The 57671-nt window shown below is 61.4% G+C and carries 48 protein-coding genes, 1 tRNA gene and 1 pseudogene; 24 read left to right on the top strand and 26 right to left on the bottom strand.

The features are described 5' to 3' along the window. Positions 1-67 precede the first annotated feature (67 nt). The 5 genes from ACQ4W7_RS02740 to ACQ4W7_RS02720 all read right to left on the bottom strand — a co-directional run bounded on the left by ACQ4W7_RS02740 (position 68) and on the right by ACQ4W7_RS02720 (position 2639). Positions 68-988 carry a hypothetical protein gene (locus ACQ4W7_RS02740; protein ID WP_436528217.1) on the bottom strand — a complete coding sequence of 307 codons (921 nt, stop codon included), beginning with the start codon at positions 986-988 and terminating at the stop codon, positions 68-70. 107 nt (positions 989-1095) lie between these two features. Further along, positions 1096-1287, bottom strand: a complete 192-nt coding sequence (locus ACQ4W7_RS02735; protein ID WP_436528215.1) for a hypothetical protein — start codon at positions 1285-1287, stop codon at positions 1096-1098. Then, positions 1284-1676, bottom strand: a complete 393-nt coding sequence (locus ACQ4W7_RS02730; RefSeq protein WP_436528213.1) for a hypothetical protein — start codon at positions 1674-1676, stop codon at positions 1284-1286. Before ACQ4W7_RS02730 ends, ACQ4W7_RS02735 begins: the two co-directional genes overlap by 4 nt. After that, positions 1673-2260, bottom strand: coding sequence for a hypothetical protein (locus ACQ4W7_RS02725; protein WP_436528211.1), 588 nt, complete (start codon positions 2258-2260; stop codon positions 1673-1675). The genes ACQ4W7_RS02730 and ACQ4W7_RS02725 overlap by 4 nt, the downstream gene beginning before the upstream one ends. Before the next feature lie 217 nt (positions 2261-2477). After that, complete coding sequence (locus ACQ4W7_RS02720) at positions 2478-2639, bottom strand: hypothetical protein (protein ID WP_436528209.1); 162 nt, start codon at positions 2637-2639, stop codon at positions 2478-2480. A 57-nt stretch (positions 2640-2696) separates the two neighbouring features. On the opposite strand from ACQ4W7_RS02720, the gene ACQ4W7_RS02715 reads away from it, so the two are divergent. Then, a complete protein-coding gene (locus tag ACQ4W7_RS02715; protein WP_436528207.1) occupies positions 2697-3035 on the top strand; it encodes an Arc family DNA-binding protein in 339 nt (112 codons plus the stop codon). A 1482-nt stretch (positions 3036-4517) separates the two neighbouring features. Here ACQ4W7_RS02715 and ACQ4W7_RS02710 read toward each other — a convergent pair. From ACQ4W7_RS02710 to ACQ4W7_RS02685, 6 genes are all read right to left on the bottom strand, one after another. Next, positions 4518-4979 (bottom strand): hypothetical protein, encoded by a 462-nt coding sequence (locus ACQ4W7_RS02710; RefSeq protein ID WP_436528205.1) that lies wholly within the window; start codon positions 4977-4979, stop codon positions 4518-4520. 422 nt (positions 4980-5401) lie between these two features. Then, a tRNA-Pro gene (locus ACQ4W7_RS02705) sits at positions 5402-5478 on the bottom strand. Between the two features lie 102 nt (positions 5479-5580). Continuing rightward, on the bottom strand, positions 5581-6195 hold the full coding sequence (locus ACQ4W7_RS02700; RefSeq protein ID WP_436528203.1) for a TetR/AcrR family transcriptional regulator: 615 nt from the start codon (positions 6193-6195) through the stop codon (positions 5581-5583). 63 nt (positions 6196-6258) lie between these two features. Then, positions 6259-7707 carry an AdeC/AdeK/OprM family multidrug efflux complex outer membrane factor gene (gene adeC / locus ACQ4W7_RS02695; protein ID WP_436528201.1) on the bottom strand — a complete coding sequence of 483 codons (1449 nt, stop codon included), beginning with the start codon at positions 7705-7707 and terminating at the stop codon, positions 6259-6261. Position 7708: 1 nt separating this feature from the next. Beyond that, complete coding sequence (locus ACQ4W7_RS02690) at positions 7709-10873, bottom strand: efflux RND transporter permease subunit (protein ID WP_426070760.1); 3165 nt, start codon at positions 10871-10873, stop codon at positions 7709-7711. A gap of 15 nt (positions 10874-10888) precedes the next feature. Next, entirely contained in the window at positions 10889-12082 is a 1194-nt protein-coding gene (locus ACQ4W7_RS02685) for an efflux RND transporter periplasmic adaptor subunit (RefSeq protein ID WP_436528198.1), read from the bottom strand. A 455-nt stretch (positions 12083-12537) separates the two neighbouring features. On the opposite strand from ACQ4W7_RS02685, the gene ACQ4W7_RS02680 reads away from it, so the two are divergent. Together ACQ4W7_RS02680 and ACQ4W7_RS02675 are read left to right on the top strand one after the other, a co-directional pair. Then, positions 12538-14004, top strand: coding sequence for an ATPase domain-containing protein (locus ACQ4W7_RS02680; RefSeq protein ID WP_436528196.1), 1467 nt, complete (start codon positions 12538-12540; stop codon positions 14002-14004). 8 nt (positions 14005-14012) lie between these two features. After that, positions 14013-15554 (top strand): hybrid sensor histidine kinase/response regulator, encoded by a 1542-nt coding sequence (locus ACQ4W7_RS02675; protein ID WP_436528194.1) that lies wholly within the window; start codon positions 14013-14015, stop codon positions 15552-15554. 3 nt (positions 15555-15557) lie between these two features. On the opposite strand, the gene ACQ4W7_RS02670 is transcribed toward ACQ4W7_RS02675, so the two are convergent. Continuing rightward, complete coding sequence (locus ACQ4W7_RS02670; protein ID WP_436528192.1) at positions 15558-17444, bottom strand: MFS transporter; 1887 nt, start codon at positions 17442-17444, stop codon at positions 15558-15560. Positions 17445-17689: 245 nt separating this feature from the next. On the opposite strand from ACQ4W7_RS02670, the gene ACQ4W7_RS02665 reads away from it, so the two are divergent. Next, complete coding sequence (locus tag ACQ4W7_RS02665; RefSeq protein ID WP_436528190.1) at positions 17690-20881, top strand: DUF2339 domain-containing protein; 3192 nt, start codon at positions 17690-17692, stop codon at positions 20879-20881. Continuing rightward, positions 20878-22338, top strand: a complete 1461-nt coding sequence (locus ACQ4W7_RS02660; RefSeq protein ID WP_436528188.1) for a DUF3999 family protein — start codon at positions 20878-20880, stop codon at positions 22336-22338. The genes ACQ4W7_RS02665 and ACQ4W7_RS02660 overlap by 4 nt, the downstream gene beginning before the upstream one ends. Positions 22339-22360: 22 nt before the next feature. Here ACQ4W7_RS02660 and ACQ4W7_RS02655 read toward each other — a convergent pair whose 3' ends face one another. Further along, positions 22361-23104, bottom strand: coding sequence for a helix-turn-helix domain-containing protein (locus tag ACQ4W7_RS02655; RefSeq protein ID WP_426070774.1), 744 nt, complete (start codon positions 23102-23104; stop codon positions 22361-22363). Positions 23105-23265: 161 nt separating this feature from the next. On the opposite strand from ACQ4W7_RS02655, the gene ACQ4W7_RS02650 reads away from it, so the two are divergent. From ACQ4W7_RS02650 to ACQ4W7_RS02640, 3 genes are read left to right on the top strand one after another with little or no spacing between them, the layout of a single operon-like run. After that, a complete protein-coding gene (locus ACQ4W7_RS02650; protein WP_305048951.1) occupies positions 23266-23688 on the top strand; it encodes a hypothetical protein in 423 nt (140 codons plus the stop codon). 28 nt (positions 23689-23716) lie between these two features. Beyond that, on the top strand, positions 23717-24127 hold the full coding sequence (locus ACQ4W7_RS02645) for a hypothetical protein (protein ID WP_436528185.1): 411 nt from the start codon (positions 23717-23719) through the stop codon (positions 24125-24127). A gap of 4 nt (positions 24128-24131) precedes the next feature. Beyond that, the gene (locus tag ACQ4W7_RS02640; protein WP_436528183.1) at positions 24132-24917 is read left to right on the top strand and encodes a DUF2145 domain-containing protein; all 786 of its coding nucleotides are present in this window, start codon (positions 24132-24134) and stop codon (positions 24915-24917) included. 76 nt (positions 24918-24993) lie between these two features. On the opposite strand, the gene ACQ4W7_RS02635 is transcribed toward ACQ4W7_RS02640, so the two are convergent. From ACQ4W7_RS02635 to ACQ4W7_RS02615, 5 genes are all read right to left on the bottom strand, one after another. Next, positions 24994-26067, bottom strand: a complete 1074-nt coding sequence (locus ACQ4W7_RS02635; protein WP_426070778.1) for an ABC transporter ATP-binding protein — start codon at positions 26065-26067, stop codon at positions 24994-24996. A 33-nt stretch (positions 26068-26100) separates the two neighbouring features. Next, complete coding sequence (locus tag ACQ4W7_RS02630; protein WP_426070779.1) at positions 26101-27891, bottom strand: ABC transporter permease; 1791 nt, start codon at positions 27889-27891, stop codon at positions 26101-26103. A gap of 78 nt (positions 27892-27969) precedes the next feature. Then, positions 27970-29067 carry an ABC transporter substrate-binding protein gene (locus ACQ4W7_RS02625; RefSeq protein ID WP_426070780.1) on the bottom strand — a complete coding sequence of 366 codons (1098 nt, stop codon included), beginning with the start codon at positions 29065-29067 and terminating at the stop codon, positions 27970-27972. A 45-nt stretch (positions 29068-29112) separates the two neighbouring features. Next, positions 29113-30099, bottom strand: a complete 987-nt coding sequence (locus ACQ4W7_RS02620; protein ID WP_426070781.1) for a Bug family tripartite tricarboxylate transporter substrate binding protein — start codon at positions 30097-30099, stop codon at positions 29113-29115. Between the two features lie 3 nt (positions 30100-30102). Beyond that, positions 30103-31164: a porin gene (locus ACQ4W7_RS02615; RefSeq protein WP_436528180.1), complete on the bottom strand. Its 1062-nt coding sequence runs from the start codon at positions 31162-31164 to the stop codon at positions 30103-30105. A 202-nt stretch (positions 31165-31366) separates the two neighbouring features. On the opposite strand from ACQ4W7_RS02615, the gene ACQ4W7_RS02610 reads away from it, so the two are divergent. From ACQ4W7_RS02610 to ACQ4W7_RS02595, 4 genes are all read left to right on the top strand, one after another. Beyond that, positions 31367-32089 (top strand): response regulator, encoded by a 723-nt coding sequence (locus tag ACQ4W7_RS02610; protein ID WP_426070783.1) that lies wholly within the window; start codon positions 31367-31369, stop codon positions 32087-32089. After that, positions 32086-33579, top strand: coding sequence for a sensor histidine kinase (locus ACQ4W7_RS02605; RefSeq protein WP_426070784.1), 1494 nt, complete (start codon positions 32086-32088; stop codon positions 33577-33579). The genes ACQ4W7_RS02610 and ACQ4W7_RS02605 overlap by 4 nt, the downstream gene beginning before the upstream one ends. 168 nt (positions 33580-33747) lie before the next feature. After that, positions 33748-34308: an outer membrane beta-barrel protein gene (locus ACQ4W7_RS02600; RefSeq protein WP_426070785.1), complete on the top strand. Its 561-nt coding sequence runs from the start codon at positions 33748-33750 to the stop codon at positions 34306-34308. Positions 34309-34448: 140 nt separating this feature from the next. Further along, positions 34449-34814, top strand: a complete 366-nt coding sequence (locus ACQ4W7_RS02595; protein ID WP_426070786.1) for a ribonuclease E inhibitor RraB — start codon at positions 34449-34451, stop codon at positions 34812-34814. 62 nt (positions 34815-34876) lie between these two features. Here the strand turns inward: ACQ4W7_RS02595 and ACQ4W7_RS02590 are convergent, their stop codons facing one another. Both ACQ4W7_RS02590 and ACQ4W7_RS02585 read right to left on the bottom strand, forming a co-directional pair. Continuing rightward, on the bottom strand, positions 34877-36199 hold the full coding sequence (locus tag ACQ4W7_RS02590; protein ID WP_426070787.1) for a homoserine dehydrogenase: 1323 nt from the start codon (positions 36197-36199) through the stop codon (positions 34877-34879). A gap of 86 nt (positions 36200-36285) precedes the next feature. Then, positions 36286-37515: a pyridoxal phosphate-dependent aminotransferase gene (locus tag ACQ4W7_RS02585; protein WP_426070788.1), complete on the bottom strand. Its 1230-nt coding sequence runs from the start codon at positions 37513-37515 to the stop codon at positions 36286-36288. A gap of 426 nt (positions 37516-37941) precedes the next feature. On the opposite strand from ACQ4W7_RS02585, the gene ACQ4W7_RS02580 reads away from it, so the two are divergent. From ACQ4W7_RS02580 to ACQ4W7_RS02535, 10 genes are all read left to right on the top strand, one after another. Further along, entirely contained in the window at positions 37942-38334 is a 393-nt protein-coding gene (locus ACQ4W7_RS02580; RefSeq protein ID WP_436511055.1) for an Mth938-like domain-containing protein, read from the top strand. Continuing rightward, positions 38331-40004 carry a glycosyltransferase family 39 protein gene (locus ACQ4W7_RS02575; protein ID WP_436528176.1) on the top strand — a complete coding sequence of 558 codons (1674 nt, stop codon included), beginning with the start codon at positions 38331-38333 and terminating at the stop codon, positions 40002-40004. The genes ACQ4W7_RS02580 and ACQ4W7_RS02575 overlap by 4 nt, the downstream gene beginning before the upstream one ends. Before the next feature lie 204 nt (positions 40005-40208). Beyond that, the gene (locus ACQ4W7_RS02570) at positions 40209-41345 is read left to right on the top strand and encodes a DegT/DnrJ/EryC1/StrS family aminotransferase (protein WP_436528174.1); all 1137 of its coding nucleotides are present in this window, start codon (positions 40209-40211) and stop codon (positions 41343-41345) included. An 11-nt stretch (positions 41346-41356) separates the two neighbouring features. Then, on the top strand, positions 41357-42352 hold the full coding sequence (locus tag ACQ4W7_RS02565) for a glycosyltransferase (RefSeq protein WP_426070792.1): 996 nt from the start codon (positions 41357-41359) through the stop codon (positions 42350-42352). Beyond that, complete coding sequence (locus ACQ4W7_RS02560) at positions 42352-43269, top strand: formyltransferase (RefSeq protein ID WP_436528172.1); 918 nt, start codon at positions 42352-42354, stop codon at positions 43267-43269. Before ACQ4W7_RS02565 ends, ACQ4W7_RS02560 begins: the two co-directional genes overlap by 1 nt. A 21-nt stretch (positions 43270-43290) precedes the next feature. After that, on the top strand, positions 43291-44343 hold the full coding sequence (locus tag ACQ4W7_RS02555; protein ID WP_282406514.1) for a bifunctional UDP-4-keto-pentose/UDP-xylose synthase: 1053 nt from the start codon (positions 43291-43293) through the stop codon (positions 44341-44343). Then, positions 44343-45302 carry a polysaccharide deacetylase family protein gene (locus tag ACQ4W7_RS02550; protein WP_436528170.1) on the top strand — a complete coding sequence of 320 codons (960 nt, stop codon included), beginning with the start codon at positions 44343-44345 and terminating at the stop codon, positions 45300-45302. The genes ACQ4W7_RS02555 and ACQ4W7_RS02550 overlap by 1 nt, the downstream gene beginning before the upstream one ends. Positions 45303-45377: 75 nt before the next feature. Then, complete coding sequence (locus ACQ4W7_RS02545; RefSeq protein WP_436528168.1) at positions 45378-45848, top strand: peroxiredoxin; 471 nt, start codon at positions 45378-45380, stop codon at positions 45846-45848. Positions 45849-46148: 300 nt separating this feature from the next. Then, positions 46149-47966 (top strand): PhoH family protein, encoded by a 1818-nt coding sequence (locus ACQ4W7_RS02540; RefSeq protein WP_436528166.1) that lies wholly within the window; start codon positions 46149-46151, stop codon positions 47964-47966. Between the two features lie 137 nt (positions 47967-48103). Then, positions 48104-48778, top strand: a complete 675-nt coding sequence (locus tag ACQ4W7_RS02535; RefSeq protein WP_436528164.1) for a site-2 protease family protein — start codon at positions 48104-48106, stop codon at positions 48776-48778. Between the two features lie 240 nt (positions 48779-49018). Here the strand turns inward: ACQ4W7_RS02535 and ACQ4W7_RS02530 are convergent, their stop codons facing one another. Continuing rightward, on the bottom strand, positions 49019-49369 hold the full coding sequence (locus ACQ4W7_RS02530) for a hypothetical protein (protein ID WP_436528162.1): 351 nt from the start codon (positions 49367-49369) through the stop codon (positions 49019-49021). A 222-nt stretch (positions 49370-49591) separates the two neighbouring features. Here ACQ4W7_RS02530 and ACQ4W7_RS02525 point away from each other — a divergent pair, with 222 nt between their 5' ends. Then, entirely contained in the window at positions 49592-50533 is a 942-nt protein-coding gene (locus ACQ4W7_RS02525; protein ID WP_436528160.1) for a bestrophin family protein, read from the top strand. 82 nt (positions 50534-50615) lie between these two features. After that, positions 50616-50816, top strand: coding sequence for a heavy-metal-associated domain-containing protein (locus ACQ4W7_RS02520; protein ID WP_426070799.1), 201 nt, complete (start codon positions 50616-50618; stop codon positions 50814-50816). A 44-nt stretch (positions 50817-50860) separates the two neighbouring features. Here the strand turns inward: ACQ4W7_RS02520 and ACQ4W7_RS02515 are convergent. From ACQ4W7_RS02515 to ACQ4W7_RS02495, 5 genes and pseudogenes are all read right to left on the bottom strand, one after another. Further along, a pseudogene (locus tag ACQ4W7_RS02515) lies at positions 50861-51375 on the bottom strand (glutathione S-transferase family protein). Between the two features lie 28 nt (positions 51376-51403). Next, positions 51404-51823, bottom strand: a complete 420-nt coding sequence (gene cueR / locus ACQ4W7_RS02510; protein ID WP_436528157.1) for a Cu(I)-responsive transcriptional regulator — start codon at positions 51821-51823, stop codon at positions 51404-51406. Next, positions 51798-54272, bottom strand: a complete 2475-nt coding sequence (locus ACQ4W7_RS02505) for a heavy metal translocating P-type ATPase (RefSeq protein ID WP_436528155.1) — start codon at positions 54270-54272, stop codon at positions 51798-51800. The genes cueR and ACQ4W7_RS02505 overlap by 26 nt, the downstream gene beginning before the upstream one ends. Before the next feature lie 105 nt (positions 54273-54377). Beyond that, positions 54378-55130 (bottom strand): FecR family protein, encoded by a 753-nt coding sequence (locus ACQ4W7_RS02500; RefSeq protein ID WP_426070802.1) that lies wholly within the window; start codon positions 55128-55130, stop codon positions 54378-54380. After that, on the bottom strand, positions 55099-57671 hold a 2573-nt coding region (locus ACQ4W7_RS02495; protein WP_436528153.1), incomplete at its 5' end, for a YDG domain-containing protein. The genes ACQ4W7_RS02500 and ACQ4W7_RS02495, both read right to left, overlap by 32 nt.

Raw genomic sequence — 57671 nt, 5'->3', positions numbered from 1 at the left:
TTGCCTGTCCAATTAGGAATTAACAGGGCTCCCGGGAAGGTGGGAAATTAGACGGGAAGGTGGGAAATTAAGCGGGAACTTTCCGGGAAGATCTGGCCTCGGAAATTGCGTTTGAAATCGACTTTTTCCCTGCTGCTTGCCTTCCATTATTATCGTCCAGCCAATACAATTTTTCAATTGATTCGTCAGCAATGATTCGCTTCCCCCCATTTGCCTTCAGCCATCGAATCACTTGAGTAACTTCAGCCTTTCCGCCGTGGAGCTGATCAATATCGCCAATCCGGTCGTTGATTAGGATTCGCCAATAGACCCGAGACTCTCCGCTTGAAGGTGGCGCCGAGATTGAGACATCTGTCTGAACAAACGCTTCGCGCAATAAGGCCAACTGCACTGCGGAAAGTGACAGCATTTCTTTGGTCACATATCCTTTTCTTAATGCCCAATCGGCCCATGTTATCTTTATCTTTTTGCTGACAGCCCAGCTTAGAAAATAAACAGGCGCATATCTATCCTGAGTATGCTCGCCGCTATTCCAAAGCTTTTTTATATTTTCGTACTTATCTTTAATCGTCAACGGCGCCTGCGTACTCGCAACCTTACCCATAATTTCTTTGATTAGTGGCGCCCCGTAATCGACGTTATCAAGTCGGACGATAGTCTTTATAGGAATTCCAGATTTGAACTTTCCCGATGAAATATCCTCCAAAGCATCTGATCTTGATCGCTTCGGATCTAAATCGCACAATATAAAGAGGCCCTCATCCTTGGTCCATGTATCGTGCAACATCCATGACTCCAACAGCATGGGCTCAAATACTTTTAAACGCTTTTCCAGTAAACGCGCACGTCTTAAAAGTCGCGCATCCGCCGCATCATCATCCAGTCCATCCACACGACGCTGAAGTTTTATTATTTTGTCGGTCCATTTTTTTCTATTTTGTTCGCGTTTTAATTTACGAGCATCAAAAATTTTGTCGATATTAATCATGGCATCCCACAATACCCCTGAGAAAAAAGCCAGCCCGTCCCGTCAGGGAAACGGGTATTCAGGGATCAGCCTAGGGCTGGCGAAACATTTTACTTCATGGCAACCAACTACCTGGCGCCAAGGTCAGCAATGTCGGCGAGTGCATTCGCGATATCGCTGGCCAGCGTGGCGCAGGTTTCCAGTGCTTCCGGCTGTGATGCCGGTTCCATGATTTCGATTGCGGCCAGCAGGGCGCCGACGACGCCAGCGAGGCAGGCCAGGCGCTTGATGGTGGTGGAGTGGGATGGGGCGGCGGTCACTTCGCGGCCCTTTTTTGCGGCTGGGCCCGGGCAGCGCGCTCCGCATCCACGTCGAGGTTGCTTTGCAAGTCCGACTGCGTTTCCTGCATGACCTGGGCCTCAACAGCCATGTGAGTGATCAGCGCCGCGATGCTCGACAGCGTCTCTTCTTTTGGCGGGAAGTTCTCATTCGTGACTGCCGCGAAGAGGATATTTCCGATAGCCTCCATGCCGGCCAGCAGCGCATAGTTGGCGTTGCTGGCATGTGCGATTGCCGCCTGTGCCTTCTGGCGTTCCTCAGTAGTCATGACGTGATCGACAGTCATGCTGACAGGCAGCGTGCGCATCAGGTGCGCTAGTTCATACGGGGCGCGGCCGAGATCGGTGATGTATGGGTTGGTGGTGCTCATGCCATTCCTCCTGTCAGGTCGACTGTCGGGCATTCCAGCGTTACGCCATAGTGATAGCCGGCCATAAGGATGAGTTGAGCACGACTAGACTCGATGAAGCGATCCAGATGGAACAGGGCAAGCTCGGCCGAGATGTGGCCCACCTGACCACCGAAGCCGATCATCACATCAGGGCGATCATCACCGAAGCCGAGCGAGCCGCCGCGGAATTGCAGCGTCGGCTGGCAACCATCGAGCGCGCCCGGCGGGAACCCCGTGAAGCAGCGCGGCGCGTCTTGCTTCGTGCTGATCGACCCAGTTGGGGCGAGGTTCGCCGGCAGCGTCGCCAGGCGCCCTTGCCAGCGCGGATATTGCTCCGGTAGCGCTTGGCGATTTTTGATGAGGCGCCGAGCATCGACCTTTTGGCGCGCATGCCAGAGCACACTTCCATCCTCGGCGATGATGTCGAAGAGGGGAGGTGTCGGCAGCTGCGCGCCCGGCTCATAGCTCAGCGATCCGACTGGAGTAGCTATAGGTAATTCGATAATATTTTTGGCGCTCGCTTGTTTTTTTGAATTCTTGGTGATACCATCGTTGCTGTTCATTTCGTATCTCTTTTCTGAGGGTGCACTTGTCCACAAGGCCCGGAATGCTTCTAACATTCATGGCCGCAGCTACCTGGTTCCGCCAGGCTGGTTGTAAATGACTTGAGGGGCTGGGCTGCAATCCCGGCCCCTCAAAAAGTCAGGCTCTCTTCTAAATTTTCAAACAATACCCTCCCCTGCTGACCGCATCAGCAAACGCATTAGTTCCAATTACTTCTCAGTTTTTCTTTTGCTCAGTCTCGCCCCTAAGTTCGATCAGCAAGTCGATCATTAGCGCGTTCAGGCTGCATTTTTTCGATGCCGCATGAGCTTTTGCCCATTCGCGCAGTTCAACAGGGATGCGGAGTGGCGTAGTGCAGATTTGCTTTTTGGCCGGCATGAGAATTCCACTAAAGGATTGAGAAGTGAGATTCATTCTGACATCTAGCATATATAGATGTCAAATAGATTCTTTGCGAGCAACCTAAAAGAATCTCATACTCCGCACATGGAGCAACCAAAACAGCAAAACAGCTATCCGTTACGGATGCCGAGCGAACTTCGCCAACGTTTGGAGGCGCGCGCCAAGGCGAGCGGTAGGAGTGTGAACGCAGAAATCGTAGAAATGCTGAGCGCCGCCCTTGATGGGCAGCCGGCAACCGTTGCCGAGCTATCGTCCGGCGCCTTGCTGCATGAGGTAATCGAGCGATACGGAGCGAAGGTGCAGATCGTGGTATCGCCGGAAGTTGCTGAGGAAGCGCAAATTCCGACCCGCCTGACACCTGCTCAGATCTGAGCAGGTTCTTCCGATGGTCTCCTCAGAAGTGAGGAGACCCGGTGACCGCCATGCGAGCCTGGGAAAAACGATTGGCGGCTCACTTTTGAGCGCAGCATAATTCCGCTGCGGCGCATGGCGTCCAGCCCCTGGACGGCATGTCGGCCGGACGCTGCAGCTATCGTGTGCCTCACGCGCTTCCGTCGAGATGCGCTCAAATTTGAGCGCATCTCGACTGGGGTGGCAGCCAAGGCGACGAATTTCGTCGGGCTGGTCAGCATCGGCATCGTACCGGGCTTTCCCCGGAGCGGGCTTGATGCTGGAGGCACGGTGCACGATGGCATCTGCGGCTGCACTGCCGACCAAGATGTGAGCAAAAGAGCGCGCATCACCGGCGCCGGGTGCAACGTCAGCTAAATTTTCAGCCCACGTCAGCGAATGAAGACCGCTCCCCAGAACGGGGGAGCGGGAAAGGGGGTGCAGGAATAGCGCCCCCTTGCGATGGTTCCTTGGTCACGTTTGAAACGCGAGCAAGATCGGCCGACGCCGTGCCAGTCAAGGGGGTAGCGAAACTCGATGCCCTTGCGACCCACTTTAAGTGGGTCACAAATCGCGGATGCGCACGCTGTGGTAGCAGGAAGATTTTCCGGCTACTCGGTTCGGCGCCAGTTGAGTGGTACATACGGGATTTTCCCGGATGTAACGTCCATGACGAGAGCGCTGCGGTGAAGTCGGATTTCAGATCCAGCTTGGCAGGTGCTGAACAAAGCCAGGCCCGCCACGCTGCACCGGTCAAATACCGTTTTGGCCGGTATTTGAAAAGGCTATCTCGGCTTGCCGTTGCTACGGCCGCCACCGGACGCGCCGCCGGTGGTGCTCGGCCAACCGCCCGCATTGCCTGGACCTTGGCCAGCGCCCGCACCAGGGCGCGCACCGCCACCGCTGGAGCTGCCGCCGGTCGTGCCTTGACGTGTCCCGGGGCTTGTGGTGCCGCCCTTGCCTGCATTACCACTCGTTCCGCTCTTGCCCATGACTCGCTCCTCATATTGGCGGCCGCATGGCCGTGCCGTCATCGTAGTCCAGCCGTGACCAGGATGGCGCGAGTGAGGATTGCGGACCGCTCGTGCTGACCACGAACCCCGGCCAGCGTACTGCTGGCGCTGGCCGGGGTCGGCCTCGAAGGGGCGGATTTCAAATCGTACCCTTGCGCCAGGTCGACAGCCCGCTGAACACTGGCCCGAAAATTTGGGAGTGCGAGCCTGGCCACCTGCAGCCGGGCCAGTGCCGGTGATGACGACCAAAAATTTTTGGGGGTGCGCGCAGACCTGCAGTCCAGGGGCAGATCTGGCGCGGGCGGCCAGGTGCCGAGCCGACTCCACATATGGAAAAATCACAGATGTAGCGCCGCCCGGAGATTGGCACGAACCGAAGGGGCTGCAACGGACGCACTCCTCTGTCCGACTCCCCTGCGCCAGGCGTAAAAAAACCCGCACAGGGCGGGTTTCAATGAAGAAAAATAACTGGTCGATGCATACGCCAAAACGACAGCTTCCCCTGCTTGCTCCCCATGGCCTCGCACGCACGATGGTTGGCGCGTTCGAATAATCCAGGGTGAGCTGCCGGCTCGCCAGCCTCTATTTCGTTGCAGCGGGAAGCCCACTGCGCGACTTGGTCTTCAGTGAAGTTTCGCTCGCCAGGTAGTTCGATATCGCGCTCCAGCAATGCCCACTCGGAGCTGCGCTTTGCGCTATCGCGCGCCTTCGTGCCGAACCCGAACACCAGAGAGCCGAGGTTGGCCACGGCGATTACGGCGGTGAAGACTGGAATGTAATCAGGTGGGACAAATTTTGAGAATGCCAGCGTGCCCGCCAAGATCGAGATTACCTTCACGAAGCCCTCGCGCACTTCGAAGATGCGCTGGCGCTCCTGGTAGTAGATCCGATTCGCCAAAGCTCGCTGGCGCACGTCGCTTCTCCGGGACCACAAGTATTCTCGATCTGACATAGCTATTTTCTCTCGGTCGGGGGCGGCGGTGGTCGATGCTCGGCGGGCCGGGGGACATGACTCTTCTGACCACTACCCGGTTGGCTTGGAGGGCTTTGAGGCTGGGGCTGCGGTTGCGGAGTCGACGGACGGGTTGCCATATCTTATACCTTTTCAAGTTCTGTGGCGCAGCACAGTGCGGCTGCGGGCTGCATCCTGTGTGCAATCCAACTTGATTATATGCAATATAGAAAACGCGAAGTTTACTAATTTACTGAGATATTAGACCGCGTAAGTTCGTGCAAAGCCGTATTAGAGCATTGATTATCCGGACACGCGCCGGACACCGGACGCCGAAAAAGAAAAAGGCCAATCCGAAGATTGGCCTAAGTCTTTGATTCTTATGGTCGGGACGGGAAGATTCGAACTTCCGACCCCATGCACCCCATGCATGTACGCTACCAGGCTGCGCTACGCCCCGACGAGGTGAGAATTATAGCAGAGGCTTTTAAGTTTTTGCCATGCTTTTGCGCATGATTCATATCGAACTGCGCAAAGTTTTTTTCAGCCTGGGGCAAAACGCTTATTCACTGAGCAGCAGCGCCGTCAGGGCGATGCGGAAACCGGCGATCAAGGGTTCGACCTTGACGTCGGGATTGTGCACTACCCGCACGGGCAATCCCTGGTACATGGCGATCATGGCGTTCAGCCGGCCTTTCAGCATCTCTTCATCCGCAGGCAAGCCGCGCTTGATGCGCGCCTCCTTGATAATGGACAAGAACAACTGGCGCGAACGCCGGTCCGCGCAGTGCAGCATCTCGGCGATGGCGGGATTGCGCGATGCCTCGGCAAAGATTTCCAGCGGCATTACCCAGGTTTTCGGGTCCAGGCTTTCCAGCACATGTTCGCCTGCATTGTCGATCACGGCCTGCAGCGGGTCTTCGCGCTGCGCCAGGTCCTGCATCAGGTTCGACACACGCTCCGTATTCTGCATGACGAAGGCGGCGATGATCGCATCCTTGCTGTCAAAATAATTATAGATGTGACCCGCACTCATGCCGGCAGCCTTGGATATCTCGGCCATGCTGGCGCCGTGGAAGCCGCGGCGGCTGAAACAACTCTCCGCCGCATCGAGCACCTGCTTGCGCCGCGTGTTGGCGCGCTCGGGATCCGGATGCTTCTTTTCAACTTGGTTCATGACTTTTCCTGTAGCGCGCCAGCCCTGCCCTTGCGGGCAAGGCCGGCATCGGCGTCCCCGTGATTATTGGACGCCGCCAGCCGCCGCGACGGCTGTCTGCTCAGGCTGCCAACCGCCGCCCAGCACCTTGTACAAAGTCACCAGGTTGGTCGATTTGGCCAGGCGCGCCGTGATCAGGCTTTGCTGCGCCGTGTACAGCGCGCGCTGGGCCACCAGGGCGTTCAGGTAAGACTCGGCGCCCTGCTTGTAGCGCGCGTCGTGGATGGTGTAGCTCTTCGTCGACGCCTCGACCAGCGAGACCTGCGATTGCAGGCGCTCGTCGATGGTACCGCGCTGGGCCAGCGCATCGGACACTTCACGGAAGGCGACCTGGATCGCCTTTTCGTATTGCGCCACGGAGATTTCACGCTGCACCTTGGCGATATCGAGGTTGGCGCGGTTCACGCCGCCATCGAAGATCGGCAAGCTGATCTGTGGAATGAAACTCCACGTGCCGCTGCCCGCCTTGAACAGGCCCGACAGGTTGTCGCTGAGCGAACCTGCTGTCGCCGTCAGCGAAATGCGCGGGAAGAAGGCGGCGCGCGCCGCGCCGATGTTGGCATTCGCTGCGCGCAGGGTGCGCTCCGCCGCCAGCACGTCGGGACGGCGTTGCAGCACGTCCGACGGCAAGCCGGAAGGAATGTCCGCCAGGGCCGTCACGGCGCCGAACTCGGCTGGCGGCAGCAAGTCGGCTGACACGGGGCCGCCCACCAACAGGACCAGCGCGTTTTGATCCAGCGCAACCTGGCTCGTGTAGACAGCCACGTCGGAACGGGCGGACTCGACGCTGGTCTGGGCATCGTACTTGTCCAGGCCGGACGTAGCACCGGCATTGAAGCGGCGCACGGCCAGGTCATACGACGATTGCTGGCTCTTCAGGGTGTCTTGCGCCACGCGCAGGCGCTGCTGGTCGGCCACCAGGTTCAGATAGGTGCTGGCCACTTCGGCCACCAGGCTGATCTGCTGCGCACGGCGTGCTTCTTCCGTGCCCAGGTATTGTTCCAGCGCGCTGTCGGACAGGCTGCGTACGCGGCCGAAGAAGTCCAGCTCGTACGCCGAGACGCCCAGGTTCGCCGTGTACTGGCGATTGATGGACGCTTCGCCGTTGGCGCTGGCGTTCTTCGGCACGCGGCTGGCCGTCTGGCCACCGGAAGCCGACAGAGTCGGGATCAGCGCGGCGCGTTCGATGCCGTACGTGGCGCGCGCCTTCTCGATGTTGAGGATCGAGACGCGCAGGTCGCGGTTGTTGGCCAGCGCCAGTTCCAGTACCTGGCGCAGGCGCGCATCGGCAAAGAACTCGCGCCAGGCGACGTCCGCCACCGGCTTGGCGTCGGCGGCGGCCGTGTCGGCTTTGTAGGAAGGGCCCGTCGGCCACGCCGTAGGCGCCGGCGCTGCCGGACGCTCATACGTGGGAGCCAGGCTGCAACCGGCCAGCAAGGCCAGTGCCGCCATGGAGAGTAGCGATTTTTTCATATTAATGTGCATCCTTGGAAAGCGTGACGGCTGGCGAACCAGGCGTCGCCGGCGTGGCTGGCGCGTCCGGCTTCGAGAAGAAGCCGCGCACCAGCACGAAGAACACCGGCACGAAGAAGATACCGAGGAAGGTGGCCGTCAACATACCGCCCAGCACGCCGATACCGATGGCGTTCTGGCTGCCGGAACCGGCACCGCTGGAGATGGCCAGTGGCAACACGCCCAGGCCGAAGGCAATCGAGGTCATCAAAATCGGACGCAGACGCAGACGCACCGCGTGCAAGGTCGCGTCCAGCAGCGACATGCCCGATTCCTGCATTTCCTTGGCAAATTCCACGATCAGAATCGCATTCTTCGCCGACAGGCCCACCACCGTGAGCAAGCCCACCTGGAAGTACACGTCGTTCGACAGGCCAAACATCCACGTACCCAGTACCGCGCCGATCACGCCCAGCGGTACCACCAGCAGCACGGAGAACGGGATCGACCAGCTTTCATACAGTGCAGCCAGGCACAGGAACACGATCAGCAAGGACAGTGCATACAGTTGCGGCGTCTGCGAACCGGATTCACGCTCTTCCAGCGACACGCCGGTCCAGCTGAAGCCTATGCCAGGCGGCAACTGCGCCACCATCGCTTCCATCGCGTTCATGGCGGCGCCCGTGCTCTGGCCCGGTGCCGGTGTACCCAGGATCTCTACCGACGGCAAGCCGTTGTAGCGTTCCAGGCGGGGCGACGCGTAAATCCACTTGCCGGTGGCAAAGGCCGAGAACGGCACCATCTGGCCAGCAGTATTGCGCACGAACCACTTGTTCAAGTCTTCCGGCAGCATGCGCGATTCGGCATTGCCTTGCATGAACACTTTCTTCACGCGACCACGGTCGAGGAAGTCGTTGACATACGAACTACCCCAGCCCACGCTCAGCACGCGGTTGATTTCCGAGATCTGCAAGCCCAGCGCTGTGGCTTTCTGCTGGTCGATGTCGATCTTGTATTGCGGCGTATCTTCCTGGCCGTTCGGGCGCACGCCCACCATGGTCGGGTTTTGCGAGGCCATGCCCAGCAACTGGTTACGTGCCGCCATCAGGGCGTCATGGCCGACACCGCCGATATCCTGTAGCTGCATGTCGAAACCGGTGGCGTTACCCAGTTCCAGCACGGCCGGCGGTGCAAACGTAAACACCATCGCATCCTTGATCTGCAACAACTTGCCCATGGCGCGACCGGCCACGGCCGGCGCTTTCTGCGCCACGTCCTTGCGCAGCGCCCAGTCCTTCAAGCGCACGAAGGCGATACCCGTGTTCTGGCCGTTACCACCGAAGCTGAAACCGGCGACAGCAAACACGGAGGCGACGTTGTCTTTCTCGCTGTTCATGAAGTGGTCTTCGACCTGCTCGATCACTTTCAGGGTGCGCTCTTGCGTGGCGCCCGTCGGCAATTGAATCTGCGTAAACAGAATGCCCTGGTCTTCCTCCGGCAGGAAGGAGGTCGGCAAGCGCATGAAGAGGAATACCAGGCCAGCCAGCAAGATGACGTACAACAACATCGAACGGCCACGGTGGCGGATCATGCTGCCAACCCAGCCCTGGTATTTGTTGCTGCTGCTATCGAAGCTGCGGTTGAACCAGCCAAAGAAGCCCTTGTTGCTGGCGTGATGGCCCTTTTCGACGGGTTTGAGCAAAGTGGCGCACAAAGCTGGCGTAAATACCAGCGCGACGATGACGGACAGCACCATCGACGAGACGATAGTGATCGAGAACTGGCGGTAAATCACGCCCGTCGAACCACCAAAGAAGGCCATCGGCACGAACACGGCCGACAACACCATGGCGATACCGACCAGCGCGCCCGTGATCTGCGTCATGGACTTGCGCGTCGCTTCCAGCGGCGACAAGCCTTCTTCACTCATCACGCGCTCGACGTTTTCCACCACCACGATCGCATCATCGACCAGCAAACCGATGGCCAGTACCATGGCGAACATGGTCAAGGTGTTGATCGAATAGCCAAACGCGTTCAGGATGCCGAAGGTACCGAGCAGCACGACCGGCACGGCCATGGTCGGGATCAGGGTGGCGCGGAAGTTCTGCAGGAACAGATACATCACCAAAAATACCAGGATGACCGCTTCCACCAGGGTCTTGACCACTTCTTCAATGGACAGTTTCACGAACGGGGTGGTATCGAACGCGACCTGGTAGCTCATGCCTTCAGGGAATTGCTTGCTCAGGTTGCCCAACATGGCTTTCGCCGCATTGGCCGTATCGAGCGCGTTGGCACCCGTCGCCAGCTTGATCGCCACGCCGGTAGCCGCATGGCCGTTGTAGCGGGCCACGGTATTGTAGTTCTCGCGGCCCAGTTCCATGCTGGCCACGTCCTTCAGGTACACCATGGCACCGTTGGTCGATGTTTTCAGCAAGATGGCGCCGAACTGCTCCGCCGTTTGCAAGCGGCTCTGCGCCGACACGGTGGCGTTCAACTGCTGGCCCTTGACGGACGGCGTGCCACCCAGTTCACCGGCCGACACTTCCGCATTCTGCGCCTGCACGGCCGTGATCACGTCCGCCGGGGTCAGGTTAAAACTTTGCAGCTTGGCCGGATCGAGCCAGATACGCATGGCGTACTGCGAACCGAACAGGGTCACATCGCCCACGCCGGCAACACGGCTCAGCGGATCGACGACGTTGGCGGCGACATAGTCGCTCAAGTCGGTCTGGTCCATCTTGCCGTTTTCGGAAATGAAGCCGAACACCATCAGGAAGTTCTTCGTGGCTTTCGACACGACCAAGCCTTGCTGCGTGACAGCCGTCGGCAGCAGTGGCGTCGCCAGTTGCAGCTTGTTCTGTACTTGCACCTGGGCAATGTCTGGGTTAGTGCCGCTGGCAAACGTCAGCGTGATGCTGACGCCGCCAGTCGCATCGCTCGACGACGCCATGTAACGCAAGCCGTCGATACCCTTCATCTTTTGTTCGATGACCTGGGTCACCGCATCTTCCACGGTCTTGGCGGAAGCGCCAGGGTAGGAGCCGCTGATCGAAATCGACGGCGGAGCGATGCTCGGGTACTGCGCGATCGGCAGGCTGAGGATCGAAATCACGCCGGCAAGCATGATGACGATCGCGATCACCCAGGCAAAAATCGGGCGATCAATGAAAAAACGGGCCATTAATATTCTCCTGAATTAGTGGGCGCTGGCAACCGATGCGGCGGCAGATGCGGCAGCGGCCTTGGCCGGTACGGCAACGGCCGGGGCGCCTGGCTTGACTTTTTGCAAGCCTTCCACGATCACGCGGTCGCCTGCGGCCAGGCCGGACGTCACCAGCCAGTCGTTGCCGACCGTGCCGCTGGTGGTCAACACGCGTTGCTCGACCTTGTTTTCCTTGTTCAGGATCAAGGCGGTTGCCTGGCCCTTCTGGTTGCGCGTCACGCCCACTTGCGGCACGGTAATGGCTTTTTCATCCACGCCCGTTTCCAGCTGCGCACGCACGTACATGCCTGGCAGCAATTCGCCTTTCGGGTTCGGGAACAGCGCGCGCAAGATCACGTTGCCGGTGGTCGGATCGACCGTCACGCCAGCGAACTGCAGCTTGCCCGATTCACTGTATTTGCTGCCGTCCGGCAAGAGCAGGTCAACCTTGGCCTGGCCTTCGCCCACTTTCTTCAGCGAGCCGTCGGCCATCTGGCGTTTCAGGCGCAGCAGGTCGGTGCTCGACTGGGTCACGTCGACATAGATCGGATCGAGTTGCTGCACGGTGGTCAGCGCTTCGGCCTGGCCCGCCGTGACCAGCGCGCCGGCCGTCACGGTCGAGCGGCTGGTGCGGCCGCTGATCGGTGCCGTCACGGTGCTGTATTTCAGGTTGATGTTGGCCGATTCCAGTGCCGCGGTAGCGGACTCGACGTCTGCCTTGGCTTGCTCGAACGCAGCGACGGCATCATCGTATTCCTGACGGCTCACGCCTTCGATGGCAACCAGTTCCTTGTAGCGGGAGGCTTTCGGGCCGGCCGTCAGCAGGTTGGCCTTGGCTTTCGACAAGGCCGCCTTGGCTGAGTTATAGGCAGCCTGGTAAGTGGCCGAATCGATCTGGTACAGGGCCGTGCCCGCTTTCACATCGCTGCCCTCGACGAACAAGCGCTTCTGGATCAAGCCACCGACTTGCGGGCGCACATCGGCGACCTGGTATGCATTCGTGCGGCCGGGCAATTCGGCGCTCATCGGCAACGCAGCCGGATTAACAGTAAACACGACCACCTGTGGCGCTTGCTGCGCGTGAGGTGCTTCCTGTTTTTTACTGCAGCCGGCCATGATTACAGTGGCGCACAGAACGGCAATAGCGCCGCTCGTACGCGGCGACGTCAAGGAAAAGGTTGGTTGCATCTTGGACTTTCTGAAAAAGAAGCTGGCTAGTGTCGTTAGAAATGACTAAATTTATTAACGCAGATCAAAGAATGAACGATCATTCTAAAATCGTCAAGCATCGTTACAATTGAAACATAGTAACTATCAAGCGAATTAAGTTATAAATGAGGCAATGAAATGAGGGCAGCAACTGCAATGGCACGCCAGCAAAGTTGGTCAGGAATCTGGCGGACGGCGGCAAAACGGCAATGCGGAAAAGTTGGATTGAGTAAATACTGTAGCAGGGTAATGCATTTTTTGCTGAAGCCGTGATCGCGTGCGCAACACTGCCCGGCACGGCCAAGCCCAGCGCCATAAATAATTACCAATGGTATCGAAAAGACATGCCGCGACATACGCGCTAATATACTGACCACAGCGTGACCACAGCGTGGCACAGCGGGGGCGCGATGATGACAGCACAGGCGCAAGGAATGGCGCAACACGAGGATGCGAGCGGCCTGGACGCGCCGCCACTGCTGTCGACGGGTGTCCCCGGCCTCGATACCGTACTCACGGGCGGCTTGCTGCCCGAGCGCCTGTACCTGGTCGAAGGCGTGCCCGGCACAGGCAAGACCACCCTGGCGCTGCAATTTCTGGCTGAAGGCGCGCGCAGCGGCGCGCCCGTGCTGTATATCGCCCTGGCCGAATCCGAGATCGAGCTGCGCGCCGCAGCGCTGTCGCATGGCTGGAACCTGACCGGCATCGCCATCGAAGAAGTGGCGCCCAGCGATGACATACTCGACCCGGAGCGCCAGTACACCATCTTCCATCCGTCCGAAATCGAGCTGGCCTCGACCAACCAGCGCATCCTGGCCGCCATCGACAAGCACCGTCCGGCCCGCCTGGTGCTCGATTCGCTGTCCGAACTGCAGTTACTGGCGGAAAACCCCCTGCGCTACCGGCGCCAGGTAGTGGCGTTGAAGCAATACTTGGCCAGCCGGCACTGCACCACCCTCTTGATCGATGACCGTTCCGCGCTCGACGACAGCTTGCAAGTGCGTAGCGTAGCCCATTGCGTGATCTCGCTGGAGCTGCAAAACCAGGCGTATGGCAATGACCGGCGCCGCGTGCGGGTGGTGAAATACCGGGGCGTGCCGTTTCGCAGCGGCACGCACGACTACAAGATCGCCCGTGACGGCCTGGTCGTCTATCCGCGCCTGGTGGCAGCCGACACGCGGCGCGATGGCAACCATCGGTGCCTGTCGAGCGGCGTGCCCGAACTCGACGCCATGACAGGCGGCGGCCTGGAAGAAGGCACGAGCACCCTCATTTCCGGCCCCGCCGGCAGCGGCAAGTCCACCCTGGCGGCGCAATTCGTGCACGCGGCAACAAAGCGCGGCGAACCGTGCGCCATGTTCCTGTTCGAGGAAGCGCGCAGCAAGCTGCTGAACCGGGCCGACAACGTGGGCATGCGCCTGCAGGCGGCGCTCGACACAGGCCTGCTGAGCGCACAGCAGATCGATCCGGCCGAGCTGACACCGGGCGAATTCGCCCAGGCCGTAGTCGACGCGGTAGAACGGGGCGCCCGCGTGATCGTCATCGATAGCCTGAACGGCTACATGCATGCGGTGCCCGATGAGCGCTTCCAGAGCACCCACTTGCATGAATTGCTCAATTACCTGGGCCAGTGCGGCGTGGTCACCCTGCTCGTCGGCGTGCCGCAAAACATGCTGGGCACCTGCATGACCACCTCGGCCGATGCCAGCTACCTGGCCGACAGCGTCATCATGCTGCGCTATTACGAAACAGAGGGCGAGGTGCGGCAAGCCATTTCCATCTTCAAGAAACGCGGCAGCGCGCACGAACGCAGCATCCGCCGCTTCGACATCAGCCCGCAGGGCATCCGCATCGGCCCGGCCCTGGCCGGTTTTCACGGCATCCTGTCGGGCTTGCCCTAGAAATTGCCATGGAGCAGCGCATCCTGATCTACGCGCCTGCCGGCCAGGATGCCGCCCTGGCCGGCACGGTATTCGCAAGCAGCGCCATCGCCAGCCACGCCTGCCGCTCTCCCGGCGAACTGGCCGAGCAACTGGCACTGGGCGCCGGCGGCGTGCTGACGGTGGACGAGGCGCTGTATGCAGGCGTGTACTCCGTGCTCGACGCTTACGCCCGGCAGCAGCCTGACTGGTCCGACTTGCCCATCATCCTGCTGACGCATGCGGGGCGCGATTCTCTGCCCTTGCGGCAAGCCATTGCCACCCTGGGCAATCTGACCCTGCTGGAACGCCCCGTGCACATATTGACCCTGATTACGTCGGCGCATGCCATGCTGCGCGCGCGCCAGCGCCAGTACCAGGTGCGCGAGACGCAGCGGCGCAAGGACGAATTCATTGCCAGCCTCGGGCATGAACTGCGCAATCCGCTGGCCCCCATCAAGTCGTCCGTGGCCTTGCTCAAACGCCTGTTCCCGGCATCCGAGCAGGTCGGCAAAGTGAGCGACGTGATCGAGCGCCAAGTGACGCACCTGACGCGGTTGGTGGATGACTTGCTTGACGTGGCGCGCATCACCAGCGGCAAGGTGTTGCTACAGCGCAAGGAGTTTACGTTACAACAAGTGCTCGACCATGTATCCGAGTTGTGCCAACCTGCGGCCAGCAACCGGCACATCCGCATCGCACTCGATATACCGCCGCATGCCGTGACGCTGCGCGCCGACTATGCCAGGATGGTGCAGATCTTTGCCAATATCGTCTCGAATGCCGTGAAGTTCACTCCGGACGGCGGCCACATCCACATTACGGCACGCCAGGCGCAGAGCCTGCTGCAAGTGACGGTCGAAGACAATGGCATCGGCATCGAGCCGGACGCCATCCCGCGCATCTTTTCCATGTTCGAACAGGGACGCACGGTGGCGGGCCAAATGACCAGCGGGCTGGGCATCGGCCTCAGCCTGGCGCGCCAATTTGCCGAAATGCACGGTGGCGGCATCGACGCCTACAGCGACGGCCCCGGCCGAGGCAGCCGCTTCATCGTCACACTGCCGGCCAGCGCCAGCAACATACTGGCCGCCACGCCGGCCGCCGCCGACAGCGAGTCGCCCGCCGGCGCGCACCAGCCGGTGCAAGTGCTGGTGGTGGACGACAACCGCGACGCGGCCGATTCCTTGCAAAGCCTGTTCCAGCTCGAGGGCTATGCCGCCAGCGTCGCGTATGGCGGCAAACAGGCGCTGGCGGCCGTTGATTTGGCGTGGCCACAACTGGTCGTGATGGACCTGGGTATGCCGGACATGGATGGCTATGAAGCGGCACGCCAGATACGCCAGCGTGCGCAGGGACGCGAGGTGCTGATGATCGCCCTGACGGGCTGGGGCCAGGGCGAGGCGCGCTCACGCACGGAGCAAGCCGGTTTCGAGCATCACCTGACCAAACCGGTGGATTTCGCCGCCATCGCCGTCCTGCTCCGCGCGCACCTGGCACAACGGGCGGGAGCCGTTACGCGAGAGGAATGACGCTTATTTCCACTTGCCGCGCAATTCCTGCACCTTTTGCTGCAGCAATTCCGGCGTAGCGGCCTCGGGCGCCACGGGCATGCCCACGGCCAGCGACAAACGCGAGCGCAAGCCGGCCTTGAAGGCGCGCTCGAACAGATGGCCATTGCGGTGGCTCAACAGATGGCCCCACAAACCGCGCAGCGCCAGCGGAATCACGGGCACCTTGCTGCGTTCGATTATCTTGGCGATGCCGCCCTTGAACTCGCTGATCTGGCCCGTGCGCGTCAGCTTGCCTTCAGGGAAAATGCACACCAGTTCGCCCTGGTGCAGCGCTTGCGCGATATCGATGAAGGCCTTTTCCATCAGGAAAGGATCTTCCTTGGCCGGCGCGATGGGAATCGCCTTGGCCGTGCGGAAAATCCATCCCATCACCGGCATCTTGAAGATGCGGTGATCCATGACGAAACGGATGGGGCGCGGGCTGGCCGCCATGATGACGATGGCGTCCACATAGCTGACGTGGTTGCACACCAGCACCGCCGCGCCTTCCGTGGGGATGCGTTCGCCATCGACCACCTTCACGCGGTGCACGGTCTGGATGAGTATCCACGCCAGGAAGCGCATGAGAAATTCCGGCACCAGCGAGAAGATGTAGGCCGCCACCAGCGCATTCAAAATGGCTGTGACGAGGAACAGCTGGGGTATGGTAAAGCCTTTGCCCAGCAGCACGATGGCCACGCCAGCGGCCGCCACCATAAACAGCGCATTCAGAATATTCATGCCGGCAATGGTGCGCGAGATGTGTTTCGGATCGCAGCGGGTCTGGATCAGGGCGAACAGCGGCACGATGAAAAAGCCGCCAAACACGCCGATCATGACAATGTCGAGCAAGATGCGCGGCACGCCCGCCTGGCTGACAAACGCCAGCGCGTCGACCACTTGCGTATTCGCATAGGCATTGCTGGCGAAATACAGGTCAATGCCGAACAGCGACAGGCCGATGGAGCCGAACGGCACCAGGCCGATCTCGATTTTGTGGCCGGACAGGCGCTCGCACAGCAGCGAACCGGTACCGATGCCGACGGAAAACACGGTCAGCAGCAGCACAAACACGCTGTGGTCGCCATGCAGGAAATCTTTCGAATACACGGGGAACTGTGCCAGGATCAAGGCGCCGTAAAACCAGAACCAGGAATTGCCCAGCATGGCCAGGAAAACGGGACGGTTCTTGCGCGAGAAATTCAGGTTGCGGAACGATTCGGCGACAAAATTCAGGCTCACCTTCAAGTCCGGCTCGGGCGCGGGCGTGCGCGGCACGCGGTAGCTGGCGAGCAGGCCGAAAATGGCCACGGCAATCGTCGCGCCGGCCACCAGTTCCACGCCCAGCGGCTTATGCACGATCAAGACGGCGCCGAGGATTTCGCCCAATAAAATGCCGACAAAGGTGCCCATCTCGATCAGGCCATTGCCGCCGACCAATTCCTCGGGTTTCAACTGCTGCGGCAGATACGCATACTTGATGGGGCCAAACAGGGTTGAATGCACACCCATGCCCACCACGGCGGCCACCAGCAGCCACAGGGTATGCGTCATCCAGCCAGCGGCGGCAACGGCCATGATGGCCAGTTCCATCCATTTGACGAAGCGCGCCAGGCCCGCCTTCTCGAACTTGTCGGCCAGCTGGCCCGCCGTGGCTGAAAACACCACGTAGGGCAGGATGAACAGGCCGGGAATCAGGTTGGTGATGGTGGATGGGTCGAGCGTGGTCCAGCTCAGCGCATCGTAGGCGAGGATCACCATCAGGGCCGTCTTGAACAGATTGTCGTTGAAGGCGCCAAAAAACTGGGTCCAGAAGAAGGGCCCGAAACGGCGCTGCGACAATAAGGAAAACTGGCTGCTTTGACTCATGGCATGGGGAACTGGCAATTAAGGAATTGCTAAAATACAGCACTATCCTGCGCACGACAATCTGAATGTCGTCATCTTGCTTAGCGTCAATACGGAAAACAGCGTGCCACGTCAGGTTCGCCTCGCCGCCGCACGCGCTTCCTGGCACTTGCCCTGACACAACAGAAATCGCTTGTTTCTTGATAATAAGGTAATGTGCGCATATCGCTGGCGCCCCTGCCAGCCCCTCCCGGAAAGCTGCCCCCATGTCTGGAATGACATCATTGACCATCCTGGCCTTGCTGGTCACCGCCTTCGTGCTGGTGTTGCAGCACCGCAGGAAAGTAGCAGATCTGGAGTTGCTGACGGCGCACTTGCGCAAGGAAGTCGACGGCATCCAGCAGCGCCTGCGAGCGCTGGAAGGCCAGGACGAAGCGCCAGCTACCGCGCCCATCGTGAAGAGTGCTGTGCCTGTGCCTGTGCCTATTTCCGCGCCTGCACCGGTGCCACCAGCCGCCACCGTGCCGCAAGCGACCGTGATCGGGCCGGTCGAGCTGGCAAAGGTCCCGCCAGCCGCGCCAGCCACCACATCCGCACCCGCGCCATCGGCACCACCTCCCCCAGCCAGGCCAGCCCCTGCCGCCGCCAACACCCCATCCTGGATCGCACGCCCGGACGGCCTCGTTGCCAAGGCGAAGAACTGGCTATTTACCGGCAACCTGGTCGCCAAGCTGGGCTTGCTGATCCTCTTCCTCGGCGTCAGCTTCCTGCTCAAATATGTGTCGGCGCAGGTCACGGTGCCCATCGAGCTGCGCCTGGCCGGCATCGTGCTCGCCGATATTGCCCTGCTGACCTGGGCCTGGCGCATCCGCACCAGCCGCCCCGGCATCAGCTTGCCGCTGCAGGGCACGGCGCTGGCGATCCTGATGCTGGTGACGTTTGGCGCCTTCCGCCTGTATGAACTGATCCCGGCGGGCCTGGCGTTTGCCGTGCTGTTCGTGCTGACGGCGTTCACCTGCCTGCTGGCCGTGCTGCAAAACGCCGTCTGGCTGGCCGTTTTCGGCATCGTCGGCGGCTTTGCCGTGCCCCTGCTCGTGTCGACGGGCAGCGGCAACCATATCGGCCTGTTCAGCTATTACGCGCTGCTCAACGCGGGCGTCTTCGCTATCGCCCTGAAGCGTGCCTGGCGCGTCCTGAATGTGCTGAGCTTTGGCTTCACCTTCGTCGTCGCCACCACCTGGGGCCTGCTGCGCTACACGCCCGAGCACTACCTGTCGACGCAGCTGTTTTTGATCCTGTTCGTGCTGTTCTATATCGGCATTGCGATTGCCTATTGCGCGCGCCAGGCGCCGCGCCTCAAGCATTACGTGGATGGCACGCTCGTCTTCGGTACGCCGCTGGCGGCCATGGGCCTGCAATACAGCCTGGTCTGGCACTTTGACTTCGGCCTGGCGTTTTCCGCGCTGCTTGCCGGTTTGACCTACATGGGACTGGCCGTGGCCCTGTGGCGCAGGAACGGTTTCCGCCTGCTGGCCGAAGCCTTCCTGGCGCTGGGCATCGTCTTCGGTACGCTGGCCATCCCGTTCGCCCTCGACGGCCGCTGGACGTCCGCCGCCTGGGCGCTGGAAGGCGCGGGCATCGTCTGGGTCGGCTTGCGCCAGCGCCAGACCCTGGCCTGGGCCTTCGGCCTGCTGGTACAGGCGGCCGCCTGGCTTGCCTTCCTCGGTGCCATGCAGGAACTCAATACGGCAGCGGCCCTGCAGGCCAACATCTGGCTCGGCTGCGCGCTGCTGGCCGCCGCCGCGCTGGTGATGGCCTTCAATTTCCGCCGCCACGGCAGCCACTTGTATCCGGAATTCATGAGCAGCCTGTCCGTGCTGTTCCTGACGGCCGCCACGGCCTGGCTGCTGGGCGGCATCTGGAGCGAAATCCTGCTGCGCACGGATGCCACCACGCAACTCAACCTGCTGACCGTCAGCGCGCTGGGCGTGACCGCCCTGCTGGCGGCGCTGGCGCGGCGCGAACAATGGCATGCGCCGCGCGCCCTGCTGCTGGCCGTGCAAGTCCTCGCAGGGCTGGTGCTGCTCAGCCGCGCCAGCTGGGCCTGGGACCAGCACCCGGCCAGCCTGTTCGACGGTTCCTTCCTCAGCGCCCTGCTGCTGGGCGCCGCCGCCTTTGCCAGCGCCCGCTTCCTTGCGCTGCGCGCGCGCGGCGGCGGCGAGCTGCTGGCCCTGGTCGCGCGGCCCCTGCTGGTCTGGAGCGGCTTGCTGTGGTTTGCCGCCATCCTCGTACCCTTCACCAGCTGGCTGCTGCGCCTGATCGACGGCAACCTGTCTATGCAGCCACACGCGGGCGAGCACTGGCTGGCCCTGTACCTGATTGCCGTGTGCGTCACAACGCCCGTGTTCGCCCTCCTGGCGCGGCGCCTGGAATGGCCGCAGTTACGCTGGCTCAGAGTGGCTGCCTGGCTGGGTCTGCTTGTGTGGAGCGCCAACCTGCTGCTGGCCTTGTACCTGCACGATTACCTGCCGACGGGCTTGAGCTGGCTGGCCCTGGCCAGTGCCCTGGCGGCCGGCGAATACCTGCTGCTGGCCTGGCCACAAGCGGGCTGGCAACTCGACGTGCGAGCGCTGCGTTTCTTGCATACGCTGCGCACGGCAGCACCATGGCTGATGCTGTGGCCCGTGGGCGCCATGCATGTCAACGCCTGGCTGGCGGGCCATGAAGGCAGCGTCAGCCCCGCCTGGGCCCGCTACTTGCCGGCCTGGGCCATGATGCTGGCGCTGGCCTGGCTGATCCGCCGCTGCCGCTCAGAGGCCTGGCCGGTGGCGCCGATTGCCGCGTGGTACCAGCGCACCCTGATACCGCTGGGTGCGCTATGGTCGCTGCTCTTGATCGCTGCATGGAATATTGTCGACGATGGCGCCATGGCGCCCCTGCCCTATTTACCACTGCTCAATCCGCTGGACTTGAGCACGGGCTTTGCCATCCTGCTGGCCATTGCCAGCTACCGTTTGCTGCCGGCAAAACAAGTGCCGTTGCCCGTCCTGTGGCACGCGCGCTTGCCGGCTGTGGCCGCCTGCTGCGTGTATGTCTGGTTCAACCTGATGCTACTGCGCACGGTATCGAATTACCTGGGCGTACCCTACCGCTTCGACGACATGCTGGCCTCGCAGTTCGTGCAAGCGATGCTGTCGCTAGTGTGGAGCATCACGGCCCTGCTGCTGATGCGCCACGCGGCCCGCCAGCAGCGGCGCCAGCAATGGAGTATGGGGGCAGTGCTGCTGGGACTGGTCGTGCTGAAACTGTTCCTGATCGACTTGTCGAACGTGGGCGGCATCGAACGCATCGTGTCCTTCGTGGGCGTGGGCTTGCTGATGGTCTTGATCGGCTACCTGGCGCCTTTCCCCAAGGCTGCCGCGCCAGCGCCGGCCGAACCTCAGCAAGGAGCCGCATGAAATCCCCATTCCTCCTCTGCACGTGCCTGATCGCAGGCGGCGCGCTGGCCGCTACCCCGGCGCCACCGGAGCGGCCGCAGGACTATGGCTGGAGCATCGCGTTGACGCCGCAGCCTGGTGCCGGCCTGAGCCGTATAAGCGTCCCCACCGACGTGTATCTGCATGCGCGCTCGGCCAGCTTGGCCGACGTGCGCCTGTTCGACAGTACCGGCAAGCCGCTGGCCTTCGCCCTGACGGCCCCGCCCGCGCAATCGCGCACGCAACGCGACACACTTGCCATGCGCATCTTTCCCGTCACCGGCAAAAACATCGGCTACTACGAACTGGACAATGTGGATATCCGTACCGGCAATGACGGCCGCCTGCTGTCCGTCACGGCGCGTGGCGGCAGTACGCCCGGTGCGGCGCCGGGCTTGCAAGGTCTGATCCTCGATGCGGGCCCGCCCGCCAAGGATAGCCGCATCGGCGCCCTGCATTTCACCTTGCCGCCAGGAACCGATAACTACAATGCGCAAGTACTGCTGGAGGTAAGCGACGACCTGAAACAATGGGATGCCATCGCCACCACCACGCTGAATTGGCTGCGCAACAGCGACACGCAAACCCTGGCCAACGACCGCATCGAATTCGCGCCGCGTGCCTTCCGTTATGCGCGGCTGAGCTGGCAGTACGGCGATCCCATCACTTTCGCCGGCATCGCCGCGCAGCAGGTCAGTGTCACAGCCGTTGCCGCGCCGCGCGCCACCATCGCATTGAAAGGGACGGCAGGCAAGAGCGTCGACGAGCGCCTGTATGCGACGCCGATCGCCATTCCCGCCGACAGCATCAGCTTGCAGTTGGCTGAGGGCAACACGTCCATGCCTGTCACCCTGGGCGTGTATCACGTGGCAAGCGAGGCGCCGCGCCAGCGCCAGCGTCTGCGCCCGCAAGCGCGCAGCACGCAGGTCGCCGACTTCGAACCACTGCTCAACACGACGTTCTATCGTATCAACATGGATGGCAAGGAACGGGTCTCCGGCGACCTGGCCATGCCCGTCGTGCAAACGGCGCAATGGGTGTTGCGGCCGCAATATCACAGCGGCACGAACCCGAACCTCAACTCCGTCTTGCGCCTGGGCTGGACACCGGCCAGCCTGGTATTCCTGGCCAGCGGCAAGGGACCGTATCAACTGGTCTTCGGCAGGAGTGGCGCAACGCCGGCAACGCTGCCACTGTCGCAGGTCGCGCCCGGCTTCACGCAGGAGGAATTGCTGGCGCTGCCTGTCGCCACCGCGGCCAGGGTGGTGGCTCTGACCAGCGACGCCCCCATCGAGAAGACGCCGGATGGCGCAGGCTTGCGCCTGGCCGCGCTGTGGGCCGCACTGCTGCTGGGCGTGGGCGTGCTGGGCTTTTTTGCCTGGCGCTTGCTGTCGCAGATGAAAGAGGAACAAGGAAGTACCGACAAGCAGGAGCATTAGCCTGGCCGCGACATCGCTGCCGCTACTGCCGCAGCAAAGCCTTAAAGGTTTGCGGCATCCACGGCCGGGCCGCCAGCATGAAACTGATGGCCAGGCGTTCGACACCAGGCAGGCGCGCGTCTTCCTGGTGCTGTTGCGAAAACTCCACCGCCACTTGCTTCAAGCGCTCCAGCAAGGCCGCCGTGGATTTCTTCGACAACATCACGTTCACCAGGCGCAGCAATTCTGTCTCGCCATCGAATTGCGAATTCAGGTAATCGCCATAGGCTTCCTTTTTGAAGTAGGTATGAATCGGGCCATTCGGTATCCACGCAAACGTGCGCGCCACCAGCAGTTTGACCCGGTTATTCGGCAGCAGTTCCAGGAAGCCGATCTTGTCGAGGCGCAGCAGGTATTTGACGGCTTGCGCTTCACTGATGTCGTAGATGGCGACGATCTGCTCCAGCGGCAGCAGGTTCAGGGCGGAGACGGCCACCACGAACAGCCGGGTGTCGTCGATGATTTCCTTTTCCTGCGCATACGTCAGCCCCGTGATCAGGGTGGGCGCGGCCTGCGCCGTCTGCACGGCCAGTGCCAGCTGCTGGAAATCGCTGCCGATGGCCACCAGGATCTGGTCCAGGCGCTGCAGGGTAAATTGCTTTTGCGAAAACATCCGCTTGACGCTGGCTTCCGACACGCCGATGCGCTGGGCCAGCTCGGCATATGTGACGGCGCGCGCTTTCAACAGACGTTTCAAGGCCTCGATCAGGGCGTGGGTTTGCGGCATGCACTTCCTTTACAAAAATAGCATCGGTTCTGGCGGCAAAAAAAGTAGCGCAATACGCTACCTGCGGTATGGCTGCCCGCTACGAGTAGCGTTTTCATTGACCAATTGCCCACAGTCTACAATGATGGCGTTGCCACTTGGCACACTTGAAGGAGAAACACATGAAACGCCTGCTGCCCCTCTGCCTGTCCCTGTCGCTGTTGACGCTCTCCGTGGCCGCTCCCGGCCTGGTCCACGCCGCCGCTTCCGAGAATCTGTCGAAAGGCTCGCAAAACCTCAGCCAGGGTTCCGCCGTCGTCGTCGCAGGTTCCATGTCGATGCTGGTCGCCTCCGGCCAGGTGGTCGTCGCCAGCGTGGAAACGGTGGGCGAAGGCATCGTCATCGTGCTGAAAGGCGCATCCGAAGCGGGCGGCGCGTCCATCCAGATGAGCACGCAAGCGGCCAAGGGCCTGTCGCTGGCGGCCGGCACCGTGGTCAATGTGGTGGCACTGTCCACCGGCCACATGCTGGTCATGTCCGGCAAGGCCATCGCCTTCATCCCGAACGAACTGGGCAAGGCGCTGCTGCACCACTCCAAAGTGTAATGCCACCATCAAGAAGAACAGGAACTCCATGAAACACGTATTCGCCATGACCCTGCTGTGCGCCGCCAGCCTGACGGCCCAGGCCGCCAACTCCGATACCACCAACGCCTCCGACAATGCCAGCATGGCCTCGGCCATCGTGCTGGTCGGCTCCATGTCGGTGCTGGCCGCCGCCGGTGAAATCGTCATTGACAAGGTGGAAGACGTGGCCGACGGCAGCATCCTCGTGCTGAAGAGCGCGACCAAGGGCGCGTCCTCCGCCGCCACGGCCTCCGTCAAGCTGAGCCAGAAAGCCATGCAAGGGCTGTCGCTGGCAGCCGGCACTGTCGTCAAGGTGGTGGCCGTCTCGACCGGCCACATGCTGGTCCTGTCGGGCAAGGCCATCGCCTATGTGCCGAACGCGGCCGGCAATGCCATCCTCCACCATTCGAAAGCGTGAACCCATGAAACGCCTGACTGCCGTAATCATCAGCCTGGCCCTGGCCGGCGCCGCTCATGCGGGGCGCTCGTGCGAGGAAAAGCAAACGGATGCCACGACGCTCGTCAAATCGATGGACCTGGCGCAAAAGACCTTGCAAGCGCTCGATGCCTCGGGCGCACAAGTAGCGCTGGTGGCGCGCGCCGGTCAGGACCTGTCGAAATACAATTTGCGCTATTCGCACATGGCGCTGGCCTGGCGCGACCACCCGAAAGGGCGCTGGCTGGTGGTGCATGAACTCAATGAATGCGGCACGGCGCAATCGTCGCTGTACAACGAAGGCTTGGGCAATTTCTTCATGGACGACGTGTTCATGTATGAAACCCTGATCCTGATTCCCGGCCAGGATACGCAGCGGCAACTGGTGCGCCTGCTGACCAGCAACACGCCCAAGCGTCTGCATGAGCCGCACTACAATATGCTGGCCTACCCGTTTTCCACCAAGTACCAGAACTCGAACCAGTGGGTGCTGGAAACCCTGGCCGCGGCCAGCAACGAGCCTGGCAAGATCGAAACGCGCGCCGAAGCGCAAGGCTGGCTGCGTAGCGCCAGCTACGCGCCGCAAACGCTCAGCATCCCCGCCGCCACGCGCCTGGGCGCGCGCATGTTCCGTGCCAATATCGCTTTTGACGATCATCCGTTCGAGCGCCGCATGACGCGCCAGATCGACGTCGTCACCGTCGACTCCATCGTGCGCTTCGTGCGCCAGCGCGAACCGAAGGCGCAGGAAGTCGTCGTGCGGGGAAATTAAGCACGCGGCAGCAGGCGAAACAGCCCGGCGGCCAGCGCGGCACAGACTGCGCGCCAGCGTGGCCACCTCGGCACCGTTAAAACACCCAGAGCTTATCGGCCGGCATGTGCAACCAGTACTTGCCCGCTTCGAGCTTGTGGCGCGAATAGGCGCGCAAGCTGATGTTCTCGGCGCCACCACGCTCGAACAGGCATTCCCAGCGGTCGCCCAGGTACATGCAGGTCAGGAGCGGCAGTTCGATGGCGTTCTCCACCTGCGTGGCGCTGATCTTCACTTCCTCCACGCGGATCATGGTGGTCACGTCCGTGCCCACATTGGCGCCGCGCGCCACGCCCTGCATGGAGGCGCCATCGAGCAGCAGCCGAACCTGGTTGCCATCGCGCTGCACCACCTTGCCGGGCAGGCGGTTATTACTCCCCATGAATTCGGCCGTAAACAGGGTATCGGGCGTTTCATACATGCTTTGCGGCGTGCCCTGCTGCTCGATCTTGCCGTTATTGAGCAGCAAGATGCGGTCGGAAATGGCCATCGCCTCGCCCTGGTCATGCGTTACCATCAGGGCCGACAGGCCCAGGCGCACGATCAGTTCGCGCAGGAAGGCGCGCGCTTCCTCGCGCAGCTTGGCGTCCAGGTTCGACAGCGGTTCGTCGAGCAGGATCACGGGCGGGTTGTACACCAGCGCGCGGGCGATCGCCACGCGCTGCTGCTGGCCGCCGGACAGCTGATGCGGATAGCGTTCGCCAAGCTGCCCCAGGCCCAGCTGCGTCAGCACTTCCTTGATGCGCGCGGCGATTTCTGTGCTGCCCATCTTGCGCAATTTGAGACCGTATGCGACGTTGTCGAACACGGTCTTGTGCGGCCACAGCGCGTACGACTGGAACACCAGGCCCAGGTTGCGATGCTCGGCCGGCATCTCGAAGTGTTTCGCGCCATCGTAGACATTGCGCTCGCCGATCTGGATGGTGCCCGCCTTCGGGCTTTCCAGCCCGGCGACGGCGCGCAGCAAGGTGGTCTTGCCGCTGCCCGAAGGCCCCAGCAAGGCGACCACTTCGCCTTTTTTCAGGTGCATCGAGACACCCTTCAGTATCTGGTTGGCGGCAGCGCCGGTGCCGTAGTCCAAGTACAGCTCATTGACGGTCAATTCATTCATGATGTGGTCTCAGTCTATTTTTAGTTATGCAGCTCAGTTATGTAACTTGACGCCGAAGCGCAGAGCGATGCCCAGGCCGATGGCCACCAGGGTGATATTGATGAAGGACAGCGCCGCCACCAGGTCGGTCGAGCCGCCTGCCCACAGCGACACCAGCATGGCGCCGATCACTTCCGTGCCCGGCGAGAGCAGGTACACGCCCGTCGAATATTCGCGCTCGAAGATCAGGAACACCATCAGCCAGGCGCCCAGCAAACCGTATTTGATCAGTGGCAGCGTGACGTCGCGCGTCACCTGGCCGCGGCTGGCGCCGACGGCGCGCGCCGCCTCTTCCAGTTCCGGGCCCACTTGCAACAGCGCGGTGGAAATCAGGCGCATGCCATAGGCCATCCACACCACCGAATACGCCAACCACAGGGCGAAAATGGTCGAACGCACTTCGCGCAGCACTGGGATCACATGGCCGCTCAGCCACAGGGCCACGCCGTTGTCCATGCCTTTCAACATGCCATCGAGCCAGGCCGGCACGAACAGGAACACCCACAGGAACGACAGGCCGGCCAGCAGACCCGGCACGGCACGTGGCACCAGCACGCTGTAGTCGAGCAGGCGCGTGATGCCGTCCTGCTTGCGGTGCATGGCCAGCGCGATGAAGCTGTAGCAACCCACGGCCAGCGCGCCGCCGACCACGCCGATCAGGATGGTGTTGACGATGCCGCGCACCAGCGAGGGCTGGTCGAAAATATCGCGGAAATGCTGCAGGGTCAGCACGTCGGCCAGGTGCACGCCTTCGCCCCAGTACTGCACGAAGGAGCGCAGCACGATACCCGTCAACGGCAGGATGATGGTGAAAATCAGCCAGCCAGCCAGCAAGGCAAACGCCAGCCACTTCCAGCGACCCAGCGGCATGGCCTTGCTGCGCGCGCCCTTGCCCTTGATCGACACATACTTGTTGGCCGACTTGAGCAGCCAGCGCTGTATCATCACCAGCGGCATGGTCACCATCACCAGGCAGACGGCAACGGCGGCCATCAGGTGATACGACGGCGTGCCCAGCTTGTTCGTCAGCTTGTACAGATAGGTCGGCAGCACCAAATGGCCTTCCGGATCACCGAGCACCAGCACCAGGCCGAATACTTCGAAGCCGAGGAAGAACACCAGCACGCCCGCATACGCCAGCGCCGGCATGATCATCGGCAGCGACACATTCAGCATCACCTGGATCGGCGAGGCGCCCGCCACGCGGGCCGCTTCCTCCACGTCCGAACCCAAGCTTTTCAGTGCCGAGGAGGCATACAGATAGACGTGCGGCACGTGCGTCAGGCCGGCGATGATGACGATGCTGGTGAAGGAGTAAATATTCCAGGGCACGAAGCCGAACAGCTCCTTGGCCCAGATCGAGTAAAAGCCCACCGGCCCCATTGAGACGACGTAGCCAAAGCCCATCACCATCGGCGAGACAAAGATGGGCACCAGCAGCATCGGTGCCACCCAGCCGCGGCCCGGCAGGTCCGTGCGTACCATCAGAAAGGCCAGCATGCCGCCCAGCGGCACGGCGATGACGGTCAGGCCAAAGGCCAGCATCAAGCCATTTTTGAAAGCCATGGAGAAATCGGGATCATCGAAGATGAAACGGTAGGAGTCAAAGCCGAATTCGCGCACCGGCATGAAAAACGGCGCGTTCAAAAAGCTCTGATAAAAAATCAGGAACAGCGGCAGGAAAATGGCGATCAGCGTGATCGTCACGACCACGCCGCGCGACCAGTTCAGGCGCGACAAGGGAGAGCGCGACCGTGCAGGCAGCGGCAAGATGGCAGTTTGCATGATGAATCCAATGAATGAAGGGTGCGGCGTGCGCCCGCAAGCCAGGCTCGCGGGCGGCCAAGACGGCGTTGGCTATTCCTACTTCTTGCCGGCTGTCTCTTTCCATTGTTTCAGGAACGCCATGCGCTTGGCCGGTCCCAAAAACTGCAGGATGATCGGGTGCACGGGAATCGGCTTGACGTTGGACGCGCCGATGACCTTGATCAGGTCGGCCGACGTGGTTTCGCCCGTGACGTCGGCGCGGATGGCGAACAGCTTGGCGCCGTTGGCAATGATGGTCTGGCCGCGGTGCGACAAAATATAATCGAGCCACAACTTGCTGGCGTTGACGTTCTTCGCATTCTTATTGATGAACTGCACGCGCGACAGGATCAGCGTGTAATCCTTGGGCAGCACCACGCCGATCGATGGATCGGTCTTGGCGCGCACCAGCGCGTAGGAGCCAAGTACGTTGTAGCCGATCAGATTTTCCCCCGAAGAGATGCGCTCCATCATGGTGCCCGTCGACGACTGCACGCGCACCTTGGCAGTGCCGAACGCGTTTTCCAGCGCCAGGAACTGCGGATATTCCTTCGCATCCTGCGCCATGAACATGAAGCCGACACCCGACTTTTCGATGTCGTAGGTGGTGACCTTGTCCTTGAATTTCGGCGTGGCGATCAGCTTGACGAAATCGTCGTGATTCTTCGGCACTTCCTTAGGATCGAGCAGGCGCTTGTTGTAGACGATGGCGGCCGGCTCGAACGTGGTGCCGTAAGCCTGGTCGTCCCACATGGCCCAGCCGGGGATCTTCGCCGCTTCAACGGACTTATACTTGAGCGCATAGCCATCGGAGGCCAGGCGCATCTGCAAGTCCATCGCCGACGACCACATGACATCGGCCGTGTTGCCGCCTGCGGCCACTTCGGAAATGAAGCGGTTATACACTTCCGTCGAATTCATGTCGTTGTATTCGACCGAGATACCCGGATACAGGGCGCTGAAATCCTTGATCAGCGGTGCGGCGGCCTTGCTGTCGGTGGCGCTGTAGATCACCACCTTGCCTTCCTTCTTGGCCGCGTCGATGATCTTCTGGTAGTCGGCCGGATAACCGGGCGGCACTTGCGCAAAAGCGGCGCCGGCCAGGCTGGCAAACGCGGTGGCAAGGGCGGCTTGAAGCAGGGTCTTGGTTTGCATGGGGTTGTCTCCGTCTATGAATAGGTTTTTTTAATAGGATGTCGTTCAACGCATCAGGCCAAGCTCATTCGCCTGCCTGGCATACTCGTCGACCGCCTTCTTGACATACGCGGTCAGCTTCGGCCCCGTCAGGGCGAAAGGGTACAAACCAGCCTGTGCGCGCCACTCGGCGAACTGCGGCGTGGCCATGGCGCGCTCGAACGTGGCCACCCAGCGCTGGTAGTCCGCCTCGGGCACCTGCGGTCCCATCCACACGCCGCGGATGATCGGCCAGACCACGTCGAAGCCCTGCTCGCGCGCCGTCGGCACGCCGGCCAGTACACCGGGCAGGCGTTTTTCCGACAGCACCGCCAGGACGCGCGCATGGTTGGCACTGGCGTTCAGGGTGGCCTCCGACGTATCGCCCGAGACCACCTGCACGTAATCGGCCTGCATCGCCGTAAACACTTCGCCGCCGCCTTCGAGCGCGACAAAACGCAGCACTTTCGGATCGATGCCGGCGTGACGTGCCAGAAGCGCCATTTTCAGCCAATCCTGGCTGCCGATGGTGCCGGAGACGCCGATCAGCACCTTGTCCGGATGCTGGCGCAGCGCGGCGATCAGGTCGGCCAGGGTCTTGTAGGGCGAATCGCTGCGCACGGCGATCATGCCGTAGTCGGCGCCCAGCGCCGCCACCCAGCGCACGTCGCCCGCCTTCGCATTGCCGAACTTGCCCTGCGCCAGATTGAGCAGCGAACCGCCCGAAAACGCCACCAGGGTGTTCGCTTCCGCGCGGCGCCGTTGCGATGCCATCGAATGCCAGGCCACGGCGCCGATGCCGCCGGGCAGATAGCTGATGCGCATCGCCGATCCTGCAGCCGGGGATGCCACGCCCTCCTGGGCCAGGCCTTTTTTCGCCAGCTTGCAGGTCAGGTCCATGGCGCCGCCCGGCTTGGACGGCACCACGCACTCGGCCGGCGTGGACGCCTGCGCCGCCGCAAGGGCGGGCAGCAGGCACAGCAGCGACAGGAACAGGGAGCGCAGCATCGTCATGGCTTAGAAGCGGTGCTGGATGCCGGCGATCAAGCCGCGCTGCGTGTCGCCGAAACCGGCATCGTCACGCGACAGGCTGACCAGCTGGTTGTGCTTGGCCTTGGCGTAGGCACCAGCCACGTACAGGTCGGTGCGCTTGGACAGCGCATAGCGCACGCGCGCCACGTACATGATCGGATCGGCATTGAGGTTAGCGGCCACGTTTTTCACGTCCTGATAGTAGATCACGCCTGTCAGGGTGATCACCGGGGTGGTCTTGTAGCTGACGCCGCCCCAGTACAGGGTGCCGCGCACGTCGGCCTTGCCGGAGGCAGCCGGATCGAGCTTGTAGTCGCGCGCCGCCGCCTGCACTTTCCACGGGCCGTCGTCATACATGGCGCCCAGGTGATACACGGTGGTCTTGTCGCGCGTGCCGCCGGCGATGGCATTGCCGTTCACCTGTTCATACGTGGCCAGCAGGCTGACGGGCCCCGTTTTATACGTGACGGCCGTGGACAGCTTGGCGCTGTCCGAATTGCCCGTCGTCTGCTCGCCGAAACCATATGATGCGCCGTAGCTGAAGTCGCCCGTCTTGCCCGAGTACTTGACCATATTGTCGAAGGCCGTCGTCATGCCGTATTTGCTCGGTCCCGTCGCATTGGCGGAAGTGGCCCACGAGTAGAACGGCGCATAGGCCATCGGATCGAATGGCAGCACAAAGTCATACACGGTGGTGAAGGAGCGTCCCAGCACGACGCGACCAAACGCGCCTTCCAGGCCCACATTGGCCTGGCGCTTGAACAGCGCGCCATCGGCCGCGCCCGTGTCGACCAGGATACCGCCTTCCAGATTGAACACGGCTTTCAGGCCGCCGCCCAGGTCTTCGCTGCCCAGGATGCCCCAGCGCGAGGTATTCATGCCGCCCGAGCTCACTTGCGTCATCGAGCTTTTGTTCGGACCGGCGTTGCTGGTGTTGCTGATGCCGGCGTCCAGGCGCCCGTACAGGGTGACGTTCGACTGGGCGTGGGCACTGCCGGCTGCGGCGAGTACCGCCATGGCGGCCAGCGAGAATGCAGTTTTCTTCATGTAAAGTGTCTCCCTTAGATATAGTTATTAGTGATATGCCCGATCCATTTCATGAATCAGGATCACACTATATGAGCGCCATCCTTTCAATTCGCTTTCAGCCTGACAGGTGTCGCCAGCCAGCCACAAGGGACATCAACATATTCATCGCCTCCCCTGCCGCCAGGCTTACACTGCATCATTTCAACGAATGGCGGAGACCATGCGCATATTATTAGTGGAAGACCATCTGGAACTGTCGCACTGGCTGGCAAAGGCCCTGCGCGACGCGCACCTGACGGTGGAGACCGCCCACAACGGCGCAGATGCCGACGCCCTGCTGCATACGCAGGAATACTCACTGGTGCTGCTCGACCTGACCCTGCCGAAGATGGACGGCCTGGACGTGCTGCGCCGCCTGCGCGCGCGCGGCGGCACGCGCGGCAAGACTCCCGTCATGATACTCACGGCGCGCGGCGGCCTCGATGAAAAAGTGCAGGGCCTGAACCTGGGTGCGGACGACTACATGGCCAAGCCGTTCGAACTGGCCGAACTGGAAGCGCGCGTGAAAGCACTGCTGCGCCGCAGCCAGGGCAACGAAGCGCTGGTGCACAGCTGCGGCGCGCTCAGTTTCGATACCGTCACGCGCATGTTCAGCTATGCCGGCGCGGCACTGGCGCTGACGCCACGCGAACACGCGGTGCTCGAAGCGCTGATCACGCGCTCCGGGCGCGCCGTGTCGAAGGAAAAGCTGTTCGACGAAGTCTTCGCGCTGGCCGACGACGTCAACCTGGACGCCATTGAACTGTATATTCACCGCGTGCGCAAGAAGTTAGAAAGCGGCGTGGAAAGCGGCGCGCCCGACGGCGCCGTCATCACCACCCTGCGCGGCATCGGCTACCTGCTGCAGCCGCGCAGCGCGATGGCGCCGGCTGCAGCAAAATGACAGTGCGTGCCCCACGCCTGCCCGTGTTCGAGCGCCTGCGCCGGCGCTGGGCGCAGGGCCGGCCGCTGGGCAGCTTGCGCAGCCAGCTGCTGCGCTGGCTGCTCATCCCCCTGGTAATGCTGGTACTGCTCGATGCCGTCTTCGTCTACCGCAACGCCCTCGACGCGGCCGACATGGCCTACGACCGTTCCTTGCTGGCGTCGACGCGGGCGCTGGCCGAGCGCGTCTCCATCGTCGGCGGCAAGGTGGTGGCCGAAGTGCCTTACGTGGCGCTCGACAGCTTCGAAACCGATACCCTGGGCCGCATCTATTACAAGGTCACCGGCATCAACGGCGAGCTGGTCTCGGGTTATGGCGACTTGCCGCCCGTGCCGAAAAACGTGCCCCGCTCGGAAAATTATCCGGCCCTGGTGCGCTTCTATCACGCCGAATACCACGGCAAGCCAATCCGCATCGCCGCCCTGCTGCAACCCGTGTATGACGACTCGATGCGCGGCATCGCCCTGATTCAGGTGGCCGAAACGCTGGACGCGCGGCGCGGCCTGTCGAACCAGATTCTGTTCGATACCCTGAGCTGGCAGGCGGCGATGATACTGGTGATGGGCGCCCTCGTGTGGTTTGCCGTGCGCCTGGTGCTGCGGCCGCTGATGCGCTTGAAAACGGAAGTCGAGACGCGCACCCTGTCCGACCTGTCCGACGTCGATCCCGCGCTGGTGCACAAGGAAATGCGCCCGCTGGTCAGCGCCATGAACGGCGCCATGTCGCGCCTGCAGCAACTGATCGCCAGCCAGCGCCGTTTCATCGCCGACGCCTCGCACCAGCTGCGTACGCCGTTGACGGTGCTGAAAACCCAGGCCGAACTGGCCATGCGCGAATGCGACCGCCAGGCGGGAGCGCCACCGGATATCGCTGCCCTGCGCGACATCGTGCGCTCGATCGCCGCCACCACCGATTCGACCGTGCTGCTGGCCAACCGCCTGCTGACCCTGGCGCGCATCGAGCATGGCGGCGACAGCCTGACCATGGATACCGTCTCGCTGCGCGACGTGGCGCAACAGGTAGGGCTGGAAATGGCCATGGCTGCCGTCGGCAAGCATATCGATTTATCGCTGGAAGCGCCCGACGACGCGCCCGTGCATGGCCAGGCATTGCTGCTGCACGAACTGCTGGCCAACCTGGTCGACAATGCCCTGCGCTACACGCCGCAGGGCGGCAGCGTGATCCTGCGCGTGCGCGTGCCGCACGCCGGGCTAGGCGCGGTGCTGGAGGTGGAGGACAGCGGCGCCGGCATTCCGCTCGCGGAACGCGAACGCGTGTTGACGCCATTCTACCGGGTCGGCGCGGCGCTCGAGAGCAACCCTGGCGGCGCGGGACTTGGCCTGGCCATTGTGCGCGACATCGCCGCCCTGCATGGCGCGCGCCTGGAACTGGCGACGGCGGCAAATGGACATGGACTGAAAGTCGGCGTGTATTTCAGCGATGCAGCATGACGGCTGATGCCGATATGCATTCCATACTGCACGTTGCTAAAAAACAACGAATGATTTATTTTCAATATTTTTAAAATAATTGCCTTACATAAACATATTCATCCCTATACAATTCGGTTCCCATTAAGCGGCGAGACAGTCTCTCCGCATTAATTATCTAGGATTAATATGAAAAAGCAATTGTTTGCAGTAGTCGTAGGCGCCGCACTGGCATTCCCTTTGTTTGCACAAGCCGAGAACATTTATGTCGGCGCGAATGCTGGCCGTTCGGAATTAAAATTGTCTGGTGATGTCGCCTCGGGCAAAGAAAATAAAACCGGTTACAAAGTTTACGCCGGCTACGACTTCACGCCTAACTTCGGCGCAGAAGCCGGCTATGTCAATTTCGGCAAACTAAAAGAGAGCGAAGGCAAGGAATCGCTGAGCATGGAAACCAGCGCATTCTACGTAGCAGCGACGGGCACGTTGCCATTGAACGCTGATTTCTCGCTGTTTGCAAAAGCTGGCGTTACACAAAACCGCACCAAAGCTAATTTGAACCTGATCGGTTTCAATGCCAGCGAATCGAAAAACAAAACCGCTGCCCTGTTTGGCATCGGCGCTGCTTATAACTTCAATAAAAACCTGTCCGCTGTTGCTGAATATGAAAACTTTGGCAAAACGCTGAGCCAGGACGGCATGAAACTGAAAGCTGACCTGCTGTCGATCGGCCTGCGTTACAAGTTCTAATTCACGTTCACGCGTATAAGCATCAAGCCGTTCAACGGCAAATGAAAAACCGGCTACCAAGCCGGTTTTTTTATGGGCGCGTGGCGCGTCACCGTCACCGATGTTAAGATCGCGCCCTGGAATTGACTGAAAGCCCCGCCATGATGACCAAAGAAGACGTAACCGAACTGTTCGCCAATATCGCAGAAAACGCGCCGTGGGATCTGACCCAGCCGCTGCTGTGGGGCTATTACTTCACCAACCCCACTTCCGAACCGCTGGAGCAGGCTGCCACCTTGCTGGCGCTGCAGGGCTACCGTCCTGTGGAACTGTACCAGCCGGAACTCGACGATCCGGCCGCCGCCCCCGTCTGGGTGCTGCATGTGGAAAAAGCGGAAGTGCACAGCGTCGACAGCCTGCATGCGCGCAATGGCGAGCTGATGGTGTTTGCGCAGGAAAACCAGCTGGCCAGCTATGACGGCATGGATGTAGGCCCGGTCGGCGCGCCCGACGTGCCGCAGCTGTAAGACAGTCTGCCCATGAAAAAACGGCGCCCGCGGGCGCCGTTTTGCATGCGGCCTTGTGAAAGTCAGCTCAGGTTTTCCAGGCGGATCTTGGTGACCGTGCCCACCACGCTATTGAGCGCTTCCATCTTTTCGATGGCGGCCGTGACGTTCTTTTCCTGCGTCTGGTGCGTCAGCATGATGATGTCCGTATGCGTCTCGCCCTCGGCCGGTTCTTTCTGCAGCATGGCGTCGATCGAGATGCCGCGTTCGGCCAGGATGCGCGTCAGGTCGGCCAGCACGCCCGGCTGGTCGGCCACGTGCATGCGCAGGTAGTAGCTGGTGGTGATTTCCGACATCGGCAAGATGGCGATGTCGGTCATCGCATTCGGCTGGAACGCCAGGTGCGGCACGCGATGTTCCGGGTCGGCCGTGGCCAGACGCGTGATGTCGACCAGGTCGGCGATCACCGACGAAGCGGTCGGTTCGGCGCCCGCGCCGCGGCCCGAGTACAGGCTGGCGCCGACGGCGTCGCCGTGCACCAGCACCGCATTCATGGCGCCTTCCACATTGGCGATCAGGCGCTTGGCCGGGATCAGGGTCGGATGCACGCGCAGCTCGATGCCTTCCACGCCATTCACGGTGGCGCGCTTGGTGATGCCCAGCAGCTTGATGCGGTAGCCGAGTTGCTCGGCGTAGCGGATGTCGACGGCATTGAGGTTGCTGATGCCTTCCACGTAGGCCTTGTCGAACTGCACCGGGATGCCGAAGGCGATGGCCGACATGATGGTGGCCTTGTGCGCGGCATCGACGCCTTCGATGTCGAAGGTGGGGTCGGCTTCCGCGTAGCCCAGTTCCTGCGCCTGTTTCAGCACGGTGGCGAAATCGAGGCCCTTGTCGCGCATTTCGGACAGGATGAAATTGGTGGTGCCGTTGATGATGCCGGCGATCCATTCGATGCGGTTTGCCGTCAAGCCTTCGCGCAGCGCCTTGATGATGGGAATGCCGCCGGCGACGGCCGCTTCGAAGGCCACCATCACGCCCTTGTCCTGGGCGGCGGCAAAGATTTCGTTGCCATGCACGGCCAGCAGGGCCTTGTTGGCCGTGACCACGTGCTTGCCGTTGGCGATGGCCTGCATCACCAGGGTTTTCGACAGGTCGTAGCCGCCGATCAGTTCGACGACGATATCGATCTCGGGATCGTTGACGATCAGGTGCGGGTCATTGACGACCTTGCAGGCACCGGCGACCAGCGCTTCGGCGCGCGCCACGTCGCGCACGGCGACGGCGACGACTTCAATGCCGCGGCCCGCGCGGCGCTTGATTTCTTCCTGGTTGCGTTTCAGGACGCTGAACGTGCCGTAACCGACATTGCCCAGGCCCAGCAGGCCGATCTTGATGGATTTCATAGTTGTGCTTGACTACTCATAAGTGGCGCCCCCTTGGGCGGCGCCAGGTTGATCGGTATGGTTGATCGAGATTGCTGCTGGCTGCTTCAGCCCCGGCCGTGACGCTTGCGGTAACCTTCGAGGAAGCGCGCGATGCGCCCCATGGCCTCGGTCAGGTCATCGGAATTGGGCAGAAAGACGACGCGGAAATGGTCGGGCGCGATCCAGTTGAAGCCCGTTCCCTGCACGATCAGCACCTTGGCTTCGGCCAATAATTCATAGGCAAACTGCTGGTCGTCCGCGATCGGGTAGATCTCCGGATCGAGGCGCGGGAACATGTACAGCGCGGCCTTCGGCTTGACACAGGTGACGCCCGGAATATCGGTCAGCAGCTTGTGCGCCAGGTCGCGCTGTTTCAACAGGCGCCCGCCAGGCCCCACCAGGTCTTGTATGCTCTGGTAGCCGCCAAGCGCCGTCTGGATGGCAAACTGCCCCGGCGCGTTGGCGCATAGCCGCATCGAGGCCAGCATATTGAGACCCTCGATGTAATCTTTTGCGTGGCGCTTTTCGCCCGAGACCACCATCCAGCCCGATCGGTAGCCGCAAGAGCGGTAATTCTTCGACAAGCCGTTCATGGTGATGAACAGCACGTCGTCGGCCAGCGAGGCGATCGACACGTGCTCGGCTTCGTCGTACAGCACCTTGTCGTAGATCTCGTCGGCGAAAATGATCAGCTGATGCTGGCGCGCCAGTTCGACGATCTGCTGCAGCACGGAAACCGGATACAGCGCGCCGGTGGGATTGTTCGGGTTGATGACGACGATGGCGCGGGTATTGGGCGTGATCTTGCGGCGCATGTCCTCGATATCGGGATACCACTCGTTCTGCTCATCGCACACATAATGCACGGGATTGCCGCCCGACAGGCTGACGGCGGCCGTCCACAAGGGATAGTCGGGCGCCGGCACCAGCACTTCGTCGCCACTGTTGAGCAGCGCATTCATCGACATGACGATCAGCTCCGAGGCGCCGTTGCCCAGGTAAATGTCATCGATGGTGACGCCGGCGATATTCTTGCCTTGCGTGTAGTGCATGACGGCCTTGCGCGGCGCGAACATGCCTTTCGAATCCGTGTAGCCGGCCGCATTCTGCAGATTGAGCATCATGTCGCGCACGATTTCATCGGGCGGATCGAAGCCGAATACGGCCAGATTGCCGATATTGAGCTTGGTGATCTTGTGGCCTTCTTCTTCCATTTGCCTGGATTTTTCCAGGACCGGGCCGCGGATGTCGTAGCAGACGTCCGCCAATTTATTCGATTTCTGAATCGGTCGCAAAATAAATCCCTGTCGTGATGCGGCGCGGTCGGCCTACGCTTGCAGCATGAAAGCCGCGCCAGAACTGTGAACCCGTGAAACTCCAATGCGAAAGACTGCAAGGCGAAAACAAGCATTCTCGCCGAAAACAGGCCATTTTATCAAATTAAACATGGCCAACCCCAGCATTTGACGCCGATTCTGCCACGCTGGCGCATCCGGACGACAATCCGGCGAGCGCCATCTTCATCTTCCCTTAATCTTGCACCATTACCATGGCGCAAGCATGCACCGCCACTGTGGCGCCGAACATTGCAATTTGGAAATGATATTGCTTTTCAATCGCTCTTTTCTGTCATTTATGGCATGCTTACGCCCTTGGCCGCGGCACGCAGTTTTGGCCGCGCGCGTACCGATCAACCGACACGACCAGCCCCCGATATCGCCATGAAACTCCATGCCAGCAGCACCCAACAATACCAGACTGTCACCGGCTATGACGAAAACGGCGTCGAGATCAATGCCCAGCCGTACAACTACAGCCTGATCGTCATGCCGGAAATGCCGCCACGCGCGTGGGAGGTGGGCAGTTTCGAACAGTTGAGCGAGGCGCATTTCGCGCAAATCCTGGCCGATGCGCCCGACGTGGTCATCCTCGGCACGGGCGAGCGCCAGCGCTTCGTGCACCCGAAGCTGACGGCCGCACTGACCATGCGCCGCATCGGCGTCGAATGCATGGATAGCCAGGCTGCCTGCCGCACCTACAACATCCTGATGGGCGAAGGCCGCAAAGTCACCCTGGCCCTGATCCTGGCTCCGGGCGCAGGCAGCGCCGCATGAAAATCAATGTCAACGAACTGCACTCCTCCCGGCTGCTGATGTGGTCCCTGCTGGGCATCTTCATCGTCGTCACCCTGTATGCGCTGGGCGTACGCACGCTGGTCCCGCCCGACGAGGGCCGCTATGCCGAGATGGCGCGCGAAATGTTCGTCACCGGCGACTGGATCACCACGCGCCTGAACGGCATCAAGTACTTTGAAAAGCCGCCGCTGCAAACGTGGATGAATGCGCTGACCTTCGCCGCCTTCGGCCTGGGCGAATGGCAGGCACGCCTGTGGACTGGCCTGTGCGGCATCATCGGCGTGTGCATGACGGCGTACGCAGGCAAGAAAGTGTTCGGTCCGCGCGTGGGCTTGTATGCGGGCCTGGTGCTGGCGTCGAGCCTGTTCTGGCTCGCTTCCGGCCAGATCAATTCGCTGGACATGGGTCTGTCGGGCATGATGACCCTGACCCTGGGCAGCCTGTTGATTGCCCAGCGCGACGACGCCACGGCGCGTGAGCGGCGCAACTGGATGCTTGTATGCTGGGCAGGCATGGCGCTGGCCGTGCTGGCCAAGGGCTTGATCGGCATCGTCTTGCCGGGCGCCGTGCTGGTACTGTATTCGCTGTGCGCGCGCGACTGGCGCATCTGGACGCGTTTGCACCTGGTCAAGGGCTTGCTGGTGTTCTTTGCCATCGCCACGCCCTGGTTCGTGCTGGTCGCCTTGCGCAATCCGGAGCAACCGCATTTCTTCTTCATCCACGAACATTTCCAGCGTTTCCTGATGAAGGGCCACAAGCGCGAAGGCGCCTGGTACTACTTCCTGGTGCTGCTGATTCCCGGCATGCTGCCATGGATAGGCGTACTGCCGCAAAGCCTGGCCGCCGCCTTCCAGCGCCAGGAGGGCGCCTTCCAGCCCCGTTTGATGCTGCTGGTCTGGGCCGTCTTCATTTTCTTCTTCTTCAGCTATTCGACTTCGAAGCTGCCTGGCTATATCGTGCCCATCTTCCCGGCGCTGGCATTGCTGGTGGGGCTATACCTGGAATCGGCATCGCGCCGCCAGCGCATGCTGGCCGCCGGCCTGCTGTGCGTGCTGGGCGCGGCCATCGTGATCGGCGGACCGATCGCCTTCGGCAAGGCCAGCGCACGCGACGCGGAAGCCCTGACCGCGCTCAAGGGCTACCAGCCATGGCTGATGGCGGCCGGCTTTTTCGTCCTGGCCGGCGGCGCCCTGGCCTTGCTGCACGCGCGCCAGTTGCGCCGCGACATGACCGTGCTGACGATTGCCGGCGCCGGCTTCCTGGCCACGCATTGCATCCTGGCCGGTTCCGAACTGTATGGCCAGAACCGTGCAGGCACTGACATGCTGCCGCAGATCCAGGCTGAACTGACGGCCGATACCAAGCTCTATTCGGTCGGCATTTATGAACAGTCGCTGACATATTATCTGCAGCGGCCCGTGATCCTCGTTGATTACTGGGATGAATTCACGTTTGGCCTGAAACAGCAGCCTGAACTGTCCATTCCGAGCATCGAGCCTTTCATCACGCAGTGGACGAACGATGCCAACGCCGGCGTGCGCGACATGGCTATTATCAGCCTGCATCGTTACAAGGACTTGCAACAACGTGGCGTGCCCATGCGTGTTATTGCCGAAGATGCGCGCCGCATGGTCATTTCCAACAAGTAACTATTTAACGGGGCGCGGGACAGCACGGATCGCGCCCCGGCCAACTAGCCCCGCCCCCGCAGCAGCAGGATTTTTCACCGTTGAACCGGCTGCGCCGCCATACTGCCGATATAAAATGGCCATGCCTGCCGGCGGCCTTTGACCGCATTGGCAGCCTCGGCGACGCCGATACCCTGACACAATACAGACCCAAGAACCGCACCCATGACCTCTACCCTGCCCTTTTTGCCCTTTTCCAAACCCACCATCGATGAAGCGACCATCGCCGCCGTCGGCGAGGTGCTGCGCTCGGGCTGGATCACCAGCGGCCCGAAAGTGCAAGCCTTCGAAGCGCAGCTGTCCGAGTATTTCGGTGGACGCCCCGTGCGCACCTTCAATTCGGGTACTTGCACCATGGAAATCGCGCTGCGCATCGCCGGCATTGGCCCTGGCGACGAAGTCATCACCACGCCCGTGTCGTGGGTAGCGACGGCCAACGTCATCATCGAAGTCGGCGCCACGCCCGTATTTGCCGACATCGACCCCGTCACGCGCAATATCGACCTCGACAAGCTCGAAGCGGCCATCACCGCGCGTACGAAAGCCATCATCCCCGTCTACCTGTCCGGTTTGCCCGTCGACATGGACCGCCTGTACGCGATTGCTGAAAAGTACAATTTAAGAGTCGTGGAAGATGCGGCGCAAGCGTTCGGCTCCACCTGGAAGGGCAAGCGCATCGGCGCATTTGGCGACTTCGTCTCGTTCAGCTTCCAGGCCAACAAGAATATCACCACGGGTGAAGGCGGTTGCCTCGTCCTCAATAACCTGGAAGAAGCGAAACTGGCCGAGAAATACCGGCTGCAAGGCGTGACGCGCAGCGGTGTCGACGGCATCGACGTCGATGTGCTGGGTGGAAAATACAATATGAGCGACATCATGGCTGCCATCGGCCTGGGCCAGTTCGCCAATATCGACGCCATCACGGCCCACCGTCGCGCACTGGCACGCCACTATTTCGCGCAATTCGGCAGCGACTTCGAAGCGCAGAGCGGCGCCCAGCTGCCCGTGCCGGATTTTGAGAACAGCAACTGGCATTTGTTCCAGATCATTCTACCCGACAACGGCCCAGGCACGCGCGCCGCGTTCATGCAGGCCATGGCGCAGCAAAACGTGGGGACGGGCTATCATTACGCACCGATCCACTTGTTTACCATGTACCGCAAACGCGGCTTTACCGAAGGCATGTTCCCCGTTTCGGAAAAGATCGGCCGCCTGACCGTGACCTTGCCGATGTTCTATGCCATGACGACACAGGACGTGGAACGGGCCGTCGCCACCGTCAAATCCATCCTCATCAAGTGAGCAACGCGCCGATGAAACCTGAACTGTCCATTATCATTCCAATCTACAACGAGCAGGATGGCCTGGCCAGCCTGTTCGCCCGCCTGTATCCGGCCCTCGATGCCTTGCAAACGAGCTACGAAATCATTTTCGTCAACGATGGCAGCCGCGACAATTCGGTGGCCATCCTGGCGGAACAGTTCCGCCAACGCCCCGACGTCACCCGTGTGATCCTGTTCAATGGCAATTATGGCCAGCACATGGCCATCCTGGCCGGTTTTGAAGCCTCGCGCGGGCAAATCATGATCACGCTCGACGCCGACCTGCAGAACCCGCCTGAAGAAATCGGCAACCTGGTGGCGAAGATGCGTGAAGGCTACGATTACGTGGGCTCGATCCGGCGCAAGCGGCAAGATTCCGCCTGGCGCACGCTGGCGTCGAAAATGATGAACCGCCTGCGTGAAAAGATCACGAATATCAAGATCAGCGACCAGGGCAACATGCTGCGCGCGTATGGCCGCAATGTGATCGATCTGGTCAACCAGTGCGCCGAAGTCAACACCTTCGTGCCCGCCCTGGCCTACACCTTTGCCCGCAAGCCCACGGAAATTACCGTCGAGCATGAAGAACGGGCTGCCGGCGAATCGAAATACTCGCTGTATAGCCTGATCCGTCTCAATTTCGACCTGGTCACGGGCTTTTCGCTGATTCCCCTGCAAATCTTTTCGATGCTGGGCATGGCGATGTCACTGGGCTCGGCATTGCTGGTGATTTTCCTGCTGGTGCGCCGCTTCCTGCTGGGCGCCGAGGCCGAAGGCGTGTTTACCCTGTTCGCCATCGCCTTCTTCTTCATGGGCGTGATCCTGTTCGGCATCGGCCTGGTGGGCGAATACGTGGGACGCATCTTCCAGCAAGTGCGTGCCCGTCCACGCTATGTGGTGCAGACCATCTTGCAGGATGGCATGAGCCAGGCGGAAGCCGAGGCGCCATCGTATGTGCGCCTGGAAAAGCGCCAGGTGGGACGCTGATGGGCGCCCCACGCGCCGTCGTCTTCGGCTACCACAATGTGGGCGTGCGCTGCATCAAGGTGCTGCTGGCCGGTGGCGTCGATATCGCCCTGGTCGTCACGCATGAAGACAGCCCCACGGAAAACCTGTGGTTCGAATCGGTCGCCAGCCTGTGCCAGGCGGAAGGCATCCCCTACATTACACCTCTGGACGCGCGCGCGCCGGAACTGCTGTCACAGGTGCAGGCGGCAACACCGGACATGCTGTTCAGCTTTTACTATCGCCATATGTTGCCCGCTAGCATCTTGGAAGTCGCGCCCGCCTACAATATGCACGGCTCGCTGCTGCCGCAGTTCCGCGGCCGCGCGCCCGTCAACTGGGCCGTGCTGCATGGCGCCACGGAGACGGGCGCCACCCTGCATGAAATGACGGTCAAGCCCGACGCCGGCGCCATCGTGGCGCAAACGGCCGTACCCATCCTGCCCGACGACACGGCGTTTGAAGTGTTCGGCAAGGTCACCGTGGCGGCGGAACAAACCCTGTGGGGCGTGCTGCCGGCCTTGCTGGATGGCACGGCGCCACGCCATTTGAACGATGTGCGCCAGGGCGGCTATTTTGGCGGGCGCAAGCCGGAAGACGGCCGCATCGACTGGAAGTTACCCGCGCAACAGGTATATAACCTGCACCGCGCCGTCGCACCGCCCTATCCCGGCGCCTTCACTGAAGTCAACAATGTCATTTACACCATCGAACAAGCCCGTTTGAGCAAGCTTTCGGCAGGAAGTTTGCCAGCGGGCTTGGCGGTAGTGGATAATTGCATCTTTGGCGTCTGCGGAGACGGCCGCATGCTGGCCATTTCCGCGCTGAGGGCTGCCGGGGAGCCGATTTCGGCTCAGCAATTGCAAGCAAGTCTGACCACCCGCGTCAGCACACACTGATATCACTCAAGAGAATCTCATATGAAAAAAGTCCTCATCTTAGGCGTCAACGGCTTCATCGGCCACCACCTGTCCAAGCGCATCCTGGAAACCACCGACTGGCACGTGTACGGCATGGACATGAACACGGACCGCATCACGGAATTGCTGGAAGATGACAACTACAAGTCGCGCATGCATTTCTTTGAAGGCGACATCACGATCAACAAGGAATGGGTCGAGTACCACGTCAAGAAATGCGACGTGATCCTGCCGCTGGTGGCTATCGCCACGCCATCGACCTACGTCAAGCAGCCGCTGCGCGTGTTCGAACTGGACTTCGAAGCGAACCTGCCCATCGTCCGCTCGGCCGCCAAGTACGGCAAGCACCTGGTCTTCCCGTCGACCTCGGAAGTGTATGGCATGTGCCATGACGAGGAATTCGATCCGGAAAATTCGGAATTGATCTGCGGCCCGATCAACAAGCCGCGCTGGATCTATTCGAACGCCAAGCAGCTGATGGACCGCGTGATCTGGGGCTACGGCATGGAAGGCTTGAACTTCACCCTGTTCCGGCCCTTCAACTGGATCGGCGCCGGCCTGGACTCGATCCACACGCCGAAAGAAGGTTCTTCGCGGGTGGTGACGCAATTCTTCGGCCATATCGTGCGTGGCGAGAACATCTCGCTGGTCGATGGCGGCGCGCAAAAACGCGCGTTCACCTACATCGACGACGGCATCGATGCGCTGATGCGCATCATCGCCAACAAGAATGGCATCGCCAGCGGCAAGATCTACAACATTGGCAATCCGGTCAACAATTACTCGATCCGCGACCTGGCCGGCATGATGCTGACCCTGGCCGCCGAGTACCCGGAATACGCCGAAGGCGCAAAACACGTGAAAATCGTGGAAACGACTTCGGGTGCCTACTATGGCGCCGGCTATCAGGACGTGCAAAACCGCGTGCCGAAAATCACGAATACCTGCGAAGAACTGGGCTGGGCACCGAGCACCACCATGGCCGATTCCCTGCGCAATATTTTCGACGCCTACCGCAGCCAGGTAGCCCAAGCCAAAGCCTTGATGGATTAATGTTGAGCAAGCCGTTCCTGACCCTGAAAATCGACGTCGATACCTATCGCGGCACCCGTGAAGGCATGGGCAATCTGGTGCGCATGCTGGCCGCACACCAGGCCAAGGCCACCTTTCTGTTCTCGCTCGGCCCCGACCACACGGGCTGGGCCCTGCGGCGCGCCTTGCGGCCCGGCTTTTTCAGCAAGGTGTCGCGCACCTCGGTGGTCGAGCACTACGGCTTGAAAACCTTGATGTACGGCACCTTGCTGCCGGGACCCGATATCGGCAAGCAATGCGCGGCGCAATTGCGCGCCGTGCGCGATGCCGGTTTCGAGTGCGGCATCCACACCTGGGATCACACCCTGTGGCAAGACAACGTGGCCAAGCGCAACGCCGCCTGGACCATCAACATGATGCGCAAGGCCGCCAAGCGCTACGAACAGGTGTTTGGCGTAGCGCCGCACACGCATGGCGCGGCCGGCTGGCAAATGAATGTCAGCGCCTTTGTCGAACACGACACGGCCGGCTACCGCTTTGCGTCCGATGGCCGTGCCATGCTCGACGCGCGTGGTGCCATGCTGCATCCAAGCAATGGTCCGCACCGCGTGCGCAATGGCAACACCATCCTGCAATGCGTGCAATTGCCCACCACCCTGCCCACCCTGGATGAGTTGCTGGGCTGTGAAATCGATGGCACATTGATCACGACCGGCAATGTTGCCGCACATATATTGTCGCTGACGGCGGACAATCCGCGCGATCACGTGTATACCTTGCATGCGGAACTTGAAGGACAGAAACTCGCCCCCATTTTCGAACAACTGCTGGCTGGCTGGAAAGCCCAGGGCTACCAGTTTGCAGCGATGGGCGATTATTATGAAAAGATAAAAGAGTCAGACTTGCCCGTTTGCCCCGTCACCTGGGATGAGTTGCCTGGGCGTTCGGGACGCCTGATTGTGCAGGGCAAAGCGGCCTGAATGCTGTATCGTTGCACCTGGATGCGTTGCCAGATTAAAAAACAGCGCTGATGATCACCGTTCAGGAGAGAACCTGTGGCTGATAGCCAATCCCTCATTAGCATACCCGACTTTAGCGCCGCCATGACCAGCGGCAAGACCTTTCAGTTGCTGGGCCGTCCGGCCAAGGCCACGGTGCTGTTTTTCTATCCGAAGGACAACACCCCCGGCTGCACCACGGAAAACATCGCCTTCCGTGACGCCTATCCGCAATTTGTCGCCGCCGGCGTGGAAATCTACGGCATCAGCCGCGATTCCCTGCGCTCGCACGAAAGCTTCAAAGCCAAGCTGGAACTGCCATTCGAGCTCATTTCCGACCCGGACGAAGCCGTTTGCCTGCTGTTTAACGTCATGAAGATGAAACAGATGTATGGCAAGACGGTGCGTGGCGTCGAACGCAGCACGTTTGTGATTGACGCCCAGGGCCGATTGGTGAAAGAATGGAGAGGCGTGAAGGTCGCAACTCACGTGGAAGAAGTGCTGGAATTCGTGGCGCGTCTGAATTGATCATCTGTTTTGATCGAGTGTGCGTTGTCGGCGTCCAGCCAGCTTAGTTCGAAATTAGCTCAACCGCAGTTCAGTTCACGGTACCTATCGCCATTTTGAGTCAACGAAGCGCCTCCACCCACTCCGCCAGGCGGGCCTGCAGCCCGCCGATGGCGTCCATGACCGGCCATGCTGCCGGCCTTCCGGCAGTTCCTCGTCCTGTAGCATTGTTGTTCCCCCGCATCCACCCCATGAGAAGTGCCGCCAGAAGCTGGCTGCCCATGGGCGATTCATTCCAGAAATTTTTTGATTGAGATCCTGATGCCACTGCCAAAATTACCGAGCAAGCCAGCCACCATCCTGGCCACCCAAGATTACCCAAGCGCAGGCGCAGCGCGCCCGGCCACCAAAACCCCGGCAGCCAAGAAAGTGGCTGCACCGATTATTGAAGCGGCGATCGCCGAAGTTGCCAAGCCGGTCCGCAATGCGGCCACGAAGATCAAGCAAGTGGCGGCCCTGATGGTTGCCAAGCCGGCGCCGACGCCAGCCGTTGCCGCGCCTGCGGCCGCCCCCGCTGTCGCTGCTGCAGCCCCTGCCAGAGCCGCGCCGGCGGCAAAAGGCAAGGTCACGCCGATCAAATCCGTCAAGCAGGTAGAGCAACCGCATCCGGCCAAGCACAAGGCGGTCGAAGTGCAGCTCAAGTCGTCCGCCAGCCGCGCCGCCGACCAGCGCGGCATCAGCAAGTTGTTCGTGCTCGACACCAACGTGCTGATGCACGATCCATCGTCGCTGTTCCGCTTCGAGGAACACGATGTGTACCTGCCGATGATGACCCTGGAAGAGCTGGATAACCATAAAAAGGGCATGACGGAAGTGGCGCGCAATGCACGCCAGGTCTCGCGTACCCTCGATGCCCTGATCAGCAATACGGATGACGACGCCATCGAGCAAGGCATCTTGCTGTCCAAGCTGGGCAACAAGGATGCCAAGGGCCGCTTGTTCTTCCAGACGCGCTTGCAAAGCGCCGACTTGCCCGCAGGCTTGCCAGTAGGCAAAGCCGACAACCAGATCCTGGCCGTCGTGCGCTCGCTGGAATCGGAACAGGAAGGCCGCCCCGTCGTGCTGGTGTCGAAGGACATCAACATGCGCATCAAGGCGCGCGCCCTGGGCTTGCCGGCCGAAGATTACTTCAACGACCATGTGCTGGAAGACACGGACTTGCTGTACTCGGGCATCGTGCAATTGCCGGACGACTTCTGGAACAAGCATGGCAAGGATATGGAATCGTGGCAGGAAAGCAAGAACGGCTACAGTTCCACCTTCTACCGCGTGACAGGCCCCTTCATTCCATCGCTGCTGGTCAACCAGTTCATCTACCTGGAACCGAAAAACGGCGAAACGCCGTTCTACGGCCAGGTCAAGCAGATCAACGGCAAGACGGCCGTGCTGCAAACCCTGCGCGACTTCAGCCACACGAAAAACAATGTGTGGGGCGTGACGGCGCGCAACCGCGAGCAGAACTTCGCGCTGAACTTGCTGATGAATCCGGAATGCGACTTCGTCACCCTGCTGGGCCAGGCCGGTACCGGCAAGACCCTGCTCGCCCTGGCCGCCGGCCTGGCACAAGTGCTGGAAACCAAGCTCTACAATGAAATCATCGTTACCCGCGTGACGGTGCCCGTCGGCGAAGACATCGGTTTCCTGCCAGGCACGGAAGAGGAAAAAATGTCGCCATGGATGGGTGCCTTCGACGACAACCTGGAAGTGCTGAACAAGTCCGACTCCGATGGCGGCGAATGGGGCCGTGCGGCAACGCAAGACCTGATCCGCTCGCGCATCAAGATCAAGTCGCTTAACTTCATGCGCGGTCGTACGTTTGTGAACAAGTTCCTCATCATCGATGAAGCACAAAACTTGACGCCGAAGCAAGTCAAGACCTTGGTCACGCGCGCCGGTCCCGGCACGAAGATCCTGTGCCTGGGTAACATCGCCCAGATCGACACGCCGTACCTGACGGAAGGCTCCAGCGGCCTGACCTACGTGGTCGACCGCTTCAAGGGCTGGACCCACAGCGGCCACGTCACGCTGGCCCGCGGCGAGCGTTCGCGCCTGGCCGACCACGCCAGCGAAGTACTGTAATTTGATCGGACGGCACAAGCCGCTCCCACAACAGAAAGCCCCGTCTGCAGCGATGCAGGCGGGGCTTTTTTCATGTGCACGACTTTTCCCTGCGACATGTTCTAATACCGCTCCTTTCCTCCTGGACACTTCGCACTATGCATCCCGCCTTTCAGTTGCTGCTCTGTTTTATCCTTTTCATGCTCATTCACATTTCCGTCATGGCCGCGTGCGCTCGCGCATGTGGCATCACCGTGCGCAGCATCAGCTACGGCGTGGGCCCCACCTTGCTGACCTGGGGGAAAGTCCACGTCAAGCTGCTGCCGCTGGCCGGCAATGTAGCGCTAAAAGATACGCGCGAGGAAATGCTGTATGACGACGATCCCTGCCTCGACAGCTATAACTTCCAGCCGTTGTGGAAACAGGTGCTGCTGCCCCTGAGCGGCGTGACAGTGCTTCTGGGCATGGCGCTGGGCATCCTGGGGACGTCAGGCTGGGACAGCTTTACAGCTGCGTTCGGGCAAATCGTTCATGGCGCACTGGCGCCGTTGAGTACTGCGCAGGAACTGCTGAGCGAAGCGGAAGCGTTTGCCCGTACACATGGCTTTGGGCTGGTGTTCGCCTTGTTTTCACTGAAACTATGCGCCTTCAACCTGCTGCCGTTTGCCGGCTTGAACGGGGGACAGGCGCTGCTGGCCATCGCGCGCGGCGGCAAGCCCTTTGTGGCGTGGGAAGCGACAGTAACGAAGTGGCTATTGCTGCCGGGGCTGGCGGTCTTGCTGGCGTGGGTGGTGGCGCTCGGCTGGTATGCCTGGAAAGCGCTGGCAGCGTAAGGCACCGCCGGCAGCTTGGACCGTTCCACCTGGTCGACAGTTCGGGGAGAAACATGGCGAGCGGACAAGTGAAGAACAAAGCAGTTACCCTGCAACATATGGCACAGTATGCTTATTTTTATGTTAAAAAAGCGGGGGACGACGATCTTTTTTAGGTCAACGACTTTAGGCGCCAGCCCCTGCTGTGGCGGTGCGGCTCGCCATCTGCGCCTGCCAGCGCTACCTGTCTCAGGATAAAAGCTAGCCTGCGCCTACCGCGTGTTGACGGGGTGCGACAGCTATTCCGCGTACGGCTACCGCGTGATTGAACGTCACGGCTTGCGCGCAAGCCTGCCCTTGTTGCAACGGCGCTGGCGCGCCTGCGGCGAACGGCATCGCCAGCATCAGGAATTGCACCAGCTTGGCCGGCGTAGCGGCAGCACCTGGCGCAGGTGGGATTTTGCGATTGCGACATTCCTCGCCGGATTGCCACCATTGTTCCTGCGCCCCATGCGACTTACGCGATTGCGACTGGTCCGGAGGCAAAAAGAGACAATAATAGCCGTGAAAAAGCATAATGTTATATAAATTAATTACAAATGAAATATTCATTCATGAAATTAATAACAGCTATCGCCACTGTGAATTGGCTGGAAACGGGTGTGCGGCCTATACTTCAGCCGTCTCCCCTACATTGCTTCCCATGCACACCCAGCTCAGCCCGCAAACATCGCGGGCTTTTTGTTCCCGGCATTTGCCATTCTGTCTTTCCCCCCGTACCGATCACCGGGCGCGCCTTTCCCCGCCAGCCCGCCCCCCGACAGGGAGCGCAACATGATCGTGCGCGAACGTCCATCGGCGCTACGACTGTTTCTGGTGGTGCGTGGCTCCGTCCTGCCGCGCATCCGCACCACCCTCATCGTCAACACCCTGATCGCCACCCTCGTCACCTGGTGCCACGGCACCCTGTTCGACCACAAGATCATCCTCACCACTATCCCGTTTACCCTGATTGGCTTGCCGCTGGCCATCTTCCTTGGCTTTCGCAACACGGCCGCCTATGACCGTTACTGGGAAGCGCGCAAGCTGTGGGGCGAACTGGTGTTGCGCAGCCGTAATTTCTCGCGCCAGTGCCAGACCATGATATGCAGCGATACGCCGGCCCACGCCCGGCTGGGCCTGGACGATGTGCGCGTGCGCATGATCTACCGCGCCATCGCCTTTTGCCACGCGCTGCGCCACCAACTGCGCGACACGCGCGGACCGGACGACTTGCAGCCGCTGCTGCGCCCGGCCGAATGGGAAGCGGCATGCAAGGCGGCGAACCCGTCCGACTACCTGATGCTGCAGATGGGCCACGACCTGGCCGACTGCGTCCAGCAGGGCCGCATCGACAGCATCCTCACCGCACAGATCGATAACACGGTCTCGGCCATGGTAGCGGCGGGCGCCTCGTGCGAACGCATCCGCAGCACGCCGATTCCCTTCTCGTATTCGCTGCTGCTGCACCGCACGGCTTATCTGTACTGTTTCCTGCTGCCCTTCGGCCTGGTCGACTCGCTGGGCTTCATGACGCCCTTTGTCGTCGCCATCGTCGCCTATACCTTCTTTGGCCTCGATGCCCTGGGCGACGAGATCGAGGAACCGTTCGGCGAAGATGCCAACGACCTGCCCTTGTCGGCCATGTGCCGCGCCATCGAAATCAGCTTGCGCGAATCCGTGCAGGATGAGAACGTGCCACCACCCATGCAAGCCGTCGACTTCCTGCTGAATTGATCGGCACGCCAGCTTTTTCCTTGACCTTACCATCAGGGGAAGGCTTACAGTGGGTGCACTAATCATTCAAGGAGTGCTTGCCATGTATCAGTTACAAGTTGAAAACATGAGTTGCGGCCATTGCGTCGGCTCGGTCACGAAAGCGGTGCAAGGCATCGATCCGCAAGCCCAGGTGCAGATCGACTTGGCCAGCAAGCGCGTCACGGTGGAATCGCCCGCCGAACTGGGCGCCATCAGCGCGGCCATCGTGGAGGCCGGTTACCCCGTTACCAGCGCGCAGTAACAGCAGCGGCAGCAGGACAGCCGGCCTTCGCGCCGGCTGTTTTTTTATCCGTCCAGCTCGGGGTAACGGCGGAAAATGCCTTCCTGATTGAATGGGATTCTGCTTTTCGATTGCAGGTAGTGGGCGATATGCGGCCGCGCCGCCCCCCAGCAGATACTGGCCGCAGCTGTTGCATAACACTTGCATGAAATAATCAAGGAATTTGGGCAAACGTGTTGCGCGGAAATCCGCGCTGCGCAGCATGGCCGCCTGCTGTTGCTCTTCGTAATATTGATTCATCGATAGCGGATGATGCGTGTCGTGCACTTCCGTCAGCCAGTCGGCCAGCGCCAGTTGCGGCTGGTTCAGCCACAGGCGGCCGCTTCGCGCGCGCGGCGCCAGGCCAGGTGCAGCAGGATATTCGTGATCTGGCCAATCAACACCTCGCCATCGAGGCAGGCAGGCATTGTCCCTTGCGTTGAGGCAAGTGGGCGATATCGCGGTAGTCGGCGCCCACCTCTTCCAGGGCCAGGCGGATGAATTCACCACGCCCCTGTATCGTGGGCCCGTGACAGTGCATACGCCATGCACACCTCCGTTGATTTACATCAATGGCAGCAAGCCTTCACTTCCGTTTCGCCGGCCAGCCCCAGGCTTTGCAAGATGGGGCAATCGGGCTTGTCGTCGCCGTGGCACGATTGCGCCAGAAGGGCCAGGGTATCGCGCATTTCCGTCAGTTCGGCGATGCGTGTATTCAAATCGGCGACGTGCGCCAGGGCGATGCCTTTCACATCCGCGCTGGCGCGCTGGTCGTTTTGCCACAGCGACAGCAGTTCGCGGATCTGTTCCAGCGAAAACCCCAGCCCCCGCCCGCGCTTGATAAAGCGCAAGGCGTGCAAGTCGTTCGGCGTGTAGATACGGTAACCGGCATCGCTGCGCGCGCTGGGTTTTAGTAAGGCAATGCTTTCGTAGTAGCGTATCATTTTTGCCGATACGCCCGTTTCACTGGCTGCCTGACCGATATTCATCGTATGACTCCTTGGTATGCGCGCGACCGGAATGACTGCGGGCTTTCCAGCGGCGCAGCAACAGGGCATTGCTGATCACGCTGACGGAACTGAAGGCCATCGCCGCGCCTGCCACCATGGGGTTGAGCAAGCCGAAGGCGGCCAGCGGAATGCCGATCAAGTTATAAATGAATGCCCAGAACAGATTCTGCCGTATCTTGCTGTAAGTGCGGCGCGAGATATCGATGGCGTCCGCCACCAATGCCGGATCGCCGCGCATCAAGGTAATCCCGGCCGCATGCATCGCCACGTCCGTGCCCGTCGACATGGCGATACCCACGTCGGCAGCGGCCAGCGCGGGCGCATCATTGATGCCGTCGCCGACCATGGCCACTTTCGCGCCCGCGCCTTTCAGTGCGGTGATTTTAGCGGTTTTATCGGCCGGAAGCATTTTCGCCGCCACTGTGTCGATGCCCAAGAGCTTGCCGACGGCATCGGCGCTGCCCTGGTTGTCGCCTGTCAGCATCACGGTGCGGATGCCCAGGCTGTGCAAATGGGCAATGGCCGCCTGCGCATTCGGCTTGACCTGGTCGCTGAAGGCGAACAAGCCCAGCAGTTCCGATCCCGAAGCCAGCCACGAGATGGTATTACCCGTGGCTTCCAGCGCGAGGGCCTGGCTGGCCAGCGGAGCCATGTCCACCTGCAACTCCTGCATCAGCCGGGTGCTGCCCAGTTTCAATTCCAGGCCATCGACGTGGGCCGCCAAGCCGCGGCCCGGCAAGGCCGACAGGGCCGTGGCGGGCAAGGGGTCGATGTGGCGCGCACTGGCCGCATCCAGTACGGCCGTGGCCAGGCTGTGCTCGCTGCCGCGCTGGATGCTGGCAGCCAACTGCAGCAGCCGCGCGTCCTCGATGCCGTGCGCATGCAGCGCCGCCAGCGCAGGTTTTCCCACCGTCAGGGTACCCGTCTTGTCGAACACGACGGTATTGACGGCGTGCGCCACTTCCAGCGCTTCCGCATCCTTGATCAGGATGCCGTAACGGGCGGCCACGCCCGTGCCGGCCATGATGGCCGTCGGCGTGGCCAGGCCCAGCGCGCATGGGCAGGCGATGACCAGCACGGCCACGGCATTGATGATGGCGTTCTCCAGCTCGCCGGTAGCGAACCACCAGCCCAGCATGGTCAGCAGCGCCAGCAGCAGCACCACGGGCACGAAGATGGCGCTGACCTTGTCGACCAAGTGCTGGATCGGCGCCTTGGCTGCCTGCGCATCTTCCACCAGGCGAATGATGCGCGACAAGGTCGTCTCGCCACCCACGGCTTGCGTACGTACCAGCAATAAACCATCGGCATTGATGGCGCCGCCCGTCACCTTGTCGCCCACATGCTTATCCACGGGCAAGCTTTCGCCCGTGATCAGGGATTCGTTGATCTGGCTGGCGCCTTCCACCACCACGCCATCGACGGCCACCCGTTCGCCAGGGCGGATGACCACCAGGTCACCTACTTTCACCTGTTCCACGGGCAAGTCGAGCTCGATGCCGTCGCGGCGCACGCGGGCCGATTCCGGACGCAACACTTGCAACGCGCGGATAGCCGAGGCCGTCTGGCGCTTGGCGCGGCTTTCCAGCCATTTGCCCAGCAGCACCAAGGTAATGACGACGGCCGAGGCCTCGAAATATAGGTGCGGCAGCATCGCGCCCGGGGTCGACAACTGATCGAGCCATTGGTAGACAGACAAGCCATATGCGGCGCTCGTGCCCAGCGCGACCAGCAAGTCCATATTGCCGCTGCCGGCGCGGGCCGCTTTCCAGCCCGCCTTGTAGAAACGCGCGCCAAAGTAAAACTGCACGGGCGTGGCCAAGGCAAACTGCAGCCAGCCGGGCAGCATCAGGTGGATGCCGGCCCACTCGAGCAGCATGGGCAGCATCAGGGGGAAGGCCAGCACGGCCGCGAACGCCACTTTCATGCCGTCGCGGTTGGGCGCCGCGGCAGGCGCACTGGCCTGGCTGGCGGCGGGCACTGTGGCTGCATAGCCGGCCTTGTCGATGGCGGTGATCAGGGTGCCCGCCTGCAGGCCGCCCGTCACCTTGATGCGCGCGCTTTCCGTGGCCAGGTTGACGCTGGCGGCCAGCACGCCCGGCACTTTCAGCAAGGCTTTTTCCACCCTGCCCACGCACGAGGCGCAGGTCATGCCGGCAATGTCCAGGTCGATCTCGCGCTGCGCTACCGCGTAGCCAGCCTTTTCCACGGCCGCCTGCAGGGTAGCCAGGGAAATCGGCGTGCTGGACGTGACCTTGGCCACTTCGGTGGCCAGGTTGACGCTGGCCTGGGTCACGCCGGGCACGGCGGCCAGGGCCTTTTCCACGCGCCCCACGCACGAGGCGCAACTCATGCCTTCGATGGCCAACGCCTGCGCATGCGCGGCGGCGGGAGGGGAAGCGGCGGGAGCGAGTGCACGCTGGTTCATGGCAGATCCTGTACGAAAGATTAACGAATAGGGTCAGGATCTGCTATCCCATGATGGGAAGGTCAAGCCCTATTTGTCAGGTGTGCCGGACTTGCTGGAAACAGCTTAGCGCACCACGCAGTCGATGGCCGCAGGCTTGCTGCCGCCTGCAGCGCTGCCTGAGCTCGATGGCGACGCTGAAAAGACTGGCGGCGGCGTGAACTTGATGCCGGGATTGGCGGGCAGCAACACGGGCGGCTGCTTGAAGTTGGGCGTAAAGCCGAACTGACCGGCGGCAAAATTTTGCGTACCCACTGGATTCGTCACATGAATCAGGCCATCGAGCACCTGCACGTACAGGCCCGGCACGATCGCGGATGCGGCGCGAGCCGTTGGCGTGCCCGGCAGCGATCCGAGCGCCACATACTCGGCAATAAACGTCGTGCCGCGTATGCCGATAGTGGCGGCCGGCGTCTTCATCTCGAAGCGCTCCTTGTTGCGCTTGCCCAGCAGCCCCGTAACGGAACGCAAGCCCCCCTTGAGCAAACTGAAGATGGCATGGTCGCCATCGGGCTGCTCGGCGGTGTAGCTGAATTGCTCGATCACGACACTGGTATTCGGTTTCAAGGTGATTTCGCTATTGTCGATCAGCCTGATCAAGGCATAAGTCTCTTTTTCCGTCAGCAAGGTGTCGCCCTGCTCGACTTCGGACTTGATGGCCAGGATTTTCACCTTGCCATCGGCCTTCTTGGCCATCAGCGGACCACTCAACTGCATCACCGTGCCCGCCACCTGTCCGGCCCAGGCATGCGCGCCCAGGCACATCAGGGCCAGCCACAACAAGGCACTAGTTGCAGAACGTTTTTTTAATAGAGTCATTGTCTTTGTATCCTGTTGATTTACCAGTGCCGCCGGCAACATCCTTGTCATCCTTCACCTTGTCATCAGACTTGGCGGACGGCATGGACGCGAGCGGGGCGCTGGCGCGGTCGGCCTGCTTGATGACGCGCAGGACGTCATTGATGATCGCGCTCGCAGGGAAGTCGATCACGGGCTTGTCGATGGTCGTGGCGGGCAGGAAGATGACGTCCGGCATGGCCACCGCACCGTTCGGCGCCAGCAAGCTGACGCTGGCGCGTTGACGGTTGATGCGCACGCCCGCTCCACCCGTGATGCTGCCCGTTTTCGCCAGCACGCTCATGCTGGCCGCCGCTGGCAAAGCGACGCTGGCCGTGTCCGCAAAGCGCACATAGCCATCCGCGCTGGCGGCAAAATTGCCGCCGCCGAGGATTTTGGCATTGCCTTCGACACGAATATCGCCGCCAGCCACCAGGCTGATGTCGCGCGCCGCTGCCAGCTGCGCGCCATCGCCCAGCAGCACGTCCGTGCTGGCACTGAGCGCAATGTCCTTGCCCTCGATCTTGCCGTTGACGGTGACGGGGCTGTGCGCCGTCACGCTCACGTTGCCACCATTCGCATGAATATTGCCAGCCGTGACGCCGCCCGTATTGTCGATGGCGATATTGCCCGCGCCAGTGGTCAGCGTTCCCAGGGTCAAGGTGCCCGGCGCCGAGGTATTGTTCAGCACAATGCCGCCGCCAGCACTATTGCTGGCAGTAAAACTGCCCACCTGATTGCCCGCATGACCCAGCACGATGCCATTTTGCGCCTGCGCCGTCAGGCTGCTGGCGAGCAGCACGCCATCCTGGCCGATGGCGCCGTTCAGGGCGCTCAGTTTCACTTCGTTCGCTGCCAGGCTGGCGAAGCGCAAGTCACCGTTCGCTTGCGTGATGGCCAGCTGGCCCGCCAGCCGGATGGCGCCGGCCGCCTGGCTGAAGCTGTTGGCGACAAGCAAGTTGCCGTTGCCGCTCAACACACCGCCACCTTGCGCATAGCGCCCCGCCGACAGGTTGCCGTTCAGCAGCAAGCTGCCACCGCTGATTTCCAGGCCGGCCAGGCCGCTCAGCACGGAGCCGTCCAGCACGCTTTCACCGAGGGTCAGGCTACCGCCAGTCAACAGCAAGCCCGTTGCGGAATTCAAGTTTTTCAGGATGGTGCTGCCGGCCGCCGTACTGTAGGTGACAATGCCCTTGCTGTTGCCAAAGTCGACAGCCAGTACGTTCGCGCCTTCCGGCACCACGCCGCCATCCCAGTTGGCTGCATCGCTCCACAAGCCGTTGCCACTGCCGATCCAGGTGGACAATTGTTTTTGCGCAATCGTCGCCTGCGCCGTGCCGCCCGTCGTCTCCAATGTGTAGTTGCCCGCATCGGCGCCCGCCAGGCGGAAACCGCTGGCTGTCACCAGCTTGCCCGCGCCCGCATTCTTGTCGGCAAAGCTGCCGCTGCCGCCCACCACGCTGACCACATCCTGGCCCAGCACGCCGGTCGCCGACGCGCTGACGGCTGCGCTGGCAGTGCCGTCATACACCTTGTTGGCCGCGTTCAAGCCGCTCAGGGTCAGACTGGCCGGCGTGATGCTGGCCAACAGTCCGGTCGGCAGAACGATAAAGTAATTGCCCGCATCCTGACCGGCCAGCGCCGCGCCGCTCAAGGTCACGGCCTTGCCGGCGCCCACATTCTTGTCCGCGAAACTGGCCACGGCCGTAGCGCTCACGCTGTCACCGGCGATGCGGTCGTCCGCCAGGGTCACGTCGGCGCCGGCCGTGCCATCGTAGGTTTTATTGGCGGCCACCGCAGACAGATTCAAAGCGCGCGCGGCGATGTCGGCCGTGGTACTGCCGCTATGCGTGCTAAGCACATAATTGCCCGCGTCGGCGCCGCTTACACCGACGCCCGTCACGCTGACCGCCTTGCCCATACCCGCGTTCTTGTCGGCAAACGCGGCATTGCCGGCCAGCGTCAAGGCGTCACCCGCGATGCGGTCATCGGCGATGTTGACGCCGGCGCCGGCATTGCCGTCATAGGTCTTGCTGACGCCGCTGAAATTCAGGTTCAGAGTACGCGCCGAGATATCGACCGAGGTGCTACCCGAGTTAGGGCTGAGCACATAGTTGCCCGCATCCTGGCCGGCCAAGCTGCCCTTCGTCACATCGTAGGCGACGCTCTTGCCATTGCCAACGTGCTTGTCGCTCATACTGCCCAGCAAGCCTTGCATGCTGACCTGGTCAACGCCCAGCAAGCCTTCGAAATAACCGTTCAAGCTGACGTCCTTGCCGCCGTCATACACGCGGTTCTGCCCTGACGTGACGCCATAGTTCAAGGCACGCGCGCTGATGTCGGCCGTGCCTTCCACCGTCGTGGCCGCCAAGCTGTAGTTGCCCAGCGCATTGCCATCGAGCGCGATGCCGCTCGCGTGCACGGCCTTGCCGTTGCCCGCGTTCTTGTCGAGGAAGACGGCGCTGCCGCTGGCCGTGATGCTGTCGCCACCCACCACATTGCCAAGCACAAAGCTGGCGTTGC

This window comes from Janthinobacterium algoris (genome assembly GCF_051380935.1).
Taxonomy (GTDB): domain Bacteria; phylum Pseudomonadota; class Gammaproteobacteria; order Burkholderiales; family Burkholderiaceae_D; genus Janthinobacterium.
Note: the sequence above shows the minus strand (reverse complement) of the source record. Positions and strands in the feature narration are given on the sequence as shown.

Coding starts and splice junctions, on each gene's coding strand:
- ACQ4W7_RS02685 (WP_436528198.1), bottom strand. CDS start 12,082: ATGCAACCAACCTTTTCCTTGACGTCGCCGCGTACGAGCGGCGCTATT.
- ACQ4W7_RS02680 (WP_436528196.1), top strand. CDS start 12,538: ATGGCGCAACACGAGGATGCGAGCGGCCTGGACGCGCCGCCACTGCTG.
- ACQ4W7_RS02610 (WP_426070783.1), top strand. CDS start 31,367: ATGCGCATATTATTAGTGGAAGACCATCTGGAACTGTCGCACTGGCTG.
- ACQ4W7_RS02600 (WP_426070785.1), top strand. CDS start 33,748: ATGAAAAAGCAATTGTTTGCAGTAGTCGTAGGCGCCGCACTGGCATTC.
- ACQ4W7_RS02615 (WP_436528180.1), bottom strand. CDS start 31,164: ATGAAGAAAACTGCATTCTCGCTGGCCGCCATGGCGGTACTCGCCGCA.
- ACQ4W7_RS02640 (WP_436528183.1), top strand. CDS start 24,132: ATGAAACGCCTGACTGCCGTAATCATCAGCCTGGCCCTGGCCGGCGCC.
- ACQ4W7_RS02590 (WP_426070787.1), bottom strand. CDS start 36,199: ATGAAATCCATCAAGATCGGCCTGCTGGGCCTGGGCAATGTCGGTTAC.
- cueR (WP_436528157.1), bottom strand. CDS start 51,823: ATGAATATCGGTCAGGCAGCCAGTGAAACGGGCGTATCGGCAAAAATG.
- ACQ4W7_RS02645 (WP_436528185.1), top strand. CDS start 23,717: ATGAAACACGTATTCGCCATGACCCTGCTGTGCGCCGCCAGCCTGACG.
- ACQ4W7_RS02555 (WP_282406514.1), top strand. CDS start 43,291: ATGAAAAAAGTCCTCATCTTAGGCGTCAACGGCTTCATCGGCCACCAC.
- ACQ4W7_RS02665 (WP_436528190.1), top strand. CDS start 17,690: ATGTCTGGAATGACATCATTGACCATCCTGGCCTTGCTGGTCACCGCC.
- ACQ4W7_RS02740 (WP_436528217.1), bottom strand. CDS start 988: ATGATTAATATCGACAAAATTTTTGATGCTCGTAAATTAAAACGCGAA.
- ACQ4W7_RS02525 (WP_436528160.1), top strand. CDS start 49,592: ATGATCGTGCGCGAACGTCCATCGGCGCTACGACTGTTTCTGGTGGTG.
- ACQ4W7_RS02690 (WP_426070760.1), bottom strand. CDS start 10,873: ATGGCCCGTTTTTTCATTGATCGCCCGATTTTTGCCTGGGTGATCGCG.
- ACQ4W7_RS02570 (WP_436528174.1), top strand. CDS start 40,209: ATGACCTCTACCCTGCCCTTTTTGCCCTTTTCCAAACCCACCATCGAT.
- ACQ4W7_RS02530 (WP_436528162.1), bottom strand. CDS start 49,369: ATGAATATTTCATTTGTAATTAATTTATATAACATTATGCTTTTTCAC.
- ACQ4W7_RS02730 (WP_436528213.1), bottom strand. CDS start 1,676: ATGAGCACCACCAACCCATACATCACCGATCTCGGCCGCGCCCCGTAT.
- ACQ4W7_RS02565 (WP_426070792.1), top strand. CDS start 41,357: ATGAAACCTGAACTGTCCATTATCATTCCAATCTACAACGAGCAGGAT.
- ACQ4W7_RS02630 (WP_426070779.1), bottom strand. CDS start 27,891: ATGCAAACTGCCATCTTGCCGCTGCCTGCACGGTCGCGCTCTCCCTTG.
- ACQ4W7_RS02660 (WP_436528188.1), top strand. CDS start 20,878: ATGAAATCCCCATTCCTCCTCTGCACGTGCCTGATCGCAGGCGGCGCG.
- ACQ4W7_RS02675 (WP_436528194.1), top strand. CDS start 14,013: ATGGAGCAGCGCATCCTGATCTACGCGCCTGCCGGCCAGGATGCCGCC.
- ACQ4W7_RS02560 (WP_436528172.1), top strand. CDS start 42,352: ATGGGCGCCCCACGCGCCGTCGTCTTCGGCTACCACAATGTGGGCGTG.
- ACQ4W7_RS02550 (WP_436528170.1), top strand. CDS start 44,343: ATGTTGAGCAAGCCGTTCCTGACCCTGAAAATCGACGTCGATACCTAT.
- ACQ4W7_RS02580 (WP_436511055.1), top strand. CDS start 37,942: ATGAAACTCCATGCCAGCAGCACCCAACAATACCAGACTGTCACCGGC.
- ACQ4W7_RS02535 (WP_436528164.1), top strand. CDS start 48,104: ATGCATCCCGCCTTTCAGTTGCTGCTCTGTTTTATCCTTTTCATGCTC.
- ACQ4W7_RS02595 (WP_426070786.1), top strand. CDS start 34,449: ATGATGACCAAAGAAGACGTAACCGAACTGTTCGCCAATATCGCAGAA.
- ACQ4W7_RS02500 (WP_426070802.1), bottom strand. CDS start 55,130: ATGACTCTATTAAAAAAACGTTCTGCAACTAGTGCCTTGTTGTGGCTG.
- ACQ4W7_RS02650 (WP_305048951.1), top strand. CDS start 23,266: ATGAAACGCCTGCTGCCCCTCTGCCTGTCCCTGTCGCTGTTGACGCTC.
- ACQ4W7_RS02700 (WP_436528203.1), bottom strand. CDS start 6,195: ATGAACCAAGTTGAAAAGAAGCATCCGGATCCCGAGCGCGCCAACACG.
- ACQ4W7_RS02670 (WP_436528192.1), bottom strand. CDS start 17,444: ATGAGTCAAAGCAGCCAGTTTTCCTTATTGTCGCAGCGCCGTTTCGGG.
- ACQ4W7_RS02575 (WP_436528176.1), top strand. CDS start 38,331: ATGAAAATCAATGTCAACGAACTGCACTCCTCCCGGCTGCTGATGTGG.
- ACQ4W7_RS02625 (WP_426070780.1), bottom strand. CDS start 29,067: ATGCAAACCAAGACCCTGCTTCAAGCCGCCCTTGCCACCGCGTTTGCC.
- ACQ4W7_RS02620 (WP_426070781.1), bottom strand. CDS start 30,099: ATGACGATGCTGCGCTCCCTGTTCCTGTCGCTGCTGTGCCTGCTGCCC.
- adeC (WP_436528201.1), bottom strand. CDS start 7,707: ATGAAAAAATCGCTACTCTCCATGGCGGCACTGGCCTTGCTGGCCGGT.
- ACQ4W7_RS02605 (WP_426070784.1), top strand. CDS start 32,086: ATGACAGTGCGTGCCCCACGCCTGCCCGTGTTCGAGCGCCTGCGCCGG.
- ACQ4W7_RS02715 (WP_436528207.1), top strand. CDS start 2,697: ATGTCAAATAGATTCTTTGCGAGCAACCTAAAAGAATCTCATACTCCG.
- ACQ4W7_RS02725 (WP_436528211.1), bottom strand. CDS start 2,260: ATGAACAGCAACGATGGTATCACCAAGAATTCAAAAAAACAAGCGAGC.
- ACQ4W7_RS02505 (WP_436528155.1), bottom strand. CDS start 54,272: ATGAACCAGCGTGCACTCGCTCCCGCCGCTTCCCCTCCCGCCGCCGCG.
- ACQ4W7_RS02720 (WP_436528209.1), bottom strand. CDS start 2,639: ATGCCGGCCAAAAAGCAAATCTGCACTACGCCACTCCGCATCCCTGTT.
- ACQ4W7_RS02520 (WP_426070799.1), top strand. CDS start 50,616: ATGTATCAGTTACAAGTTGAAAACATGAGTTGCGGCCATTGCGTCGGC.
- ACQ4W7_RS02635 (WP_426070778.1), bottom strand. CDS start 26,067: ATGAATGAATTGACCGTCAATGAGCTGTACTTGGACTACGGCACCGGC.
- ACQ4W7_RS02655 (WP_426070774.1), bottom strand. CDS start 23,104: ATGCCGCAAACCCACGCCCTGATCGAGGCCTTGAAACGTCTGTTGAAA.
- ACQ4W7_RS02540 (WP_436528166.1), top strand. CDS start 46,149: ATGCCACTGCCAAAATTACCGAGCAAGCCAGCCACCATCCTGGCCACC.